The organism is Streptomyces sp. NPDC016851 (assembly GCF_055562795.1).
In genome coordinates this window covers 168,322-218,650 of the sequence record NZ_JBVHEP010000016.1, presented here as the reverse complement: position 1 = coordinate 218,650, position 50,329 = coordinate 168,322, and the positions used below count along the sequence as shown (strand labels likewise).

Below are 50,329 nucleotides of genomic sequence, written 5' to 3'. Positions count from 1 at the left end.
TTCTTCGCCAACACCCCCGACATCCTGCACGCCTACCTCCAGCACGGCGGCCGCCCCGCCTTCGAGGTCCGCGCCGTCCTCGCCGCCACCCTCTCTCCCACCTGGGGCATCTACTCCGGCTACGAGCTGTGCGAGAACACCCCGCTCAGGGAGGGCAGCGAGGAGTACCTCGACTCCGAGAAGTACCAGCTCAGGCACCGCGACTGGGAGGCCGCCGAACGCGAGGGCCGCACCATCACCCCGCTGCTGACCAAGCTCAACACCATCCGCCGCGAGAACCCGGCCCTCCAGCAGTTGCGGGACCTCCACTTCCACCACGCGGACCAGGAAGCGGTGATCGCCTATTCGAAGCGGCAGGGTTCGAACACGGTTCTGGTGGTCGCCAACCTCGACCCCCACCACACCCAGGAGGCCACGGTCTCGTTGGACATGCCGCAACTCGGCCTGGACTGGCACGAGTCGGTGCCGGTGCGCGACGAGCTCACCGGCGAGACCTACCACTGGGGCAGGGCCAACTATGTGCGCCTCGAACCGGGCCACAGGCCCGCGCATGTCTTCTCGGTTCTGCGACCGTCCACCCCGCAGATCGGAGGGTCACCCACAACATGATCGTCAACGAACCCGTTCAGGACACCTTCGAGGACACTCCTGCCAGGGACCGGGACCCGGAGTGGTTCAAGCGCGCCGTCTTCTACGAGGTACTCGTCCGCTCGTTCCAGGACAGCAACGGTGACGGCGTCGGGGATCTGAAGGGCCTGACCGCAAAGCTCGACTACCTCCAGTGGCTCGGTGTCGACTGCCTGTGGCTGCCGCCGTTCTTCAAGTCCCCGCTCCGGGACGGCGGCTACGACGTCTCGGACTACACCGCCGTGCTGCCGGAGTTCGGCGACCTGGCCGACTTCGTGGAGTTCGTCGACGCCGCCCACCAGCGCGGCATGCGCGTGATCATCGACTTCGTCATGAACCACACCAGCGACCAGCACCCGTGGTTCCAGGAGTCGAGAAAGGATCCCGACGGGCCCTACGGCGACTACTACGTGTGGGCCGACGACGACAAGCAGTACCAGGACGCCCGGATCATCTTCGTCGACACCGAGGCGTCGAACTGGACCTACGACCCGGTCCGCAAGCAGTACTACTGGCACCGCTTCTTCTCGCACCAGCCGGACCTCAACTACGAGAACCCGGCCGTGCAGGAGGAGATGATCTCCGCGCTGAAGTTCTGGCTGGACCTGGGCATCGACGGCTTCCGGCTGGACGCGGTGCCGTACCTGTACCAGCAGGAGGGCACCAACTGCGAGAACCTCCCGGAGACGCACGACTTCCTGAAGCGGGTGCGCAAGGAGATCGACGCGCAGTACCCGGACACGGTGCTGCTCGCCGAGGCCAACCAGTGGCCCGAGGACGTCGTCGACTACTTCGGCGACTACGCGGCCGGCGGCGACGAGTGCCACATGGCGTTCCACTTCCCGGTCATGCCGCGCATCTTCATGGCCGTACGGCGCGAGTCCCGCTACCCGGTCTCCGAGATCCTGGCCAAGACCCCGGCCATCCCCTCGGGCTGCCAGTGGGGCATCTTCCTGCGCAACCACGACGAGCTGACGCTCGAGATGGTCACCGACGAAGAGCGCGACTACATGTGGGCCGAGTACGCCAAGGACCCACGGATGCGCGCCAACATCGGCATCCGGCGCCGTCTCGCCACGCTGCTGGACAACGACCGCAACCAGATCGAGCTGTTCACGGCTCTGCTGCTGTCGCTGCCGGGCTCGCCGATCCTGTACTACGGCGACGAGATCGGCATGGGCGACAACATCTGGCTCGGTGACCGCGACGCCGTGCGCACGCCGATGCAGTGGACGCCCGACCGCAACGCGGGGTTTTCCTCCTGCGATCCGGGACGGCTGTTCCTGCCCACGATCATGGACCCGGTCTACGGCTACCAGGTGACGAACGTCGAGGCGTCCATGGCCTCGCCGTCGTCGCTGCTGCACTGGACCCGCCGCATGATCGAGATCCGCAAGCAGAACCCGGCCTTCGGCCTCGGCACGTACACCGAGCTGCCGTCGACGAACCCGGCGGTGCTGGCGTTCCTGCGCGAGTACGAGGACGACCTGGTGCTGTGCGTGAACAACTTCTCGCGGTTCGCGCAGCCCACGGAGCTGGATCTGAGCGCCTTCGAGGGACGGCACCCGGTGGAGCTGTTCGGCGGGGTCCGCTTCCCGGCGATCGGCGAGCTGCCGTATCTGCTGACGCTGGCAGGTCACGGTTTCTACTGGTTCCGGCTCCGCAGGGATACCTTGTGAGGCCTGAGACGGCCTGAGACGGCCTGAGACGGCCTGAGACGGCCTGCCGAGGCCCTGCAATCACGGGGCGGGCCGCAAACCCCCGTGGCGGGGCGTTTCTCCCGCCCCGCCCGGGGCACGCATCAGTAACACCCCGCCCATCCGCGTGAGCCGGAGGGGCGCCGCCGGCACCTGCCGAAGGACCCGGAGGCGCACCAATCATGGGTGAAAGGACGCGACGCCATGTCGGAAGCCGTCACACGCACCGTCACCGCCCCGCCCGGCCTTCTTGCCTCCCTCGATCCGCTGCTGCGGGAGTGGCTGCCACGCCAGCGCTGGTTCGCGGGCAAGGGACGTCCGGTCACCGGATTCACGCTGGTCGAGGCCACCGAGCTGCTCCCCGCCACGGGCAAGCTCGGCCTGTACCACCTGCTCGTGCGCGCCCACCAGCCGTCCGTACCGTCACACGGCGCACCCGGCCACCCCGGCGACTGCTACCAGTTGCTGATAGGTGCGCGCGAGGCGCTGCCGCCTCGGCTGGCGCCCGCGCTGATCGGACACATGGCGACGGGGCCGCTGGCCGGACGGACGGTCTACGACGCCCTGCACGACGCCAGGCCCGCCGAACTGCTCCTGGAGGCGCTGCGCACCCAGGCCCGGATCGGCGGGCTCCGCTTCGAGCGGGACCTCGACCAGGACATCCGGTCCGGCCTGGTGCCGCGCGTGGTGACCGCGGAGCAGTCCAACTCGTCGATCGTCTACGGCGATACGTTCATCCTGAAGCTGCTGCGCCGGATCGTGCCCGGGGTCAACCCGGACCTGGAGCTGCCGCTGGCGCTGGCCCGCGAGGGCTGCCCCCGGGTGCCCGCGCCGACGGCCTGGATGGTCGCGGACATCGACCCCGCGGCGGACCCGGTGATCTCGGCGGGCCCGGCCGACCTGGCCGGCCAGCCGTACATACTGGGGGTGCTCCAGCCGTTCGTGCAGGGCGCCTCCGACGGCTGGGAGCTCGCCCTGCGCGAACTGGCCAAGGGCGAGGACTTCGGCGCCGAGGCGCGGGCGCTGGGCCGGGCCACCGCCGAGGTGCACACCACGCTGGCCCGGGCACTGCCGACGGTCACGCTCGGTCACATGCAGCTCCGGCTCATGGTGGACGGCATGATCGAGCGGCTGGAGGCGGCCGTCCAGGCGGTGCCCGCGCTGCGGCCCTACGCCGGCGGGCTGCGCTCGGCGTTCACGGCGCTGGGCGATCTGGCCGCCGAGGGCCGCACCTGGACCGCGCAGCGCGTGCACGGCGATCTGCACCTCGGGCAGTGCCTGCGCTCGCCGGCCGGCGAGTGGTGGCTGATCGACTTCGAGGGCGAGCCGGCCCGGCCGCTGGCAGAGCGGCGCATGCCGCAGCCGGCGGTGCGGGACGTCGCCGGCATGCTGCGGTCCTTCGACTACGCGGCGCGCTCGGCCGATCCGCCCCAGCCGGACTGGGCCGAGACCTGCCGTTCCGCGTACTGCTCCGGGTACGCCGAGGCCTCCGGCCTCGATCCGCGCACCGACCCGGTGCTGCTGCGCGCCTATGAAACGGACAAGGCGATCTACGAGGTGGTGTACGAGGCCCGGCACCGCCCCGACTGGCTGCCGGTGCCCCTGGCCGCCATAGACCGACTCGCCTCGACCGGCCACCTGACCTGACCCGACCTGACTGATCCACCTGCGTCCTGGAGGCTCCGCCCGTGACCCCCCGTCCTGAGTCCAGCGGTTCCCGTCCCAAGGGGACGGCCGGGGAGAAGATCCCCGAGCAGCCCACGGCCGCCCAGAAGAAGAGTGCCGCGAAGAAGACGTCGGTGCCGAAACAGGCGGCGGCCAAGAAGGCGACGGCCCCCGCGAAGAAGGCGGCCGCCAAGAAGACGCCCGCCGCGCAGCCACCCGCGACGAAGGCCACGGCCAAGAAGGCGGCCCCGGCGAAGACGACCGCGAAGAAGGCCGTCGAGAAGAAGGCTGCCGCGAAGAAGGCCGTCGCGAAGAAGACGGGTGCCGAGAAGGCGACCGCTGCGAAGGCCACGGCCGAGAAGGCGACCGTGGCGGAGGCACCCGCGACGAAGGCCGCCGCCGAGAAGACGGCCGCGGCGAAGACGTCCGCCAAGAAGACGACGGCGAAGGAGACCACGGCCAAGAAGGCCACGGCGACGAAGACCACGGCCACCAAGGCGACGGCCACGAAGGCGGCGGCCAAGAAGGCGACAGCCAAGAAGGCGGTCGCCAAGAAGGCCACGACGACGAAGGCGGCGGCGACGAAGGCGGCGGCGACCAAGGCCGCAGCCACCAAGACCACCGCCACCAAGGCCGCCGCTGCCAAGACCACCGGCACCAAAGCCACCACTGCCAAGCCCCCCGCGAAGAAGGCCCCCGCGAAGAGGGCTCCCGCCAAGAAGGCCACCACCAAGGCCACCGCCGGAAACAGCACCGCCGGGGCCGGCACCGCCGCCCCCGCGCAGACCCTCCCGCCGGAGATGGAGGTCGCCGTCTCGCCCGCCGTCGGCGCGGCCGACCGGGAGCGGCTGCTCAACGGCACGCATCACAACCCGCACTCCGTGCTCGGCGCCCACCCCGTGCCCGGCGGGATCGCGTTCCGGGCGTTCCGGCCGTACGCCCTGTCGGTGACCGTCGTCGCCGGGGAGGTGCGGACGGAACTGGAGAACGACGGGGAGGGGTTCTTCTCCGGGCTGCTGCCGCTGCCCGAGGTCCCGCAGTACCGGCTGCTCGTGGAGTACGAGGGGACGGTCCTGGACACCGAGGACGCCTACCGTTTCCTGCCCACGCTGGGCGACCTCGACCTGCACCTGATCGGCGAGGGCCGGCACGAGCAGCTGTGGACGGCGCTGGGCGCGCACCCGATGACCCACCAGGGCGTGACCGGCACCCGGTTCGCGGTCTGGGCGCCGAACGCGCTCGGCGTGCGCGTGGCCGGCACCTTCAACTTCTGGGACGGCACCGGCCACGTCATGCGCGCACTCGGCTCGTCGGGCGTGTGGGAGGTGTTCCTGCCGGACGTCGGCGAGGGCGAGCTGTACAAGTTCGAGATCACCCGCCCGGACGGTTCGAAGACGCTGCGTGCCGACCCGATGGCCCGCCGCACGGAGGTGCCGCCCGCGACCTCGTCGGTCATCACGTCCTCGGAGTACGAGTGGGGCGACGACGCGTGGCTGGCCCAGCGCGCCGAAGCCCCCGCGCACGAAGAGCCCTTCTCGGTGTACGAGGTCCATCTGCCGTCCTGGCGGCCGGGGCTGACCTACCGTCAACTGGCCGAGCAGCTCCCGGGGTACGTGAAGAACCTGGGCTTCACGCACGTCGAGCTGATGCCGGTCGCCGAGCATCCGTTCGGCGGCTCCTGGGGCTACCAGGTCACCGGCTTCTACGCGCCGACGGCCCGGCTGGGCACGCCCGACGACTTCCGGTACCTGATCGACTCGCTGCACCGGGCCGGGATCGGCGTACTGATGGACTGGGTGCCCGCGCACTTCCCGCGTGACGACTGGGCGCTGGCAGAGTTCGACGGCCGGCCGCTGTACGAGCACGCGGATCCGCTGCGGGCCGCGCACCCCGACTGGGGCACGCTGGAGTTCGACTACGGGCGCAACGAGGTGCGCAACTTCCTCGTCGCGAACGCCCTGTACTGGTGCGAGGAGTTCCACATCGACGGGCTGCGCGTGGACGCGGTGGCGTCGATGCTCTACCTCGACTACTCGCGCGAGCCGGGCCAGTGGACGCCCAACGAGCACGGCGGCCGGGAGAACCTGGACGCGGTGGCGTTCCTCCAGGAGATGAACGCGACGGTGTACCGCAGGGTGCCCGGTGTCGTCACGATCGCCGAGGAGTCGACCGCCTGGGACGGCGTCACCCGGGCCACTCACCACAAGGGCCCGAGCGGCTTCGGCGGGCTCGGGTTCGGGCTGAAGTGGAACATGGGCTGGATGCACGACTCGCTGGAGTACATGAGCCACGAGCCGGTGCACCGCAAGTACCACCACCACGAGATGACCTTCTCGATGGTGTACGCGTACAGCGAGAACTACGTCCTGCCGATCTCCCACGACGAGGTCGTGCACGGCAAGCGCTCCCTGGTGTCGAAGATGCCGGGCGACTGGTGGCAGCAGCGCGCCAACCACCGGGCGTACCTGGGCTTCATGTGGGCCCATCCCGGCAAGCAGCTGCTGTTCATGGGGCAGGAGTTCGCGCAGGGCGCCGAGTGGTCCGAGGCGCACGGCCCGGACTGGTGGCTCCTCGACCCGGGCTACGGGGCCGAGGCCGAGCACCGGGGCGTGCGGGATCTGGTCCGCGACCTCAACACGGTCTACCGCGCGACCCCCGCGCTGTGGCGGCTCGACACGGACCCGGCCGGTTTCGAGTGGGTGGTCGGGGACGCCGCCGACGACAACGTCCTGGCGTTCCTGAGGCTGGACCCGGAGGGCACTCCGGTCCTGTCGGTGTCGAACTTCGCGCCGGTCGTCCGCCAGGACTACCGCCTGGGCGTCCCCGAGGACGTCCCGGCCTGGCACGAGGCCGTCAACACCGACGCCGCGCGCTACGGCGGCAGCGACGTCACCAACCCCGACCCGGTCAAGCCGGAGGCCCAGCCCTGGCACGGCCGCCCGGCGAGCATCCGGCTGACGCTGCCGCCGCTGGCCACGGTCTGGCTGCGACCGGCGTAGGACTGTGACACGGGTGTGACGGGAGGAGTGGCTTCCGTCACAGCCGGTCCGGTCCGGGCCTGGTGGGGTGGCCGCATGCGTACCACCCCACTCACCCGTCGGCCCGGAAGGGGCTGAGGCCCGTGCTGGTGGGTCTCGGTGTCTCGGCGGCCTGCGCCGTCGCCGCGTTGATCGCCGCCGCGGGGACCGCCGCGATGGCGTTCCCCGGGCGGCCCGAGCCGTGGGCCGTGCATCTGATGCGCCGGGCGGCGGCGACGGCCGCGTGGGCGGCCGCGGCGGTGTACTGCCTGGGGTTCTTCGCCGTGCTGGCGTCGGAGTCGGACTTCAACGACGGGGCGAACTCGGTGCCGGCCCCGGCCTGCCGCGACGGTTTCGACCCGGCCACGATCCAGGGGCTGAGCCACCACCGGTCCTCGTACCTGCCGCTGCGCTTCGACTGCGTCCGCGACGACGGTTCCGTCTACGCCAGCGACTCCTCCTACCTGTGGATGAACTGGTCGAGCGCGTTCCTCGCCCTGTCCGCCGCCCTGCTCGCCATCGGCGCCGGGTACGCGACGGAGTTCCGTGCCCGGAAGGCCGCGGCGACTTCATGACGCTGCTCCCCGTCTTCGCCGGACTCGTGATCGGCTGGGTCGCGCTGCGCGGGCTGCTGGCGCATCCGCTGCTGCCGCTGTGGGTGCGGACCGCGGTGTTCTGGGCGGTGCCGCTCGGCGCCGTCACCTGGATGTACATCATGACCGCGGACGACTACCTGCTGTTCCCCGATACGGCTCCCTGCCCCAGGGAGCCGTATCAGGAGGGCGTCATCGGCGGCGGCAGGGTGTCGGGCGTCTCCACGCCGTTCCCGCCCCGCGCCTACTGCGCGTGGGAGGACGGCACCGTCTACGATCTCGCGCCCGGGGCCGAGTTCCTGTTCTGGGTCTTCTTCGCCCTGACGGCCGTACCGCTGGCGGCCGGGCTGTGGCACGCCCTGCGGGATCCGAGGTCCCTCCTGCGGTAGGCGCGTTCAGCGGGAGAGGGCTGAGCGGGAGGGGGCTACACGAACGCCTCCGACAAGGGCTCGGGCAGCTTCCCGGTGTGCAGCACGCCGAGCCGCTGGGTGGCACGGGTCAGGGCGACGTACAGGTCGCTGGTGCCGTACCGGGCGGGCTCGACCACGAGGACGGAGTCGAACTCCAGGCCCTTGGCCTGGCGCGGGTCGAGGAGGACGACCGACCGGGTGAGGTCGGGTTCGGTGCCCGCCGTCACGCCCTCCAGCCGGGCCGCGATGCCGCGGTGGAGGTCGCGCGGCGCGATCACCGCGAGCCGCCCCTCGTCGGGGGTGAGCTCCCCGACCGCCTTGGCGACGGCGCCCGGGAGGTCGTCGGTGGCCCGCGCCCGGGGGCGTACGCCCGTGGAGCGGACCGAGCTCGGCGGTTCGAAGTCCGGGTGCTCGGCGCGGACCACGGCCGCGGCGACGTCCATGATCTCGGCCGGGGTGCGGTAGTTGACGCCCAGCCGGGTGTGCTCCCAGCGGTCCTCGACGTACGGGGCGAGGATGCCCGCCCAGGAGCCGACACCGGCCGCCTCCGCCGTCTGCGCGGGGTCGCCGACCAGGGTCATCGAGCGGGTGGGGCTGCGCCGCATCAACAGCCGCCACGCCATCGGCGACAGCTCCTGCGCCTCGTCCACGATGATGTGCCCGAACGCCCAGGTGCGGTCGGCGGCGGCGCGCTCGGCGGCGCTGCGGTGGTCGTCCTCCTCGTGCCGCTCGGCGAACCGCTCGGCGTCGATGATGTCGTGCGCGGACAGCACCTCGGAGGACTCGGGGTCGTCCTCCTCCTTGTCCTCGAACTCGTACGTCCGGGACGCGTACGACACGTCCAGCACGCCCTGCGCGTAGGCGATCTGCCGTTCCCGCTCGCGCTGCGCGCGCTCCCGGGCCAGCCGGTCGTCCTCGCCGAGGAGTTCGGCGGCCTCGTCGAGCAGCGGCACGTCCGCGACCGTCCAGCGCCGGGTCACGGGGCGGCGCACGGCGGCGGCGTCCTCGGCGGGCAGGAACTCCTCGGGCGCGGCGAGGAAGTCGGCGACGAGCCGCTGCGGGGTCAGCAGCGGCCACAGCTGGTCAATGGCGGCCCAGACCTCGGGGTTCTCGGCGAGGTCGTCGCGGATCTGGGTGATGTCGCTGGGGTCGAGCAGGCTGGACCCGTCGAAGGGGTCGGTGCCGATCCGCTCGGCGTACAGGTCGGTGAGCGCGTTGAGGATGTGCCCCTCGAAGTGCTCGCGGGCGGCGTTGTGCGGCAGCTTCGCGGCGCGGGTGCGCTCGCGGGCGACGTTCACCAGGCCGTCGTCCAGCATGAGCACTTCGCGTTCGTGCTCGATGGCGATCACCGGGTCGGGCAGCGCCTGCCGGCTGCGCACGACCTCGGCGAGGACGTCGGCCATGTCGGCGCGGCCCTTCACGGCGGCGGCCTCGGGCGTGTCGGTGGCGGTCGCCTTCACGCCGGGGAACAGCTCGCCGACGGTCGCGAGGAGCACACCGGTCTCACCGAGGGAGGGCAGCACCTCGCCGATGTAGCCGAGGAACGCCGGGTTGGGCCCGACGATCAGCACCGCCCGCTTGGCGAGCAGCTCCCGGTGCTCGTACAGCAGATACGCGGCGCGGTGCAGGGCGACGGCCGTCTTGCCCGTGCCCGGGCCGCCCTCCACCACGAGGACGCCCCGGTGCGGGGCGCGGATGATGCGGTCCTGGTCGGCCTGGATGGTCTGCACGATGTCGCTCATGCGGCCGGTGCGCGCGGAGTTGAGCGCGGCGAGCAGCACGGCGTCGCCCGACGGGTCCTCGTGGCCGGTGCGGGTCTCGTCGCCGAGGTCGAGGATCTCGTCGTGCAGGTGGGTGACCCGGCGGCCGTCGGTGGCGATGTGCCGCCTGCGCCTGAGCCCCATCGGGGTGTGGCCGGTGGCCAGGTAGAAGGGGCGGGCGACGTCGGCACGCCAGTCGATCAGGACCGGTGTGCGCTCGGCGTCGTCCCTGCGCAGGCCGATGCGTCCGATGTGGTGGGTGACGCCCGAGGTGAGGTCGATCCGGCCGAAGCACAGGGAGCCGTCCACCGCGTTCAGGGCGGCGAGCAGCCCCGATCGCTCGGCGACGAGGATGTCCCGCTCCAGTCTGGCCTGCATGGGGGTGTTGCCCTGCGCGAGCGCGTCCGTGACGGAGGTCTCGGCGTCGCCGCGCAGCGCGTCCACGCGCGCGTACAACCCGTCGATGAATTCCTGCTCGTGCCGCAATTCATCGTCCGGAAATTCGGTGTTTGACAATTCCGCTCCCGCCCGGATATACTGTGCTCACTGAACTTCACTATGACTTCATTCGACTTGAAGTCACGAATGAACAAATATACGCAAGGAAATCCCCCGAGCGCAATTGCTCGGGGGATTTCCTGTTCTCCGGGCGGGTCGCCTAGAGCACGTCGGCCAGTTCCTCCAGCAGCCGCCGCTTGGCCCGCGCGCCCACCATCGCCTTCACGGGCTCACCGCCGCGGAACACCATGAACGTCGGCATCGACAGCACCTTGTAGGCGTTCGTGGTCTCCGGGTTGGAGTCCACGTCGAGCTGCACCACCTTCAGCCGGTCGCCCTCCTCGGAGGCGAGGGCCTTGAGCACCGGCCCCATCTGCTTGCAGGGCGGGCACCAGTCGGCGGTGAACTCCACCAGCACCGGCAGGTCGGCGCCGATCACCTCCGCCTCGAAGTCCGCGTCCGTCACATCGATCACCATGTGTGCCTCCCCAGCTCGCACTGCGGCTCCGGACCCCCCGGAGCCTCCGCCTCGGCGGCCAGTTCGGCCCGCGCCAGCTGCCGGGCGACCGTCTCCCGCACGGCCGTCAGCTGGCCGATCAGGGAGTCGAGTTCGTCCAGCTTGCGCCGGTAGACCGCGAGCGACGCCGGACAGGTGTCGCCCTCGGGGTGCCCGGCCCGCAGACACTCCACGAAGGGACGCGTCTCCTCCAGGTCGAACCCGAAGTCCTGCAACGTCCTGATCTGCTCCAGCAGCTTCAGGTCGCACTCGTCGTACGTCCGGTATCCGTTGCCCTCACGCCGCGCGGGCAGCAGCCCCCGCGACTCGTAGTACCGCAGCGTCCGCGTCGTGGTCCCGGCCCGTGCGGCCAGCTCGCCGATTCGCATGCGGTCGAACGTAGTCCTTGACGCCGACGTCAAGGCAACAGCGGTTTCCGCTCCACCGGGGAGGTCAGCACGATCGACGTCGTGGTGCGGCCGAGCGCGGAGACCGCCTCCAGCACCTCCTCGAGGTGGACGGTGTCCCGGACGGCGGCCTTGAGGATCCAGCAGTCCTCCCCGACGACGTGGTGCACCTCGGTGATCTCGGGCCGCTCGATCAGCTCCAGGGTCCTGGGGTGCTTGAGGTTGTAGCCGCCGTGCGGGTCGACCCTGATGAACGCCTGGATGCCGTAGCCGAGCCGGGCCGGCACGACATGGGCGCCGTAGCCGCTGATCACGCCCGCCGCCTCCAGCCGTCGCACGCGCTCGGTGACCGCCGCCGGGCTGAGCCGGACCCGGCGGCCCAGCTCGCTGAGCTTGATCCGGCCGTCGGTCTGGAGCAGGTGGAGGATCTGCCGGTCCAGCGCGTCGAAGGCCACCGAGGTTTCGTCGGCGGCGGGGCGCGGATGCCGTGGTTCTTTCGGCGTTGCGGCCTGAACTCCCATGGTTCCCCCTTCAAGGCGTGGCTGTGCGCCAGGAGAATTATGGTCATGGAAAAGGCCCTGGAAGTCCTGGTCATCGGCGGGAACCGGTACGTCGGAAAGCGTCTGCTCGCACGGCTGCTCGCCGACGGGCACCGCGTCACCGTGCTGAACCGGGGGTCCTCCCCGCCGCCCGCCACAGTGGCGCACCTGGTCGCCGACCGGGACGACGAGCGGTCCCTGACCGGTGCACTCGGCTCGCGCGTCTTCGACGTCGTCGTCGACCAGGTCTGCTACACACCCCGCCAGGCGGCACTGGCCCGCCGCGTCTTCTCCGGCCGCACCCGCCGCTATGTGATGACCTCCACGGTCGAGGTGTACGAGTACGAGGACTCCCCCGCCCTCGTGCGCGAGGAGGCCGTCGACCCGGCCACGGTCACCGTGGACCTCGGGCTGCCCTGGGACGACCCGGCGTTCCTGGAGGCCAACTACGGGGAGGGCAAGCGGCAGGCCGAGGCGGTCCTCGCGGCCGGCGGCCCGGCGTTCCCGTACACGGCGGTGCGGGTGGCCCATGTGCTGGGCGGGGCCGACGACTTCACCGGGCGGCTGGCCCACTACGCCGAGCGGATGCGCACCGGCGAGCCGATCGCCGTGCCGGTGGTGAACCGGCCCGCCACCTACGTCCACGTCGAGGAGATCGGCCGGTTCCTCGCCTGGGCGGCGGGCGAGGACTTCACCGGGCCGGTGAACGCCGCCTCCCCCGGGATGCTGAGCACCGAGGAGTTGTGCGAGGCGGTGGCCGCGCACGTGCCGGGCGGCCGGACCGTGTTCCGGCCCGTCGAGGTCGGCGAGGTCTCGCCGTTCTCCTTCCGCCGTGCCTACGGCATGGACAACGGCCGGGCCGCCCGGCTCGGCTTCACCTTCACCGACGCCCGGCAGTGGCTGCCGCGTGCCGTCGCCGAGACGCTCGGGAAGGACGACTGACATGCGGTACAGGACACTCGGCGGGCTGAAGGTGAGCGCGATCGGGCTCGGCGCGATGCCGCTGTCCATCGAGGGGCGCCCGGAGGAGGAGCGGGCGCTGGCCACCGTGCACGCTGCCCTCGACGCGGGCGTGACCCTCCTCGACACGGCCGACTCGTACCATCTGCCGGGCGCGGAGCCCGGCCACAACGAACGTCTGCTGGCCCGCGCGCTGGCCGCCTACGGCGGTGACACCTCCGGCGTGCTGGTGGCGACGAAGGGCGGCCGTGGCCGCCCGGCCGACGGCGACTGGACGGTGAACGGCTCCCCGCGCCACCTCAAGGCCGCCGCCGAGGCCTCCCGCAAGCGCCTCGGCGTGGAGGCGATCGGCCTCTACCAACTCCACAAGCCGGACCCCGACGTGCCCTTCGAGGAGTCGGTCGGCGCCCTGCGCGAGCTGTTCGACGCGGGCACGATCCGGCTGGCCGGGGTGTCCAACGCGGACGCGGACCAGATCCGCCGGGCGCGCGAGATCCTCGGCGAGAAGCTGGTGTCGGTGCAGAACCAGTACTCCCCCGCCGTCCGGGACAGCGAGCCGGAGCTGCGGCTGTGCGCGGACCTGGGGCTGGCGTTCCTGCCGTGGAGCCCGCTGGGCGGGCTGGCCCGCAGCTCCCTGGACGGGCCGTCGCGCACGGAGGGCAGGGACCGCCTGGCCGCCTTCCACGAGGTCGCGGCGGAGCGCGGCGTCAGCCCTCAACAGGTCGGGCTGGCCTGGCTGCTGGCACGCTCCCCCGCCGTCGTCCCGATCCCGGGGGCGAGCCGGCCGGCGACGGCCAGGGACTCGGCGGCCGCGGCCGACCTGGTGCTCGGCCCGGAGGAACGGGCCCGCCTGGACGAGGCCGCCGGTGCCTGAGGCACCGTGCTCGAAGGCGTCGTGACGTCAGGCCTCTTCCGGGGGCGCGGGACTAACCGACGGACTCCAGCTCCCTGTCCTCGGCGCCTTCCTCCACGGGCTTCCCCTTGCGCGGCAGCAACACGGCCACGACCACCGTACCGACACCGAGGATCACGGCCCCGACCAGACTGGTGTGCGCGACGGCGTCGGCGAACGAGGAACCCACCGCATCGGCCAGCTGCCGTGCACCACCGGCGAGTTGCCCGGCCTGCGCCTTGAGCCGCTCCGCCTGCTGGGGGTCGCTCGTGTGCGCCGCCTGCTCGGCCAGCTGCCGTGCCTTGTCACCGATGCCCCGGGCGACGGCGTACCCGGCCCCGACGGAGTCCTGGGCCGTCTCCAGCGAGGAGGCGGGGAGCTTGCCGCCGGACGTGGCGTCCGCGAGGTGGCCGGAGTACGACGTGGCCAGCAGCGAGCCGAGGATGGCGATGCCGAGCGACCCGCCGAGCTCCAGCGACGTGTCGTTCACCGCGCCGCCGACACCCAGCTGGGACTCCGGGAACGCCCCCATGATCGCGTCCGTGCAGGGCGACAGGGCGAGTCCGATCGCGAGGCCGAGGACGATGAGAGGTGCGACGAAGTCGCCGTACGACGACCCTGAGTCGATCCGGGTGAGCAGCGCCAGGGCCGCCGTACCGCCGACCATGCCGGCCGTGACGGTCCACTTCATGCCGACCCGCGGGGTGAGGTAGCCGGTGAGGGCGGAGCCCGCGAAGACGGCACCGGCCAGCGGCAGCATCCGCAGGCCCGTGTCCAGGGCGTCGTAGCCGAGGACGAACTGCAGGTGCTGCGTCAGGTAGTAGAAGGCGCCGAAGACGGCCAGGAAGAACAGCGCGACGGCGAGGTTGGAGCCCGCGAAGCGGCGGTCGGTGAAGCGGCGCACGTCGAGGAGGGGACGCGGGTGGCGCAGCTCCCAGAACACGAAGGCCACGAGCGCGACGCCCGCGACGACGGCCGCCGTGACCGCCTTGGCGCCCCAGCCGAAGTGGGGACCCTCGATGATCATGTAGACGAGCGCGCCGATCCACACCACCGACAGCAGCCCGCCGCCGTAGTCGATCCGCCCCTGGTGGCCGGACCTGGACGGCGGTACGAGGACGAACGCGCCGACGACGGCCAGGGCGGCGATGGGCACGTTGATGAGGAACGTCGACGACCAGCCGTGGTGCTCCAGCAGGGCCCCGGCGACCAGCGGACCGGCCGCGATGGCGAGCCCGGCCGTGGCGGTCCACAGGGTGATGGCCTTGGCGCGCTCGGCGCGCGGGAAGGTCGCCGCGAGCAGGGACAGCGTGGCGGGCATGATCATCGCGGCGCCGGCGCCCATCACGGCTCGGGCCGCGATCACCGCCGTGGCGCTGTCGGCGAGGTAGCCGGAGACGGCACCGCCGCCGAAGACGACCAGCCCGAGGACGAGCGCGCCCCGGCGGCTGTACTTGTCGCCTATCGCGCCGAGCAGCAGCATCAGCGCGGCGTACGGGACGGTGTAGCCGTCGATGACCCACTGGAGGTCGGCGCTGGACAGGCCGAGGTCCTCGGTCATGTCGGGCGCGGCGACGGTGAGGGCGGTGTTCGCCATCACGATGATCAGCAGGCTCAGGCAGAGCACGAGGAGCGCCCACCAGCGGCGTGCGTAGGGGCGGTCCATCCTCTCGGCCGGTTCGGTCATGACGAGTCGCATGGCAGGGGGTCGCCTTCCTCACTGACTTGCACAGGGGTGTGCAGTTGCACAACACTGTGCAATGTACGTCGTTGCACACTGCTGTGCAAATCAATGAGGGAAGGGGCACAATGGCGTCCATGACCACGGGCACCACCAGCCGCGCCGACGCCAACCGGCGCCGCATCCTCGACGTCGCCCTCGGCGAGCTCCTGCGCGACCCCGACGCGTCCATGGACCAGATCGCGCGCGCCGCGGGCGTCGTACGGCGGACCGTGTACGGGCACTTCCCGAGCCGCGAGGCGCTGATCAGCACGCTCGTCGACGAGGCGGTCCAGGCCCTGTCGGCCGCGCACGCGGCGGGCCGGGAGGGCGTCGAGGACCCGGCGGAGTCCGTGGCCCGCTCGGTGCTGGCGGTGTGGGAGCTGGCCGACCGCTACCGGCTGCTGATCGCGCTCGCCCAGCGCACGGTCACCATGCAGGGCATCAGGGAGCGGCTCACCCCGGTCCGGGAGGCCGCCACCGCAGTCCTCCGGCGCGGCCTCGACGAGGGCGTCTTCAGCTCACCGCTGCCCGCGCCGGCCCTGGCGTACGTGCACGAGCAGATGCTGGTCGCGCTGATGGAGGCGGTGAACGACGGGCTCGTGGAAGCGCGAGAGGCGGGCCGCTGCGCCGCGGTCACCGTGCTGACCGCGGCGGGCGTGCCCGCCTCGAGGGCCACCGAGCTGGTGGCGAAGCTGAACGATTGATCTTGTCTGCGTACGGATGGTCGTACGGGTGGTCGTACGGATGGTCGTACGGATGGTCTTCTCTGCGTACGGACCGGGCGGCTGAGCGACGGGGGGACACTCAGCCGCCCGGAGTCTCGCGGGGCACGGCGCGGGGCCGTCAGGCCTTCGCCAGCTCCTTCTCGCCGCCCTGCTCGGGCACCTCGGCGTGCTCCTCGGCCGGACCGCCGTGGCCGTCGTCCAGCAGCGTCTCCTCGTCGAAGGGCAGCTGACCGGCGAGGACCTGGTTCACGCGGTCCTTGTCGATCTCCTTCGTCCAGGTGCCGATCAGCACGGTGGCCACGGCGTTGCCGGCGAAGTTGGTCAGCGCACGGGCCTCGCTCATGAAGCGGTCGATGCCGACGATGAGGCCGATGCCGTCCACCAGGGCCGGCTTGTGCGACTGCAGACCACCGGCCAGCGTCGCGAGGCCCGCGCCGGTGACACCGGCGGCGCCCTTGGAGGCGACCAGCAGGAAGAGCAGCAGCGGGATCTGCTCGCCGATCGACATCGGCGTGCCCATCGCGTCCGCGATGAACAGGGACGCCATGGTCATGTAGATCATGGTGCCGTCGAGGTTGAAGGAGTAGCCGGTCGGGACGGTGATGCCCACCACCGGCTTGCTGACGCCCAAGTGCTCCATCTTCGCGATGAGCCGCGGCAGCGCGGACTCGGAGGAGGAGGTGGACAGGATCAGCAGGAACTCACGGCCCAGGTACTTGAACAGCGTGAGGATGTTCAGGCCGGAGATCACGCGCAGCAGGATGCCGAGCACGATGAAGACGAAGAGGAAGCAGGTGACGTAGAAGCCGAGCATCAGCACGGCGAGGCTCTTGAGCGCGTCCAGGCCGGCGGAGCCGGTGACGGCGGCGATGGCACCGAAGGCACCGATCGGGGCGGCCCACATCACCATGGCGAGGACGCGGAAGACGAGCCGCTGGATGTGCCCGATACCACGCAGGATCGGCTCGCCGGCCGAACCCATGGCCTGCAGCGCGAAGCCGGCCAGCAGGGCGATCAGCAGGGTCTGCAGGACCGACTCCGAGGTGAAGGCGGACACCATCGTGGTCGGGATGATGCCGAGCAGGAACTCGGTGGTGCTCTTGCCGGCCTCGGGGTCGATCTGGGCGTGACCGGCGTCCTTGACCGCGTCGGTCACCGCGAGGCCGGTGCCCGGCTCCAGGATGTTGCCGACGACCAGGCCGATGCCCAGCGCGACCAGCGACATCACCATGAAGTAGCCCAGGGCGATACCGCCGACGGCACCGACCTTGGCGGCCTTCCGGACCGAGCCGATGCCCAGCACGATCGTGCAGAAGATGATCGGCGAGATCATCATCTTGATCAGGGCCACGAAGCCGGTGCCGATGGGCTTCAGCCCGACCGCGAAGTCGGGTGCGGCCAGTCCCACCGCGATACCGGCTGCGACTGCGATGATCACCGCGATGTAGAGATAGTGCGTGCGGTCCCGCTTGGCTTTTGGTGCGGCAGGTGCCGTATCGGCTGCGCTGGTCACGGCGGCCCTCCTTGACGACGTCGTCGGCATCACCGGCGTGCGGCTCACGTCCGGGAAGAGGGAGCGGGGGCTCCCGGAGATGCGTATTGGGGAATGCCGTGACTATGTCCTGCTCTGTGAGCGCGGTCACCCTTCCGTTCATTTAGTTCACAATCAGCCACGGTGCAGACTGACGGCATGCGCTTCTCCGTCCCCGGTCCCCGCAGTCTGGCGGGCCAGCTCTTCGCCATGCAGGCCGTCCTGATAGCGGTCGTCGTGGCCGGATACGCGCTGTTCACTTATGTCAGTGACCGCAGCCAGGCCGAAGAGGCGGCGCGGCGCCAGGCCAGGGCGGTGGCGCGATCCGTCGCCGACTCCCCTTCGGTGCTTCAGGCGGCCCGCACCTCCGACCCGACCGCCGAGCTCCAGCCGTACGCGATGAAGGTCATGCGGGACACCGAGGTCGACTTCATAACGATCATGGACCCGCGAGGCATCCGCTGGACACACCCAGACCCGGACCGGATCGGCCAGCCCTTCCAGGGCCACACCGAGAAAGCCCTGAAGGGCCAGACCTTCACCGAGACCTACACCGGCACGCTCGGCCCCTCGGTCCGCGCGGTCACCCCGATCCAGGACGGCAAGGAGATCGTCGGCCTGGTCAGCGCGGGCATCCGGGTCGAGGAGATCACCCAGCGGGTGCAGGACCAGCTCACGGCCCTGCTCGGCGTCGCGGCCGGCGCGCTGGTCCTGGGCGCCGTCGGCACCTACGTCATCAACGCCCGGCTGCGCCGCCACACCCACGGCATGAACGCGGCCCAGCTCAGCCGGATGCACGACTACCACCAGGCCGCCCTGCACGCCGTACGCGAGGGGCTGCTGATGCTGGACGGGCAGTACCGTGTGGCGCTGATCAACGACGGAGGGCGCGAGTTGCTCGGCGTGGCCGGGGACGTGGTGGGCAGGTCGGTGGCGGAGCTGGGACTGCCGGCCCCGCTGACGGGCGCGCTGCTGGCGTCGGAGCCGCGGGTGGACGAGGTGCATCTGACGGCTTCGCGGGTACTGGTGATCAACACCTCGCCGGTGTCGGGCGGCGAGCGGCGCGGTACGGTCGTCACCCTGCGCGATGTCACCGAACTCCAGTCGCTGATGGGCGAGTTGGACTCCGAGCGGGGTTTCACGCAGGCGCTGCGCTCGCAGGCGCACGAGGCGGCGAACCGGCTGCACACGGTCGTCTCGCTGATCGAGCTGGGCCGGGCGGAGGAGGCGGTGGAGTTCGCGACGGCCGAGCTGGAGCTGGCGCAGGCGTTGACCGACCAGGTCGTGGCGGCGGTGAGCGAGCCGGTGCTGGCGGCGCTGCTGCTGGGCAAGACGGCCCAGGCGAACGAGCGGGGCGTGGAGCTGATGGTGTCGCAGGACAGCAGCCTGGACGACGGCCTGCTGCCGGAGTCCCTCCCTTCGCGGGACCTGGTGACCATCCTGGGCAACCTGATCGACAACGCCGTGGACGCGGCGCAGGGCAGCGTGCGGGCGCGGGTGACGGTGGCGGCCTACACCCAGGACATCGAGGACCCCGGGGCCCTCGATGACGCCCCGGAGCTGGTGCTGCGGGTCTCGGACACCGGTCCGGGCGTGGACCCGGAGCACGCCGAGGCCGTCTTCCAGCGCGGCTTCTCGACCAAGCCGGCGGGCCCGGGCGGCCGGGGGCTGGGACTGGCCCTGGTGCGGCAGGCGACCCAGCGGCACGAGGGGACGCTGTCGGTGTCGGAGGCCGAGGGGGGCGGGGCGGAGTTCGAGGTACGGCTGCCGCTGCGGGAGTCGGGAGCGGTGGCCGAGGGCGTGACAGCCGGGACCTCGGTGTCCAGAGGCGCTGGAGGCAACGCATGACGAGCGACAGCACGCCCGAGAGGGACATCCGCGTCCTGGTCGTGGAGGACGACCCGGTCGCCGCCGACGCGCACGTGCTGTACGTCGGCCGCGTCCCCGGCTTCGTCGCCGTGGGCAAGGCACACACGGGCGCGGAGGCCCGCCGGGCCCTGGAGCGCACCCCCGTCGACCTGCTCCTGCTCGATCTGCACCTGCCGGACGTGCACGGACTGCACCTCGCGCGGTCCCTCCGGGCGGCCGGACACCACGCGGACGTGATCGCGGTGACGTCGGCGCGCGATCTTGCGGTCGTGCGCGAGGGTGTCTCGCTCGGAGTCGTGCAGTACGTCCTGAAGCCGTTCACCTTCGCGACCCTGCGGGACCGCCTCGTGCGGTACGCCGAGTTCCACGCCGCGGTCGGCGAGGCGAGCGGCCAGGACGAGGTCGACCGGGCGCTGGCCGCGCTGCGCGCCCCGGGCCCGGCCGCCCTGCCGAAGGGGCTGAGCGCGCCCACGCTGGAGCGGGTGACGGTGGCCCTGCGCGACAGCGCGGAGGGCCTCACGGCCGCCGGTGTGGCGGAGACGGTGGGCATCTCCCGCATCACGGCCCGCCGTTATCTGGAACACCTGGTGGACGCGGGCCGCGCGCCCCGCCGCCCGCAGTACGGCACGGTGGGCCGCCCGGAGTTGCAGTACCGCTGGGTCACGGGCCAGTGACGATCGGCCAGCCGGGTTCACTCAAGTCCGAACCCGCGCACACGCATTGACCTGACTAGACCACTCAACTTAGGTTCACCACGCAGCCGTCCCGGCCACAAGGAAGTGCGTCCGTAGGAGGTTCGTGCCGTGCGCCCCACCGCCGCTTTCACACCTCTCCTCGCTCTGACCCTCGCCGCGACCGCCCTCACCGCCTGCGGTGGCGGTTCGGGCAGCGACCCCGACACCGTGAAGGTCTCCTTCAAACAGTCCACGGACAACTCCATCAAGGTGATGGACGCCTACCTCGCGGACATCAAGAAGCAGTTCGAGAAGGCCCACCCCGGCAAGAAGGTCCAGCTCGTCCCCATCAAGGCCCCGGACTCGGAGTACTACACCAAGCTCCAGCAGATGCTCCGCTCCCCCAAGACCGCACCCGACCTGGTCTACGAGGACACGTTCCTCATCAACTCGGACATCACCAGCGGCTACCTCAAGCCCCTCGACCCCTACCTCGCCAAGTGGCCGGACTGGAACCGCTTCATCGACACGGCGAAGACGGCGGCCAAGGGCGAGGACGGCAAGACGTACGGCGTCCCCGACGGCACCGACACCCGCGGACTCTGGTTCGACAAGGGCATCTTCGCCAAGGCCGGCCTGCCCGCCGACTGGCAGCCGAAGACCTGGAAAGACGTCCTGACCGCGGCCCGCACCATCAAGCAGAAGGTCCCCGGCGTCATCCCGCTCAACGTCTACACGGGCAAGCCGGTCGGCGAGGCGGCCACCATGCAGACCTTCGAGATGCTGCTCTACGGCACGAACGACGGCAGCACGGACCCCCTGTACGACAAGAACACGAAGAAGTGGATCGCCGGCGGCCAGGGCTTCGAGGACGCCCTCGCCTTCGTCGAGACGGTCTACAAGGAGAAGCTGGGCCCGGACGTCTCCGACGCGCTCGACCCGAACGTCATGACCCGGGTCCGCGGCGAGTGGCTCCCGCAGGGCAAGCTCGGCATCGCCCTCGACGGTTCCTGGCTGCCGCAGGACTGGCTGCCCGGCAGCGGCCACGAGTGGCCCGAGTGGTCGAAGAAGCTGGGCCTGGCCGCCATGCCGACCCAGAACGGCCAGGCGCCCGGCAAGGTGAGCATGTCCGGCGGCTGGACCTGGTCGATCCCGGCCAAGGCCGGCAACCCGGACCTGGCCTTCGAGTTCATCAAGACGATGCAGACCAAGACCAACGCGCGGAAGTGGTACGTCGCCAACTCCGGCATCGCGGTCCGCGAGGACGTGGCGAAGGACCCCGGGTACGCCACCGCCCAGCCCGGCACCACGTTCTTCACCGACCTGGTGCGGCACACCCACTACCGCCCCGCCTACCCGGCCTACCCCAAGGTCTCCACGGCCATCCAGGAGGCCATGGAGGGCGTGACGACGGGCGACATGTCGGTGGACGAGGCGACGGACAACTACGTGGACGCCCTGAAGGACGCCACGGACAACCAGGTCGTCGAGCGGTAGGCGACGGTACGCCCGGATGACCACCACAGCACCGCACGCCGACCTCGGAAAGACGCCCGGCCCCGCGGTTCCCCGCCACCCCCGGCGGGGCCCGGGCACACTGGTCCGGGCCCTCCCCCTCACCCCCGCCGTCGTCCTCCTGCTCCTCTTCCTCGCCGGCCCGATCGCCTACTGCGTCTACATCGCCTTCACGGACCTCCAGCTCACCGGCCAGGCCCAGGACTCGTTCGTCGGCTTGGAGAACTTCACCCGGGCCTTCCGGGACGAGGCGTTCCGCAACGCCGTATGGCTGACCCTGGTGTTCACGGTCCTGTCGTCCCTCATCGGGCAGAACACGCTGGGTCTCGCCCTGGCGGCGCTGATGCAGCGCGCGTCGAAACCGGTCCGCACGCTCACCGGCGGCATCGTCGTCACGGCATGGGTCCTGCCGGAGGTCGTAGCCGGTTTCCTCCTCTACGCCTTCTTCCGCCGCGAGGGCACCCTGAACGCCCTCCTGGACTGGCTCCACCTGCCCTCCCAGAACTGGCTGTTCACGCTCCCGATCCTGGCGGTGTCCTTCGCCAACGTCTGGAGGGGCACGGCCTTCTCGATGCTGGTCTACTCGGCCGCGCTGAACGAGATCCCCCAGGAGATCACCGAGGCCGCCGAGGTGGACGGGGCCCGGGGCCTGCGCCGCATGTGGCACATCACCCTCCCCCTGATCCGCCGCTCCATCGCCACGAACCTGATGCTGAACACCCTGCAGACCCTCTCGGTCTTCGGCCTGATCTGGGTGATGACGAGAGGCGGTCCGGGCGGCAAAAGCCAGACGCTCCCCCTCTTCATGTACGAACAGGCATTCCAGAACAGCCTGATCGGCTACGGCACGGCGGTGGCCCTGCTGCTCCTCCTGGTCGGCTCCCTCTTCTCCCTCGTCTACCTGCGCCTGCTCCGGACGGAGGTCTGACCCGCATGGCCGTCACCCTCGCCTCCCGCCGCACGGCCCGCCGCCTGGCCGCGGACGCGGGCCTCCTGGTGGTCGCCGCCGCGTTCGTCCTCCCCCTGGCCTGGGTCGTCCTGTCCTCCCTGGACCCCCACGCCGACCTCCGGGTCAAGACACCCGACGGCCTCACCCTGGACAACTTCGACGCGATCCTCACCCCCGAGATCACCTTCACCCCCCTCCTCAACAGCCTGATCCTGTGCGGCAGCGCGACGCTCCTGACGGTGGTCTGCGCGGCCCTGGCCGCCTATCCGCTCTCCCGGTTCCGCTCCCGCTTCAACCGCCCGTTCCTGCTGACGATCCTCTTCGCGACGAGCCTGCCCATCACGGCGATCATGGTTCCGGTCTACGCGCTCTTCGTCCGAGTGGACCTCATCGACACCATGCAGGGCACGATCTTCTTCTTCGCCGCGTCCCAACTGCCGTATGCCGTCTGGCTGATGAAGAACTTCATGGACGGCGTACCGAAGGAACTGGAGGAGGCGGCCTGGACCGACGGGGCGTCGTCCCTCCAGTCCCTGATCCGCATCGTGCTGCCCCTGATGGGCCCGGGCGTGGCCGTCGTGACGGTCTTCTCCTTCGTCATGATGTGGGGCAACTTCTTCGTCCCCTTCATGCTCCTGCTCACCCCCGACCAGATGCCGGCGTCCGTCAGCATCAACGACTTCTTCGGGAACCGGGGGATGGTGGCGTACGGGCAACTGGCGGCCTTCTCAGTCGTCTACTCGACGCCGGTGATCCTTCTGTACGTCCTGATCGCCCGGCGTCTGGGAGGGGGCTTCGCGCTGGGAGGGGCGGTGAAAGGCTGACCCGCGTCGGCACCACTGCCGGGTGGGTCCGCAACCCGGCGGAACGGGGTGCCGCCCCAGCGGCACGACTGCCCGCAGCGGCGGCCTGCGGCAGCTGAGCGGGACCGGCGGGCCCGCAGCGCGGCGGCCGGCGGCAGCCAAACCACCGCGCGCCCGCAGCCGCCTACGGCGAGAAGGGGACGTGTCGGGGGGTGTCCGCCCGCAGCGGTTGGCGCGTCAACGGACAGCTAGTCGGTACCCGACCCCATCGCGCCGTTCCGAGGACGGACACCCCCCGGCGCGGCCCCGACCCACCACCACCGCGCAGGCGCTACGCGAACCCCCACCGAACCAGCCACAGGCCGCCGCAGGCACCCCGCCCAACCGCCGGAGGCTCACCGCACCAGACACGGCCGCTTCGCATCGAACTCCCACCCCGGCACCAGATACCGCATCCCCACCGCATCGTCCCGAGCCCCCACCCCCTTCTCCCGGTACAGCTCGTGCGCCGCCAGCAGCCGGTCCATGTCGAGTTCGACACCCAGCCCCGGCGCGTCCGGCACGGCGATCTCCCCGCCCACGATGCGGGGCGGCGAGGCGGTCAGCCGCTCCAGCCCCTCCTGCCAGATCCAGTGCGTGTCCAGCGCGTTGTACTCCCCCGGCGCCGCCGCCCCGCAGTGCGTCACCATCGCCAGCGAGATGTCGAAGTGGTTGTTGGAGTGGCACCCCCACGTCAGCCCCATCGCGTTGCACAGCTGCGCCACCCGCACCGACCCCTGCATGGTCCAGAAGTGCGGATCGGCCAGCGGAATGGAGACCGACTGCAGGGCCAGCGCATGGGCCATCTGACGCCAGTCCGTCGCGATCATGTTCGTCGCCGTCGGCAGCCCCGTGGCCCGCCGGAACTCCGCGAGGATCTCCCGCCCGGAGTAACCGCCCTCCGCCCCGCAGGGATCCTCGGCGTACGCGAGCGTGCCGACCAGCGGCCGGCACAGCTCGACCGCCTCCCGCAGCGACCACGCCCCGTTCGGATCCAGGGTGATCCGCGCCTCGGGAAAGCGCGCCTTGAGCGCACGCACCGCCGCGACCTCCTCGGCCCCCGCCAGCACACCCCCCTTGAGCTTGAAGTCCCGGAACCCGTAGTGCGCGTAGGCCGCCTCCGCCTGCCGCACGATCGCCTCCGGCGACAACGCCTCCTCGTGCCGCACCCGGTACCACTCCACGGACGAGTCGGGCTCCCGGACGTACTCCAGATCCGTCCTGTCCGGGTCACCGACGTAGAAGAGGTACCCCAGCACCCGCACGGAGTCCCGCTGCTGCCCATCGCCCAGCAGCGCCGCCACCGGCACGTCCAGATGCTGCCCGAGAAGATCGAGCAGCGCCGACTCGACCGCGGTCACCGTGTGGACCGTGGTCCGCAGGTCGAAGGTCTGGGCGCCCCGCCCCCCGGCGTCCCGGTCGGCGAACCGCTCGCCGATCTCGCGCAGCACCCGCTTGTAATCTCCCACCCTCGCCCCGACGACCAGCGGCTCGGCGTCCCGCAGGGTCTGCGTGATCTTCTCCCCGCCGGGCACCTCCCCCAGCCCGGTCCGCCCCTCGGAGTCGGTGAGGACGACGACGTTGCGGGTGAAGTACGGGCCGTGCGCGCCGGAGAGGTTCAGCTCCATGCTGTCCCGGCCCGCGACGGGGTAGACGGCGAACGCCGTGACGGTCGGCTGCTGCCTGCTCATCAGGTGCCCTTTCTCAGAAACAAGAATTCACAGACCGGAATGTGGTTCACAGGCTCAGGACGTCGAGGACCCACTCGACCACCAGCACCCCGCCCAGCCCGAGCACGGCGAGCACGGTCGTATAGGACGTACGGACCTTGATCGCCTCGATGACGGACAGGTTGAAGTACTCCTTGAACAGCCAGAACCCGGGGTCGTTGACGTGGGAGAAGGCGATGGAGCCGCAGGCGACGGCCAGCACCATGACCTCCGGGTGCACCCCACTGCCCGCCAGCAGCGGCAGCGCCACCCCGGAGGCCGTGACGACGGCGACCGTGGCCGAGCCGAGCGCGATGCGCAGGATGACGGCGACGAGCCAGGCGAGGACGATCGGCGAGATGGACCAGCCGTCGGTGACGTCCTTGATGTAGTCGGAGATCCCGCCTTCGACGAGGACGTTCTTGAAGGCCCCGCCCGCGCCGATCACCAGCAGGATCATCGCCATGGCCTGAGCCGCCGAGCCGCAGGAGGCGCCGACGTCGCTCAGGCTGCGCCCGATCCGCGGTCCGAACGCCCACACCGCCAGGCACAGGGTCAGCAGCAGGGCGATCGGCGCCGACCCGACGAAGGCGACGACGTTCAGGAACGGGCTCTCGCCGGAGGCGGCCATGTCGGTCACGGCGGCGGCCACGATCAGCACGACGGGGAACATCGCCACGATCAGCGACCAGCCGAGGCCCGGCATCTCCTCGTCGCTGAACTCGCGCTCGCTGACCAGACCCTTGGGGATGGCCGGCGTCAACCGCGCGACGAACGGAAGACGGGGCCAGGTCAGGGCGATCAGCGCACCGGCGGGCACGGCGACGAACAGGCCGTAGAACAGCGTCAGTCCGACGGAGGCGTGGAAGGTCGCGGCGACGGCGGTGGGGCCGGGGTGCGGCGGGAGGAAGCTGTGCATGGTGGACAGGGCGATGGACATCGGCAGCCCGACCCACAGCAGCTTCGCGCCGGTGACCCTGACGAGGGTGAACGCGATGGGCACGATGATGACGAACGCGACCTCGTAGAACATGGTCACGCCGATCAGCATGGACGTGACCACCATGGCGACCTGGACCCAGCGCGGTCCGAACGCGTCGAGGAGCTTGCCGGCGATCCGCTGCGCGGCGCCCGCGTCCCCCATCACCCGGCCGACCATGGCGCCGAGTCCGATGGTCAGCATGGTGTCGCCGATCTGATCCCCGATGCCCTCAGAGAGGACGTCCGGGATGGTCGCCACCGGTATCCCCTGGACGAGTGCGACCCCGACCGCCACGAGCAGCAGGGCCGCGAAGCCGTTCAGTCTCAGCCTGGTCATGAGCAGGAGCAGAACCAGAACGCTGATCCCGACTACGAGCAGAGGCAAGGCAGTTCCCCTTTGAACCGGTGTCCCATCCCTATATGCAGACGGCGTCCACGTATGAAGATGGAGGCTAAGTGGGTGAACGTGCCGGGTCAATGGCCGGGTGATCACGGATTCACGCGCCGAGGAAGAAGTTCCCGGAAGGCCTGATCAAACAGCGAGCGGGCGAGAAGCCGCCGCCCGTCTCGCGGCATCGCTGAGCGAGTAGAGCAGATGGGGCACCGCGAACGAAAAGGGCGGGTCGGACCTGTCCGACCCGCCCAGCCACGCACTGCGCCCTTAGCCGGCCGCCCCGTCCGGCAGGACACCCGCCCGGAACGGCTCCACACCCTCCAGCCTCCGCACCCGCGTCGGCTCGATCAGCAGCATCACCCGGCGCTCCCCGGGCAGCAGCCACGGATACCGGTCCTCCCCGAGGTACTTCCGCGCGAGCCGGTCCATCGCCCGCTCCGCCTCCTCGCCCTCCACGAACCGGACGACCTTCCCCCGGATCTCCGCCCGGTCGTACGGGTTGGAGGGGTCGTGGTGGGACAGCGAAACGTACGGATTGCGCCGCAGATTCTCTTCCTTCACCCGCCCGACGGACGTGTTGACCATGACGTACTCCCCTTCGATGTCCGCCCACATGGGCGACACCTGGGGCGCACCGTCCGCACCCACCGTCGCGAGATGCCAGAAGTTCGTCGCGAGGAGACGCTCGCGAATATGCCCTTTGAGCTTGCCGTTCATCCGAGTGGCCGCCTTTCCGGGCCCATGCTCACCAGGCCCGGCGCCATCCTCGCCGCACCCCCGCCCCGGCCGACAGACGATCTTCAGCCCCGGTCGAACCCGCCGGTAGCCGTAGCTTCCTACAATCCGTGATCCTGGCCGAACAGACCGTAGTCATCACAGCCCCGCACCCCTAGCTTGTGGCCCGTGCGCCGACCTTCAGCCCGCCCGAGCCAGCCCGCACCCCACTCCGTGCCCGCCACCCCGACGCCCCCGCCCTTCAACGCCCCCGCCGCCCGCCGGCTGCGCGCGGCCCTCGGCATGACACCCGAGCACGTCGCCCACGACATACGCGTCTCCTACGGGCACCCCCACATCACCCCGGACCACGTCAGGGCCTGGGAACGCGGGGCGGCGGCCCCTTCCGGCTCCGAACTCACCGCACTCGCGGGGGTGTTGTGGTGCTCGCCCGGCGAACTCATCGGCAGCCCTCGCACCCTGCGCGAGCACCGCATCGCCCGCGGTTTCGCCCCCGAGGACGTGGCCCGCGCCGTGGGACACGAACTCCACGCCTATCTGCGGATGGAGGAGACCGACACCTGGCGCGGCACCGACCGCCAGTCCGCCGCCCTCGCCGATCTGCTCGACCTCCGCCTGCCCGACTTCGTCACCGTCACGGGCCGCGACGCCAAGCTCGGCGAACTGCTGCGCAACGCCGTCACCACCCGCTGGCAGGCCTACGTGCGCCCGGTGGCCAAGGTCGTGCCCCTGGACCGGCCGTTCCTGGAGGGCGCCCTCCAGGGGCTGCACCAGGACTACCAGGGGCACATGGCGGCCACCCTGAGCTGGGGCGGCGGCAGCAGCGACGCCGGTGACACGGCACGGGACTTCCTCGACCGGATCGTCGAGCACTTCTGGACGCGGATCCAGAAGAGCCCGGCCTAGCCCGGCACCGAGCCGGTCGGCCGGCCGCTCTAGAAGACCGACTCGGCCTCGTCCATGCGGTCCTTCGGGACCGTCTTCAGCTCGGTCACGGCCTCCGCGAGCGGCACCATCACGATGTCCGTCCCGCGCAGCGCGGTCATCCTGCCGAACTGCCCCTGGTGCGCGGCCTCCACCGCGTGCCAGCCGAACCGTGTGGCGAGCACGCGGTCGTACGCGGTGGGTGAGCCGCCGCGCTGGACGTGGCCGAGAATGACCGGCTTGGCCTCCTTGCCGAGCCGTCGCTCCAGCTCGTGGGCGAGTGCCGTGCCGATGCCCTGGAAGCGCTCGTGGCCGAACTTGTCTATGGCGCCCTTGCCGTAGTCCATGGTGCCGTCGGCGGGGTGGGCGCCCTCGGCGACGCAGACGACGGCGAACTTCTTGCCGCGGGCGAAGCGCTCCTCGACCATCTTGACGAGGTCGGCGGGGTCGAAGGGCCGCTCCGGCAGACAGATACCGTGCGCGCCGGCCGCCATGCCGGACTCCAGCGCGATCCAGCCCGCGTGGCGCCCCATGACCTCCACGACCATCACCCGCTGGTGGGACTCGGCGGTGGTCTTCAGGCGGTCCATCGCCTCGGTGGCGACGCCGACCGCCGTGTCGAAGCCGAAGGTGCGGTCGGTCGACGAGATGTCGTTGTCGATCGTCTTCGGAACGCCCACGACCGGCAGACCCGCGTCGGACAGCATGCGGGCCGCCGTCAGCGTGCCCTCGCCGCCGATCGGGATCAGCGCGTCGATGCCGAACTCGTGGATCATGTCGGAGGCGTTCTCGCAGGCCTCGCGGAGCCGGTCGCGCTCCAGCCGGGACGAGCCGAGGATCGTGCCGCCGCGGGCCAGGATGCCGCTGACCGCGTTCAGGTCGAGGGTGCGGTAGCGGCCGTCCAGCAGCCCCGAGTAACCGTCCTCGAAGCCGATGACCTCGTCGCCGTAGTTGTCGACCGCCCGGTGCACGACCGACCGGATCACGGCGTTCAGGCCGGGGCAGTCGCCGCCTGCGGTGAGAACTCCGATACGCATCGTGCTGTGTCTCCTGCTCGCTGTTGATACCGGTGAGCCTCTGCCGATTGTTTCACGCTCGACAGCCCGGCGTCGCACCCCGAGGCTGACGGGCGCCTTATCTATCGGCGGAGGTATTGTCAAGAGGGTTCTGCTCACCTCGGTGGGCGATTTTTGTGCCCGTGGCTGGATAGCCATTGGCTTGATGTGTACCGCTTGATGTGTACCCCCATTCGAGACGAAACGGAGAGCGCGCGTGACCCGCAGCGTGTACGTGACCGGCATCGACCGCGGCGACGGCCGCCAGGTCGTCGAACTGGGGGTCATGGAGCTCCTCACCCGGCAGGTGGACCGGGTGGGCGTCTTCCGCCCCCTCGTCCACGACGGGCCCGACCGCCTCTTCGAGCTGCTGCGCGCCCGCTACCGGCTCACCCAGGACCCGGCGACCGTCTACGGCATGGACTACCACGAGGCGTCCGCCCTCCAGGCCGAGGCCGGCACGGACGAGCTGGTGTCCACGCTCGTCGACCGCTTCCACCTGGTCGCCCGCGACTACGACGTGGTCCTGGTCCTCGGCACCGACTACGCCGGCACCCAGCTCCCGGACGAGCTGTCGCTCAACGCCCGGCTTGCGAACGAGTTCGGCGCGTCCGTGATCCCGGTCGTGGGCGGCCGCAAGCAGACCGTCGAGTCGGTGCTCGCCGAGACGCGCAACGCCTACCGCGCCTACGACACCCTGGGCTGCGACGTCCTGGCCATGGTCACCAACCGGGTGGCCCGCGAGGACCGCGACGAGATCGCCGGCCAGCTCGACTCCCGGCTCCCCGTGCCCTGTTACGTCCTGCCCGACGAGCCCGCGCTGTCCGCCCCGACCGTCTCGCAGATCGGCCACGCCCTCGGCGCGAAGGTGGTGCTCGGCGACGACTCCGGGCTGGCCCGGGACGTGCTCGGCTTCGTCTTCGGTGGCGCGATGCTGCCGAACTTCCTGGGCGCCCTGACCCCGGGCTGCCTCGTCGTCACCCCGGGCGACCGAGCCGACCTGGTCGTCGGCTCGCTCGCCGCGCACAGCGCCGGCACCCCACCGATAGCGGGCGTGCTGCTCACCCTGGACGAGGTGCCCGGCACCGACATCCTCACCCTCGCCGACCGGCTCGCGCCCGGCACCCCGGTGCTGTCGGTGGCCGGCACCAGCTTCCCCACCGCCGAGCAGCTGTTCTCCCTGGAGGGCAAGCTGAACGCGGCCACCCCGCGCAAGGCGGAGCGGGCACTCGGCCTCTTCGAGCGGTACGCCGACACCGCCGACCTCGCCCGCCGCGTCTCCGCCCCGAGCAGCGACCGCGTCACGCCGATGATGTTCGAGCACAAGCTGCTGGAGCAAGCCCGCTCCGACCTGCGCCGGGTCGTCCTGCCCGAGGGCACCGAGGAGCGCGTGCTGCACGCCGCCGAGGTGCTGCTGCGCCGGGGCGTGTGCGAGCTGACCCTGCTCGGTCCGGTCGACCAGATCCGCAAGAAGGCCGCCGACCTGGGCATCGACCTCGGCGAGTCCCAGCTGATCGACCCGGCCGCCTCCGACCTGCGGGACGCCTTCGCCGAGAAGTACGCGGCCCTGCGCGCCCACCGGGGCGTCACCGTGGAGCTGGCGTACGACGTCGTCTCGGACGTGAACTACTTCGGCACGCTGATGGTCCAGGAGGGCCTCGCCGACGGCATGGTGTCCGGCTCGGTGCACTCCACGGCCGCGACCATCCGCCCGGCCTTCGAGATCATCAAGACCAAGCCGGACGCCGACATCGTCTCGTCGGTGTTCTTCATGTGCCTGGCCGACAAGGTCCTCGTCTACGGCGACTGCGCGGTCAACCCGGACCCGAACGCCCAGCAGCTCGCCGACATCGCCATCCAGTCGGCGACCACGGCCGAGCAGTTCGGCGTGGAGCCGCGGATCGCCATGCTGTCGTACTCCACGGGGACCTCCGGCTCGGGCGCCGACGTCGACAAGGTCCGCGAGGCCACCGAGCTGGTGCGCACGCGCCGGCCCGACCTGAGGATCGAGGGCCCGATCCAGTACGACGCCGCCGTGGAGCCGTCGGTCGCGGCGACCAAGCTGCCCGGCTCCGAGGTCGCAGGGCAGGCGAGCGTGCTGATCTTCCCCGACCTGAACACCGGCAACAACACCTACAAGGCCGTGCAGCGCTCGGCCGGCGCCATCGCCGTCGGCCCGGTGCTGCAGGGCCTGCGCAAGCCGGTCAACGACCTGTCCCGGGGCGCCCTCGTCCAGGACATCGTCAACACGGTCGCCATCACGGCGATCCAGGCCCAGTCCCCCGCCCCGTCCCCGAGCGAGAAGGCAACCGCCCAGTGAGCCCCACCCGCGTCCTCGTCCTCAACTCCGGCTCCTCGTCGGTGAAGTACCAGCTGCTCGACATGCGCGACGACAGCCGGCTGGCGGTGGGTCTGGTCGAGCGCATCGGCGAGCAGACCTCCCGGCTGAAGCACACCCCGGCAGGCGGCGAGAGCCGGGAGCGCGGCGGGGCGATCGCCGACCACGACGCGGCCCTGAAGGCCGTCGCCGAGGAACTCGCCAAGGACGGCCTCGGCCTGGACTCACCCGAACTGGCCGCGATCGGGCACCGGGTGGTGCACGGCGGCAAGTCCTTCACCGAGCCGACCGTGATCGACGACGCCGTGCTCGCCGAGATCGAGCGGCTCATCCCGGTCGCACCGCTGCACAACCCGGCCAACCTCACCGGCATCCGCACGGCGCAGTCGCTGCGCCCGGACCTGCCGCAGGTCGCGGTCTTCGACACCGCGTTCCACACCACGATGCCGGAGTCGGCCGCCCGCTACGCGATCGACGTGAAGACGGCCGACGAGCACCGCATCCGGCGCTACGGCTTCCACGGCACCTCGCACGCCTACGTCTCCCGGGCGACGGCCGAGCTGCTGGGCAAGGACCCCGCCGAGACGAACGTGATCGTGCTGCACCTGGGCAACGGGGCGTCCGCCTCGGCCGTCAGGGGCGGACGCTGCGTGGACACCTCCATGGGACTGACGCCTTTGGAGGGGCTCGTGATGGGTACGCGCTCGGGAGACATGGACCCGGCCGTCATCTTCCATTTGATGCGTGTTGGTGGAATGTCCGCCGACGAGATCGACACTCTTCTCAACAAGAAGAGTGGTCTGATCGGACTGTGCGGTGACAACGACATGAGGGAGATCCGCCGCCGCGTCGACGAGGGCGACGAGCAGGCGGAGCTGGCGTTCGACATCTACATTCACCGCCTGAAGAAGTACATCGGCGCCTATTACGCCGTACTCGGACGGGTGGACGCGGTGGCCTTCACCGCCGGCGTCGGCGAGAACGCGGCGCCCGTGCGGGAGGCCGCCCTGGCGGGCCTGGAGGAGCTGGGCCTGGCGGTGGACGGCGAGCGCAACGCCGTACGCGGCGACGAGGCGCGGCTGATCTCACCCGAGGGCGCCCGGGTCGCGGTGGCGGTGGTGCCCACCGACGAGGAATTGGAGATCGCGACACAGACCTACGCGCTGGTAATTGGTTCGGGGAATCACACCTGAGCGGCATCCCGCCCTTTTGTATTTTCCGCCAGACGGAATATTCCGTTGCGAAACAAACCGATAGGATCGCCCCCATGCGCCGTTCGAAAATCGTCTGTACTCTCGGCCCCGCGGTCGACTCCCACGAGCAGCTTGTCGCGTTGATCGAAGCCGGCATGAACGTGGCCCGCTTCAACTTCAGCCACGGCTCGCACGCCGAGCACCAGGGCCGGTACGACCGGGTCCGTGCCGCCGCCAAGGAGACCGGCCGGGCCATCGGGGTCCTCGCCGACCTCCAGGGCCCCAAGATCCGTCTGGAGACCTTCGCCGAGGGTCCCGTGGAGCTGGTCCGCGGTGACGAGTTCACCATCACCACCGAGGACGTCCCGGGCGACAAGACGATCTGCGGGACGACCTACAAGGGCCTGCCCGGCGACGTGACCAAGGGCGACCAGGTCCTCATCAACGACGGCAACGTCGAGCTGAAGGTCACCGAGGTCGAGGGCCACCGGGTGAAGACGATCGTCATCGAGGGCGGCGTCATCTCCGACCACAAGGGCATCAACCTGCCCGGCGCGGCCGTCAACGTGCCCGCGCTGAGCGAGAAGGACATCGAGGACCTCCGCTTCGCGCTCCGCATGGGCTGCGACCTGGTCGCGCTGTCGTTCGTCCGGGACGCCAAGGACGTCCAGGACGTGCACCGCATCATGGACGAGGAGGGCCGCCGCGTCCCGGTCATCGCCAAGGTGGAGAAGCCGCAGGCGGTGCAGAACATGGAGGACGTCGTGATGGCGTTCGACGGCGTGATGGTCGCCCGCGGTGACCTCGCCGTCGAGTACCCGCTCGAGAAGGTCCCCATGGTGCAGAAGCGCCTGATCGAGCTGTGCCGGCGCAACGCCAAGCCGGTGATCGTGGCGACCCAGATGATGGAGTCGATGATCACCAACTCCCGTCCGACCCGCGCCGAGGCCTCCGACGTGGCCAACGCGATCCTGGACGGCGCCGACGCGGTCATGCTGTCCGCCGAGTCGAGCGTGGGCGCGTACCCGATCGAGACCGTCAAGACGATGTCGAAGATCGTCACCGCGGCCGAGCAGGAGCTGATGTCCAAGGGCCTGCAGCCGCTCGTCCCGGGCAAGAAGCCGCGTACGCAGGGCGGTTCGGTCGCCCGCGCCGCCTGCGAGATCGCCGACTTCCTCGGCGGCCGGGTCCTGGTGGCCTTCACCCAGTCCGGCGACACCGCCCGCCGGCTGTGCCGCTACCGCGCCACCCAGCCGATCGTCGCCTTCACCACCGACGAGGGCACCCGCAACCAGATGGCGCTGAGCTGGGGCGTGGAGCCGTACGTGGTGCCGTTCGTGAACAGCACCGACGAGATGGTCGACCTGGTGGACCAGGAGCTGGTCAAGCTGAACCGCTTCAACGAGGGCGACATCGCGGTCATCACCGCCGGCTCGCCCCCCGGCGTCCCCGGCACCACCAACATGGTGCGCGTCCACCACCTGGGCGGCGCCAAGAGCTGACCCGCGAAGGGCCTGAGGGCCTGTGTACGGCGCCGAGGGCGCCCCCTGGGTTTCCAGGGGGCGCCCTCGGCGTGTGCGGCTCCCGAACGGGCCTTGAGAGGCGCTCAGTCGGTGATGTAGTTGTGCAGCCCGGGCACGTGGAGCGTCCCGCCGAACTGGCCGGCCTGCTGGACCTTCACGTTGGTGAAGTAGATCAGCGGGATGTTCAGCGGCGGCGGGTGCTCCGGGTCGAACGTGATCGGGATCAGTCCGAGCAGGTTGCCGGAGATGCTCTCGGTGTACATCACCGTGTCGCCGTCGCGGATCGTGGACGTCGAGCCCTTGGCCGCCTGCACGTGGTAGGTCTTGCCGGACTGCTTGTCCTCGACCGTCTGGTGGAGGTCGCCGATGTCGGTGCCGCCGGAGATGACGTACTTCAGGACCTTCTTGACGGTGCCGTTGGCGGTGCGCACCTCGACGACGCCCTGGTAGTCGGCGCCCTTCAGCGTCAGCGAGCTGGCGTTGAGGAACCACGGGTCGTCCGGCAGCGGCACCTTGTTGTCGACGCCGCCCTCGGCGTCGGTGGCGGCCGGGCAGTCCTCGGCGTCCGTGGAGGAGCTCGGGGACGGGCTGGGCGAGGCGGTGGCCTGCCCGGCTTCCCCGGCCGCCTTCCCGGCCTCCTCGGCCGCCTTCTCGGCTCGCTCCGCCGCCTTGTCGACGGCCTCGCCGGTGTCCTCGGCCGTCTCGGACGCCTTCTCGGTGGTGTCCTTGGCGGTGTCCTTGACGGTGTCCTCGGCCGTGCCGGCGGCCTTCTCGGCCGTGTCCTTCACCGTGCCGGCGGCATCGTCGCCCGTGGTCCCGGTGTTCTCGGACGCGGAGGCGGACGGGGTGGGGCTCGGGCTCGCGCCGGCCTTGTTCCCGCCGTTGAAGATGCCCCCGATGGCGTCGCCGATGTCCTCCAGCACGTTGCCGCCGCTCTCGGACGGCGACGGGGACGGGGTGGCGGCCGAGTCGTCCTCGGCGGGCGCGCTGGTGGACGGGCTCGGCTTCGGCTCGGCCTCGTCGCCGGAACCTGAATCCGGCGAAGAGGAGTCGTCCTGGTCCGCGCCCGTGCCGCCCCCGCCGGACGAGGGGGACGGTGTGGGAGCCGTCTCGTCCTGGCCGGCGTCGTCGTCCTTCGAGCCGTCGCTCGCCGAGGGGGACGGCGTGGGCGAGGCGGAGTCGTCGTCCTTGGGGTTCTTGGCGTCCTCCAGGGCCGCCACGCACTCCTTGTACTCGTCGGCCGTCAGGCTCTTCGACGTCGGCTTCGCCGGGCTGTCGCTGTCGGCGATGGCGAGCGTGGATGTGAAGCCCATGCCCATGAGGACCGCCGTCGGCATCGCGGCCATGGCTATCGCCTTGCCCGCGGGCCTGTTGAACCTGGTGAACAGCGGCTTCTTGGGTGCCGCGTGGCGCGGCCCGGTTCTCACACGGGACGCCTCCACATCAGCCCCGTGGGTCACCTCGTCAGCCGGCACTGTGCCTCCCGTTCGCCCCGTTGGCCGGGTTCGTTCCTGACAGATCGTTCGGCTCGCCCACCCCGTCCACGGGCCGCAGCACCGTGGTGTCGTGGTCCGTGCCGCCGGGAGCCTCGCCCGTGCCCGTCGTCGCGTGGCCGGCGAGCTGCCCCGCCGGCGGCGGGCCCGGCGCCCAGGCCACGGCCATCGCCCCGCCCACGAGGGCGAGGAGGAAGCCGATGAGGAAGCCACCGAGGTTGGACACGGGGATGGACACCAGCGCCAGCAGGATCGCCGCGACACCCGCGAAGACGCGGACGTGCTTCTGGAACCAGAGACTGACGCCCAGCACGACGAGCAGCACGCCGATGATCAGGGAACCGGCACCCGCGGTGGTCGCCATCGCCAGCGTCAGGTGACCGATCTGGAGGTTCGCGTACGGGAAGTAGGCGATGGGCAGTCCGCTGAGCAGGACGAACAGCCCGGCCCAGAACGGCCGCGTACCCCGCCAGGCGCGGAACTGCTGCCTCCGGAGAGTGAACTGGCCGTCTGCGGCAGGGGTCTCGGCGCTCATGGAAAAACAGCTCCCTGGTACGGCGTTGCTGTGGTGGTGATGTGGGCCGTCCGTGAAGGCCCGGCCGGAGAGGTGGACGGGCGGGGGCGCCACCGGCTCCCCCGCCCGTCATCGAGTGCTTAGTAGCACTCCTTGACACCCGTCGACAGCGACATCTTCAGGCCGCTGAGCTTGAAGGTTCCGGCGGTGGTCGCCCACGCCGTCTGCTTCACGTCGGACAGGGTCGCCTTGTCGGCCTGCTGGGCGAAGCCGTACGGGTTCGCCGTCTCGCCCTTCCTCATGGCCGGACCCTTGTTGGCGTCCTTGGCGGCCACACCGATGTCGATGTTCTCGAACGTCGCGTCGGCACTGAGGTCGGCGACGTCGATGTAGAGGTTCTGGGCCTCGACCGGCTTCGCACCCTGACCCGCACGCAGGATCAGGCTGACGTTCCCGAGCACCGGAATGTTCGGGGTGACGACCGACTGGCACAGGTTCTTGATCGTCGCCTGCTTGAACGACGAGACGGCGACCGGGTGAACGGCCTTCTTGCCGTCCATCGTGTATCCCTCGTCGAGGGCGCCGTACTGCGAGAAGCCCGTACCGACGAGCTGGTCGGTCGTGACCTTGAACGACTGCCCGGAGACACTGAACGACGCGGCGAGAGCGCCCTGCGCGAGGGCGACACCTATCGCAGCCGTGGCGGCGACGCTGGGCACCATCACCACAGCGAACCGCTTCCATCTGGTCCCGCCACGCACCTGGGACTCCATATTTCCTCCTTCTCGGACGTACATCTCCTGACCTGGCTCGCCCCGAATCGCGGCTCAGCCGTGCAGGGATGGGAGAAGTGCTACGTCCTCGGGAAGGAGAGCGCCTGCACTCGGCGGCGCAACTAGCGCCCGAATCACCGGCGATCACCCCCGAGCGACAACCACTGGTCGCGCCTGACACGCATCACGCACAACCCTGCTGGACAGGCTTCGCCGGATGGGCGAAGACCCCCCTGTCCAAGAGCCGGCGCCACTGCCGCCGGCTCTGCTCGGTGGGGACCCAGGACGTCCCGCGACCCAACCGGCTGCCGGGGTACGGGAATGGACCGAGCGTGGCCGATCGTGGTGCATTCTCGCCGCCCGCACAAGGGGGTTCGTTACTGGCTAGTAACGGCGGGATAACCGAACAACGACCCCCCGGTCTCGGACGACGACACAGGGTGGTTCCGAGCGGCGGTACAAAGCTGTTGATCGCTGGACAGAAACCGACAGATCAACGCCCACGACTTACTCGTAGTAACAGCGGCCGCGATTACCAAGTTTTGGTAAAGCGCGGCCGCGGTGACGCTCTGTCGGCAAATGTTTCACATGGGCGCCACAGGCCCGTGTGTTTAACGACTGGTCAGAACAGGGCCCGGGCCAGGGCCCTGCGGGCCGCGATCACGCGCGGATCCTCGGGTCCGACCACCTCGAACAGCTCCAGCAGCCGCATCCGTACGGTGTCCCGGTCGTCACCCACCGTACGCCCCACCGTCTCGATGAGCCGGCCGAAGGCGTCCTCCACATGGCCGCCCACCAGATCCAGGTCGGCGGCGGCGATCTGCGCCTGCACGTCGGCCGGCTTCTCGGCCGCGTCCCGGCGCACCTGCTGCGGGTCGACGCCCTGCACGCGCTGGAGCAACTCGGCCTGAGCGAGGCCCAGTTTGGCCTCCTCGTTGCCCGGGTCCTCGCTCAGTACGTTCTTGTAGGCCTGGACGGCACCGCTCAGATCGCCCGAGTCCAGCGCCTGCACGGCGGCCTCGAGGAGCCCGTCGTACGGACCGGCCGGCCGCTCGGGAGCCGCCTGGGCGCCACCGCCCGGCTCGGCCTCGGGGTCGACGACGAGGCCGGTCAGGCCGAAGCGCTGCTCGCCGACCTGCACCAGCTGGTCCAGCGTCTGGCGGATCTGCGCCTCCCCCGCCGCCCCCTGGAAGAGCGGCAGCGCCTGCCCCGCGACGACCGCGAACACCGCGGGGATTCCCTGGATGCCGAACTGCTGCATCAGCATCTGATTGGCGTCGACGTCGACCTTGGCGAGCAGGATGCGGCCGTTGTACTCGACGGCCAGCCGCTCCAGGACCGGGCTGAGCTGCTTGCAGGGCTCACACCACTCGGCCCAGAAGTCGATGACGACGGGCACCTCGGCGGACCGCTGGAGGACGTCCCTCTCGAATCCCGCCTCGTCGACGTCGATGACGAGATCGGCCGGGGAGATCGCCCCCGTACCACCCTCCCGGGCGGCTTGCGCACGCGCCTGCTCCGCCTTCGCCTTGGCCTCCTGGGCCGCCTTCACCGCGGCGAGGTCGACGACTCCGCTCATGGACATGTTCCGTGGCTGCATGCGTCTATCCTCCCCCGTACTGCGCGCGCGTGTGAAAAACGGTGTGAAAGCCGGGCCGGTCGGTGCCCTTCGGCGCCGGGTCCCCACCCCACGCCAGGTCGCTCGAGCCCGTGTACGTCCCTCACGGGCTTTCGCTACGAGTCGTAGCGTAATGCCACACCCCGCCGCCGGAACACCACCCCCCGGTGATCTCCCTCACGGCCGCACGGGAAACGCCGGTTTATGGTCATGTCATGCCGAGTCGCAGCCCAGCCAGCCGCACCGGGCGCCCGCGCAGCGCCACGGCGGACGCCGCGATCCTGGCCGCGACGCGGGCGGCGCTGGTCGAACTGGGTTGGTCCAAGCTCACCTTGGGAGACGTCGCGACGCGCGCCGGGGTTGCGAAAACGACGCTGTACCGCCGCTGGGCGGGCAAGAACGAACTGGTCGTCGACGCGGTCGCGGAGCTCTTCGACGAACTGGAACTCCCGGACAGCGGCTCGCTGGCCGCGGACATCGAGGGCGTCGTCCTGCAGTTCGCCGCCATCCTGGCCCGCCCGGAGGCGAAGAGCGGCCTGATGGCCGTGGTCGCGGAGGCCACCCGCGACGACGCCCTGCGCGAACGCATCCGCGCCTCGGTGGTCGACCGCCAGAAACGCCTGGTCGTGGAGGGCAGGTCCCGAGCCCAGGCAAGGGGCGAGCTCCCGTCCGAACCGGACCCCGCCACAGCGTCCCGCACCGCGGACCTGATCTTCGACATGGTGGCGGGAGCGGTGGTCCACCGCACGCTGGTGAGCGGGCAGCCGGTCGACGAGGAGTGGGTCCGCGGCTTCACCCTGGTGCTGCTCAGGGGCCTGGCGGGAGAAGCCGCGCACGCGGCCGCCGGCTGAACCGTGCCTCCCGGTCACCCCCGGGCAAACGCCGGCGGCCCGCTCAGGAGGAACCGCCGCCGAAGGTGATGCCGCCGTGGATGTCCCGGCCCTGGATCACCGTGCCCTGGGTCCCGCCGGAGATCTCGTTGTGCACGTCCCCGGCCCGTGATCCGACCTCCGCGTCCGCCCGCCGCCGCCACGTCTCCAGCGCGGCGGCGAAGTCCGGGTCCTGCCGGGCGCGTTCGTTGAGCAGCTCGGCGAGCCGCCCGGCCCGCTCCTCGGTGCTCGGGGGCTCGGCGGGCACCGCCGGTTCCTCTTCGCCGGAGCGGGACCCCCTTCGGGTGACGAGGTCGCGCAGGGACGCCCGGATCTGTTCACCGGCCGCACCGGCCGTCCCCGAGGCCAGAGCCGCGAGCAGTCCTGCCGTGATGGGCTCCACGGAGGTCCTCCAGTCTTCGCGAATCGCCCACTGACGGGTGCGTGCGGACACTGAACCACGCGGACGCGGACCTCAGAACCCGGCCGGCTCGGTGTACACCCCCCACTCGTCCCGCAGCACCCCGCAGATCTCGCCGAGCGTCGCCTCGGCGCGTACCGCCTCCAGCATCGGCTCGATCATGTTCGCGTCCGACCGCGCCGCGGCGACCATGCCGTCGAGCGCCGCACGGACCCGCGCGTCGTCCCGCCCGGCCTTCCGCTCCGCGAGCACCCGGACCTGCTCCCGCTCCACCTCGTGGCTGACCCGCAGGATCTCCAGGTCCCCGGTCACCGACCCGGTGTGGACGTTCACCCCGACGACCTTCTTGTCGCCCTTCTCCAGCGCCTGCTGGTACCGGAACGCCGACTCCGCGATCTCCCCGGTGAACCAGCCGTCCTCGATGCCCCGCAGGATCCCGGAGGTGATCGGCCCGATCGGGTGCTGCCCGTCGGGGTGCGCCCGCAGCCCCCGCTCCCTTATCCGCTCGAAGATCTTCTCGGCGTCGGCCTCGATCCGGTCCGTGAGCTGCTCGACGTACCAGGAGCCGCCCAGCGGGTCGGCCACGTTGGCGACGCCGGTCTCCTCCATCAGCACCTGCTGCGTCCGCAGCGCGATCTCGGCCGCCTGCTCGCTGGGCAGTGCGAGGGTCTCGTCGAGGGCGTTGGTGTGCAGCGAGTTCGTCCCGCCGAGCACGGCCGCCAGCGCCTCCACGGCCGTCCGTACGACGTTGTTGTACGGCTGCTGCGCGGTGAGGGAGACGCCCGCCGTCTGCGTGTGGAAGCGCAGCCACTGGGCCTTCTCCGACTTCGCGCCGTACACGTCCCGCATCCAGCGGGCCCAGATCCGCCGGGCCGCCCGGAACTTCGCGATCTCCTCGAAGAAGTCGACGTGCGCGTCGAAGAAGAAGGACAGGCCGGGGGCGAAGACATCGACGTCCAGCCCGCGCGACAGCCCCAGCTCCACGTACCCGAAGCCGTCCGCCAGCGTGTACGCCAGCTCCTGCGCGGCCGTCGAACCGGCCTCGCGGATGTGGTAGCCGGAGACGGACAGCGGCTTGTACGCGGGGATGCCTGCCGCGCAGTGCTCCATCAGGTCGCCGATGAGCCGCAGATGCGGTTCCGGCTGGAAGAGCCACTCCTTCTGGGCGATGTACTCCTTGAAGATGTCCGTCTGGAGCGTGCCGTTCAGGACGGACGGGTCGACGCCCTGCCGCTCGGCGGCGACCAGGTACATGCAGAAGACGGGCACGGCCGGTCCGCTGATGGTCATGGACGTCGTCACGTCACCGAGCGGGATGTCCCGGAACAGGACCTCCATGTCGGCCGCCGAGTCGATCGCGACCCCGCAGTGCCCGACCTCGCCCAGCGAGCGCGGGTCGTCGGAGTCGCGGCCCATGAGGGTCGGCATGTCGAAGGCGACCGAGAGCCCGCCTCCGCCGTTGCGGAGGATCATCTTGTAGCGCTCGTTGGTCTGCTCGGCGTTGCCGAACCCGGCGAACTGCCGGATGGTCCACGAACGCCCCCGGTAGCCGGTGGCGTACAGGCCGCGGGTGAAGGGGTACTCCCCGGGCCAGCCGATCCGCTCGAACCCCTCGTACCTGTCGCCGGGCCGGGGTCCGTACACCGGTTCCACGGGATCGCCGGAGAGCGTGGTGAAGTCGGCGTCGCGCTTGCGCGCCGCGTCGTACCGGGCCTGCCAGCGGCGGCGGCCTTCCTCTATGGCGTCAGCGTCCATACCATCGAATTTACTAGGACGTCCAAGTAAATGTCGATGGCAGACCGCCGTACGTTCGTCCGTACGGCGGTGCGCTTACGCCTTGGCGGTCGCGGGCGACTCCTCCGCGACCCTGGCCTCGAGCTCGTGGCTGATCTTGCGCTCCACGAAGAACGCGGCCGTCGGGATGGTCCCGGCGAGCAGCACCCAGATCTGCTTGGCGACCGGCCACTTCGCCTTGGAACCCAGGTCGAAGGCGAAGACCAGGTACACGACGTAGAGCCAGCCGTGCGCGATGCTGACGACGCGCGTGAAGTCGGCCGCGCCGTTCAGGTCGAGCACGTACTTGCCGATCATGCCGAAGGTCAGCAGAACCAGCAGTACGCCGGTGACGTAGGCCATCACGCGATAGCGGGTCAGCACGCTCTTTTTCATGCCGTCGAGCGTAACGACCCGTTCCGGGAGATCTTGGCCCGGGTCACCCTTCCTCGAAGTCCCCCGCGGCGATCCGCAGCGGCCGCAGCATCGCGAAGATCTCGGCGCACTCCTCCGCGTCGTAGGCCCCGAGCCCGAAGTCCATCGCCATCAGGTCCCGGGTGGCCGCCTCGACCACCTCGCGGCCCTTGTCGGTGATGCTGGCGAGGGTGCCGCGTCCATCGTTGGGATTGGGCCGCTTGTCGACGAGGCCCGACTTCACGAGCCGGTCGACGGTGTTCGTCACGGACGTGGGGTGCACCATGAGCCGCTCGCCGATCTTGGACATCGGCAGCTCGCCGGACTTGGAGAAGGTGAGCAGCACCAGCGCCTCGTAGCGCGCGAACGTCAGCCCGTACGGCTTGACCACGGCGTCGACCTCGGCGAGGAGGATCTGCTGGGCGCGCATGATCGAGGTGATCGCGGCCATGGACGGCACGTTTCCCCAGCGCTGCTTCCAGCGTTCGTCGGCGCGCGCGATCGGATCGAAGGAGAGACTGAGCGGCTTCGGCACGAACCAGACCTTACCGGCCGGTCACATGGTGGTCAGCCCTGTCTCGCCCTTCGGTCCGGCCAGGGCCGGTCACCGATATCGGTGGTCTGGCCGAGTCATGTCCTTTCCGCGGCGATTCATGGCCTTATGTAACCATTGGCTCCGGACGCGTCACCGAACGTCACCAAGGAGCGGCATGACCCGGCTGATCCACGCCCTCGCGGCACTCGCGGTGCTCGGTCTCGCCGCGGGCTGCTCGTCCGCCCACGGCGGCGCCGGCACGGCGTCCGGCACCCGCGACGACACCACGAAGGCCGCCTACTCGGCGGGCTCCCCCTTCTGGGTGGACCCCGAGAGCCCCGCGGCCCGGCAGGCCGAGCTCTGGCAGCGGCAGGGCCGGGAGCAGGACGCCGAGCTGATCCGGCGGATCGCCGACCGGCCGGTCGCGCTCTGGCCGGCGGGCGAGATCGACCCGGCCCCGATGGTGCGGGCGGCGGCCTCGGCCGCGAGCCGGGAGGGCAGGACGGCGGTCTTCGTCGCCTACAACATCCCGCACCGGGACTGCGGCCAGCACTCGGCGGGCGGGGCCGCGGACGCGGACGCCTACCGGGACTGGATCGGGAAGTTCGCCGGCGCCCTCGGCGAGGCCGAGGCCCTGGTCGTCCTGGAACCCGACGCGGTCGCGCACGTCGTGGACGGCTGCACGCCCGGCGAGTACCACGCCGAGCGCGAGCAGCTGCTCGGCGAGGCGATCACCCGGCTGAAGCAGCAGCCGCACACCAAGGTGTATCTGGACGCCGGCAACGCGGACTGGATCCGGGACTCGGCGAAGCTGGTGGAACCGCTGAAGCGGGCCGGGGTAGAGCAGGCCGACGGCTTCGCGCTCAACGTCTCCAACTTCCAGACGAACGAGGTGAGCACGGAGTACGGCCGGCGGCTCTCCGAGGCCCTCGGCGGCAAGCACTTCGTCGTCGACACCAGCCGCAACGGCAACGGCCCCCTGCCCGGCGTCTGGTGCAACCCGCCCGGCCGGGCGCTCGGCACCCCGCCCACGACCGAGACCGGCGAACCCGTCGTGGACGCCTACCTGTGGATCAAGCGGCCCGGCGAGTCGGACGGGACCTGTGAGGGCGGCCCGGCGGCCGGGCGCTGGTGGCCGGAGTACGCCCTGGGTCTGGCCCGCAACGCCAAGGGCTGACCAGCCCCCCGGCTCACTTCACGTGGATCCACTTCGCCTTCGAGGGCGTGCCCTCGGCGTCCGCCACGAACAGCATGTACCAGCCGGGCGGGACGAGAGCCGGGTCGCGCGGCACGTCGAACGTCACCGCGTCGCCCTTCTTGCTGATGTCCAGCTCGATGGAGCGCTGTTCGACGTCCGTCGTGTGCGTGACCGCGCTGGGCCGCATCAGCCGCGCCTTGGCAACCCGCTCCGGATGCTCGGTACGGAACGTGATGCGGTGGTCCTCGTCCAGCGTCTGCGGCCCGTCCTTCAGTGCGGGGCGGTTCTGGGCGTTCCTGTGCAGCGCGGGCGGGGTGAAGACCTCCATGCGCTGCTCGAAGTGGCCCAGTTTGGTGTTCTGCTGGTCGTCGTAGAGCGGGTCCGAGCCGAAGGTGGCGATCCGGCCGTCGGGCAGCAGCAGCGCCTCGGAGTGGTAGTTGCGGCCCACCCTGGGCGCGGCGGCCTCCCGGAAGGCATTGGTCTTCGGGTCGTAGAACTGCGCCTTGAGGATGTTGCTGGCGCTGCGGCCGCGGTAGTCCTTCGAGCCGTTGGACGTGAACACCGTGTCGTCCGGCATGATCACGCTGTTCAGGTAGCGCGTGCCCTGCGGCAGGTCGGGGCCGTCCTCGAAGGCGGGGTTGTCCTTCTTCAGGTCCACCACGGCCGTGCGCGGGGTGGACTTCTTCGACTCGCCGACGCCGCCTCCGCCCAGGATCATCACCTTCTGGTCCTGCGCCGGGGGCAGCAGCACGGACGCCGAGGTCTCGGTCTGGTCGAGGTCCTTCAGGCCCGGCACCTTCTCGAAGGTGTTCGTCTCCACGTCCCACAGGCCCGGCTCGCGCCCCTGGTCGGCCGGTCCGTATCCGGCGTTGGAGGCCGAGTAGAACAGCTTGCCGCCCTTGGTGAGGAACAGGGCGGGGTACGTCGGGAAGTACCGCTTGGGCCCCGGTGACCACTTCTTGGCCCGCGGGTCGTAGACTTCGTTGTCGCCCGGGTCGATCATGCCGACGTCGTCCAGCCCGGACACCGCGAGGATCCGGCCGTCGTCGAGGCCGACGAGCGTCGGGTACCAGCGGGCCTTGTCCATCGGCTCGACGGGGACGTACTTCTCGGCCTTCGGGTCGAACTCGTAGGCGGCACGGATGCCCTGGAAGTCCTGCTTGTCGAGGGTGATCTTCTCCGACAGGCCGTACACGTTGTCGGCGTCCTCGCCCTTCAGCCCGACGATCTCGTACTGCGCCTGCTTCTGGGTGACCGACAGCGGTCCCTTCTCCAGGGCCTCCACGAAGACGCGGGCCTCGCTGGCGGTGACCTTGGTCCGCCAGGGCTGCATCACCCCGCGGCTGTTGTACGAGACCTTGAAGCTGCGCTTGGCCTTCGGGATCGTCACGTCGAACTTGGTGACGTAGTCGACGCCGGCCGGGGAGCGGAAGCGGGTGCCCTTCTTCAGGAACACCGCCTTGTCGGGGCTCTCGTTCTTCACGCGCATGCCGCCGCCGGCCCGGGTCACCTCACCGTCGAGGAGTTCGTAACGGGCGGTGCCGCCGGCCACGAGCAGGCGCCCGTCGGGGAGTTGGGCGTGCCCGGCGCAGAAGAAGTCCTCCGGGGTGGGGACCTTCTTGAAGGTGTTCTTCTCCGGGTCCCACAGGACGGTGTCGAACTGACCCTTGTCGAACCTGCGCTGCTCGTTGCCCGACCCGGCGACGATCAGCACCTTGCCGGTGTGCAGCAGGGCCGCGTGGATGGCGTTGGTGCGGTACTCCTCGGGGATGCCGATCTGGCTCCAGGAGCCGTACTTCGCCTTGTACTCGGGCTGGGCGATCTTGTACTCGTGGTACTGCGCGGAGGCGAAGTCGAGCGCGGCCGGGGCGTTGAGGCCCGCCAGGACCGCGATGCCGCCGATGCCCAGGACGGTCTTCTTGGTCTTCTGCGAGGGCTGGTAGGCCATGGCCTAGTTGCCTCCTGTCGTGGTGCCGGAGACGGGGGCCGCCGGGAACGCGGTGGCCAGGGCGGGCTCCGCGGCGACGGCGGGCTCCTTGCTGCCGGGTACGCGCGTGTGCGGGTGCGTCCTCGCCGGTGCCTGCGCTTGGGTGTCCGCTGGTGTGTCCGCTTGCGCGTGCGCTTCGGCTTCGGCAGGCGAGGGCTGCGCCTGGCGCTCCCGGGCGTCCTTCCCGCGCGTGGCGGCCCAGACGGCTGCCGGGGCCAGGGAGATCGCCATGGCGAGGACGGCCCAGGTGCGCATCGCGGCGTGCGTGTGGCCGAGGGCGACGGAGGCGGCCAAGGAGGTAGCCAGCAGGGCCGCCCAGAACAGGTGGATGCGGAAGGTGGCCAGTTGGTCGGGGCTGGCGTCGCCGCCCTTGGGCGTGACGACGAAACGGCTGGGGCGGCGCAGCAGGGCCTCGCCGAGGGACTTGAGGTAGATCGGCGCGGAGAGGGCCGACATCGCCATGCCGGCCAGGCCGCCCGAGCCCTCCGGTTCGTGCGGGGAGACGTTGTGGCGGCGGTTCCACAGGTACAGCCCGATCTGGAGGGCGGCGGCGTCGCTGTAGAGCATCAGCCACACCGAGGCGGAGACCTGGGTGCCGGAGGCGCCGAACCAGAGGAAGAGGACGCAGCTGAGGATGCCGAGCAGCCAGTTGACGGCCGTCATCGGGTAGTAGACGAGCATCAGCGTGTACGACAGCAGGCGGCCCGGCGGCATGCTGAAGGGTGCCTTCCAGTACTGCTTGAGCAGCGTCTCGTAGGTGCCGCGCGACCAGCGCATCTGCTGGGTGAAGAAGTCGGTCCAGGAGGCCGGGCCCTCGCCGACGGCGAGCACGTCCGGGGTGTAGACGGACCGCCAGTGGCGGTTGGTGGCGGGGTTGCGGTGCCGGTGGATCTCGAAGCCGGTCGCCATGTCCTCGGTGATGGAGTCGTAGAGCCCGCCGATCTGCTTGACGACGGAGATCCGTACGACGTTGTTCGTGCCGACGAACATGGGGGCGCGGTAGCGGTTGCCGGCGCGCTGGATCAGGGCGTGGAAGAGGAACTGCTGGGACTCGGCGGCCTTGGTAACGGCGTTGTGGTAGTTGCCGTACACCTGCGGGCCGACGACGAAGGCCACGTCCGGGTCCCTGAAGTAGCCCATCATCCGTTCCAGGAAGTCGGGCAGCGGGACGTGGTCGGTGTCGACGGACGCGAAGAAGTCGTACGCGTCGCCGTGCATCGCGATCCAGGCGTTGTAGTTCCCGTGCTTGGTGCGGGCCTTGTGGACGCCCTTGGAACGGTTCCACTCGGGGACGCCGTGCCGGGTGAAGTGCCGTACGCCGAGTTCCGCGCACAGGGCCTTGGCCTCGGCGTCGTCGCCTTCGTCGAGGAGCCAGACGTCGAGGGGGCCGGTGTGGTGGACGCGGGTGGCGCCCTCCAGGGTCGCGCGGACCATGGAGAGGGGTTCCTTGCCGGGGACGTACGTGGTGAGGAAGGCGACGCGGGTGCCGGGTTCGGGGACGACGGGGACGGGGTCGCGGGCGACCATCGTGGCGTGGGCGATGGAGGCGACGTTGACCAGCATGAAGAGTTCGATGAGGCCGATCGCCGTCAGCATGGTGACGTCGAGGCCGATGAGCCAGCGGTCGGCGCCCTCGCGTTCGACCCAGTGGGTGGGCCAGACGAGGTAGACCAGCAGGGCACCGGTGAGCAGCGGTGCCAGGCTCATCAGCAGGACGGCTCGTATTCGGCGGGGCTCGCGGGAGAGGAGCGAGGCGTACTGCACGCGGTACGCCTCACCGGACGGCTCCGTGAGCGGTCCGGCGAGTCGGCTGTGGGAGTCGTAGTCATAGCCCTCCGGCCGCACAGCGCCCTCCAGTGACTTGAGGCCTATCGAAGCGCAATACCCCGATACCCCTACACAAGTGGACCTTCAGGACACTGTCGATCTGGGGGCGTCCAGGCGGGTGGGGCCTGAGCCGCGGCACGAAAGAACCCTGGCCCGCACACCGGACCAGGGTTTCCCGCGGCACTCACGCTCGCGGCTACTGCGCGAGATGCCGCTCCACCGTCTCCACCTTGGAGGTCAGTCCGTCCGTCACGCCGGGACGGATGTCCGCCTTGAGGACGAGAGACACCCGGGGCGCCCGTCGCTCCACCGCGGCGACCGCTCGCCGGACGACGTCCATGACCTCGTCCCACTCTCCTTCCACGGAGGTGAACATCGCGTCCGTCCGATGGGGCAGCCCCGACTCGCGCACGACACGCACCGCGTCGGCGACGTACTCCCCCACGTCCTCGCCGACCCCCAGGGGCGTCACGGAAAAGGCGACGATCACGCCTTCACCGCCCCTTCCTGGCGCGCCCGGGACGCGATGACCGCGTCCTCGGCCTCACGCCGCAGCTTGCGCTCGGCGAAGAACCCGCCGGCCGGCAGGACCGACAGCACGAAGTACAGCGCGGCGGTCTTCACCGGCCACTTCGTCCGGTTCCACGCGTCGGCCCAGAAGATCACGTACAGGATGAACAGGACGCCGTGCACCATGCCCATCACCGGCACGGCATTGAAGTCCGTGGTCCGCTTCAGCACCGAGCAGACCAGCAGGAGGAGGAAGGAGATCGCCTCGGGGGCCGAGACCAGGCGGAGGCGGCGGATGGCGGTGGCGGTCTTGAGGTCCACGGGTCACCTTCGGTGGGAGAGACGCGGCGGTCTGAACGGTCTGTACGGTCTGACGGTTTGTGAACGCACGCACAAGCGTCCGGCCCATTGTGGCAAACCGCCGCGAGCCCCGGCCCCTAGGGGTGCGGTCAGGGTCGTTCTCCACCCACGGGCCCTGTCGTAAGCGCCCGACCTGCGGCTACCTTCACGTACGTGGCGATGTTCCGACTTCAGAGCAGCAAGGTGCTCGCCGTCGACATGACCGGAGACGCCGTGAAGGCGAAGAACGGCTCGATGGTCGCGTACGACGGCGAGATGGCCTTCAAGAAGCTCAGCGGCGGCGGCGAGGGCATCCGGGGCATGGTGACCCGGCGGCTGACCGGCGAGCAGATGACCTTGATGGAGGTGAAGGGGCGGGGGACCTGCTGGTTCGCCGACCGCGCCTCCGAGATCAACCTGGTGGGCCTCCAGGGCGACAAGCTCTACGTGGAGTCCAGCAACCTGCTCGCGACCGACGGCGGGCTGCGCACGGGGACGGAGTTCACCGGCCTGCGCGGCGCCTCACAGGGCAACGGGCTGTTCACGACGACCGTCGAGGGCCACGGCCAGGCGGCGATCATGTCGGACGGCCCGGCGGTGGTGCTGCGGGTGAGTCCGCAGTATCCGCTGACCGTCGACCCGGGGGCGTATGTGGCGCACCAGGGGAATCTGCGGCAGTCCTTCCAGTCGGGTGTGACGTTCCGCACGCTGCTCGGGGAGGGCGGCGGCGAGGCCTTCCAGATGCGGTTCGAGGGGGACGGGCTGGTGTACGTGCAGCCGAGCGAGCGGAACACGATCGCGGGAGACGTGTGACATGGCCTTCCGGGAGATCAACGCGAAGATGGTCGAGGCGACGATCGCGCCGGGCCAGCGGCTGTTCAGCCAGCGCGGCGCGATGCTCGCCTACAAGGGCGAGGTGTCCTTCACGCCCAACACGGCCGGCGGGCAGGGCGGACTCATGTCGATGATCGGCCGCCGGGTCGCCGACGAGGACACACCCCTGATGACGGTCGAGGGCAGCGGCACCGTCCTCTTCGGGCACGGCGGGCATCACGTCCAGGTGATCCAGCTCGCCGGCGACACGCTGTACGTCGAGGCGGACCGCCTCCTGGCCTTCGAGGGCACGCTCCAGCAGGGCACGATGTTCCTGGGTTCGCAGGGCGGCGTCATGGGCATGGTGCGCGGGCAGGTCAGTGGCCAGGGACTGTTCACGACCACACTCAAGGGGCACGGGGCCGTCGCGGTCATGGCCCACGGCGGAGTGATCGAGATCCCGGTCACACCCCAGCGGCCGGTGCACGTGGACCCGCAGGCCTACGTCGCCCACCACGGCGACGTCCGCAACAAGCTGTCCACGGCCCTGGGCTGGCGGGACATGGTGGGCCGCGGCTCGGGCGAGGCGTTCCAGCTGGAGCTCAGCGGCAGCGGTGCGGTGTACGTCCAGGCGTCGGAGGAGAAGCTGTGAGCACGTACGGAACCCCGGGCGCCGGCCCCGCGGTCTTCGACCCGGCGACACTGCCGCCCGACGACAACGTCAACGCCTACACCTTCTGCGTGGAGCTCAAGGGGAGCCAGTGGTTCCTCCAGAAGGGGAAGATGATCGCCTACTACGGCTCGATCGACTTCAACGGCGTCGGACACGGCCGGCTGGACCGTCTCGTCCGCACGTCCTTCCATTCGCCACTGCACGCGAGCGACTGGGTCGTGGCGGAGGGCTCGGGCAAGATGCTCCTCGCCGACCGGGCCTTCGACGTGAACCCGTACGACCTCGAGGACGGCAACCTGACCATTCGCTCGGGCAATCTCCTCGCTTTTCA

44 protein-coding genes and 1 pseudogene (1 of these 45 cut by a window edge) are annotated in these 50,329 nt (G+C 70.4%); 23 read left to right on the top strand and 22 right to left on the bottom strand.

From position 1 onward, the window contains the following. The 6 genes and pseudogenes from ACZ3I3_RS25385 to ACZ3I3_RS25360 form a co-directional block, all read left to right on the top strand. Window positions 1-609: pseudogene (locus ACZ3I3_RS25385) on the top strand (alpha-1,4-glucan--maltose-1-phosphate maltosyltransferase); the annotation flags it as partial. Next, window positions 606-2,306 (top strand): maltose alpha-D-glucosyltransferase, encoded by a 1,701-nt coding sequence (treS, locus tag ACZ3I3_RS25380; RefSeq protein WP_467368644.1) that lies wholly within the window; start codon window positions 606-608, stop codon window positions 2,304-2,306. The pseudogene ACZ3I3_RS25385 and the gene treS, both read left to right, overlap by 4 nt. A 222-nt stretch (window positions 2,307-2,528) precedes the next feature. Further along, window positions 2,529-3,971 (top strand): maltokinase N-terminal cap-like domain-containing protein, encoded by a 1,443-nt coding sequence (locus ACZ3I3_RS25375; protein WP_467368643.1) that lies wholly within the window; start codon window positions 2,529-2,531, stop codon window positions 3,969-3,971. A gap of 41 nt (window positions 3,972-4,012) precedes the next feature. Next, entirely contained in the window at window positions 4,013-6,988 is a 2,976-nt protein-coding gene (gene glgB / locus ACZ3I3_RS25370) for a 1,4-alpha-glucan branching enzyme (RefSeq protein ID WP_467368642.1), read from the top strand. A gap of 122 nt (window positions 6,989-7,110) precedes the next feature. Further along, window positions 7,111-7,581 (top strand): hypothetical protein, encoded by a 471-nt coding sequence (locus tag ACZ3I3_RS25365; protein WP_467368641.1) that lies wholly within the window; start codon window positions 7,111-7,113, stop codon window positions 7,579-7,581. Then, complete coding sequence (locus tag ACZ3I3_RS25360; protein ID WP_467368639.1) at window positions 7,578-7,988, top strand: hypothetical protein; 411 nt, start codon at window positions 7,578-7,580, stop codon at window positions 7,986-7,988. The genes ACZ3I3_RS25365 and ACZ3I3_RS25360 overlap by 4 nt, the downstream gene beginning before the upstream one ends. Before the next feature lie 35 nt (window positions 7,989-8,023). Here the strand turns inward: ACZ3I3_RS25360 and ACZ3I3_RS25355 are convergent, their stop codons facing one another. From ACZ3I3_RS25355 to ACZ3I3_RS25340, 4 genes are all read right to left on the bottom strand, one after another. Beyond that, the gene (locus ACZ3I3_RS25355) at window positions 8,024-10,255 is read right to left on the bottom strand and encodes a HelD family protein (protein WP_467368669.1); all 2,232 of its coding nucleotides are present in this window, start codon (window positions 10,253-10,255) and stop codon (window positions 8,024-8,026) included. A 172-nt stretch (window positions 10,256-10,427) separates the two neighbouring features. Continuing rightward, a complete protein-coding gene (locus ACZ3I3_RS25350; protein WP_467368637.1) occupies window positions 10,428-10,745 on the bottom strand; it encodes a thioredoxin family protein in 318 nt (105 codons plus the stop codon). Beyond that, window positions 10,739-11,152 carry a MerR family transcriptional regulator gene (locus tag ACZ3I3_RS25345; RefSeq protein ID WP_356924438.1) on the bottom strand — a complete coding sequence of 138 codons (414 nt, stop codon included), beginning with the start codon at window positions 11,150-11,152 and terminating at the stop codon, window positions 10,739-10,741. The genes ACZ3I3_RS25350 and ACZ3I3_RS25345 overlap by 7 nt, the downstream gene beginning before the upstream one ends. A gap of 29 nt (window positions 11,153-11,181) precedes the next feature. Next, window positions 11,182-11,691 carry an Lrp/AsnC family transcriptional regulator gene (locus tag ACZ3I3_RS25340; protein ID WP_467368635.1) on the bottom strand — a complete coding sequence of 170 codons (510 nt, stop codon included), beginning with the start codon at window positions 11,689-11,691 and terminating at the stop codon, window positions 11,182-11,184. A 45-nt stretch (window positions 11,692-11,736) separates the two neighbouring features. On the opposite strand from ACZ3I3_RS25340, the gene ACZ3I3_RS25335 reads away from it, so the two are divergent. Continuing rightward, window positions 11,737-12,651, top strand: coding sequence for an NAD-dependent epimerase/dehydratase family protein (locus ACZ3I3_RS25335; protein ID WP_467368633.1), 915 nt, complete (start codon window positions 11,737-11,739; stop codon window positions 12,649-12,651). A 1-nt stretch (window position 12,652) separates the two neighbouring features. Beyond that, window positions 12,653-13,543 carry an aldo/keto reductase gene (locus tag ACZ3I3_RS25330; protein WP_467368631.1) on the top strand — a complete coding sequence of 297 codons (891 nt, stop codon included), beginning with the start codon at window positions 12,653-12,655 and terminating at the stop codon, window positions 13,541-13,543. A 52-nt stretch (window positions 13,544-13,595) separates the two neighbouring features. On the opposite strand, the gene ACZ3I3_RS25325 is transcribed toward ACZ3I3_RS25330, so the two are convergent. Continuing rightward, the gene (locus tag ACZ3I3_RS25325; protein ID WP_467368629.1) at window positions 13,596-15,260 is read right to left on the bottom strand and encodes a DHA2 family efflux MFS transporter permease subunit; all 1,665 of its coding nucleotides are present in this window, start codon (window positions 15,258-15,260) and stop codon (window positions 13,596-13,598) included. Between the two features lie 110 nt (window positions 15,261-15,370). Here ACZ3I3_RS25325 and ACZ3I3_RS25320 point away from each other — a divergent pair, with 110 nt between their 5' ends. Further along, window positions 15,371-15,988, top strand: a complete 618-nt coding sequence (locus tag ACZ3I3_RS25320) for a TetR/AcrR family transcriptional regulator (RefSeq protein ID WP_467368627.1) — start codon at window positions 15,371-15,373, stop codon at window positions 15,986-15,988. A gap of 139 nt (window positions 15,989-16,127) precedes the next feature. Here the strand turns inward: ACZ3I3_RS25320 and ACZ3I3_RS25315 are convergent, their stop codons facing one another. Next, a complete protein-coding gene (locus ACZ3I3_RS25315; protein ID WP_467368625.1) occupies window positions 16,128-17,522 on the bottom strand; it encodes a cation:dicarboxylate symporter family transporter in 1,395 nt (464 codons plus the stop codon). Window positions 17,523-17,699: 177 nt separating this feature from the next. Here ACZ3I3_RS25315 and ACZ3I3_RS25310 point away from each other — a divergent pair, with 177 nt between their 5' ends. The 5 genes from ACZ3I3_RS25310 to ACZ3I3_RS25290 all read left to right on the top strand — a co-directional run bounded on the left by ACZ3I3_RS25310 (window position 17,700) and on the right by ACZ3I3_RS25290 (window position 23,371). Then, on the top strand, window positions 17,700-19,388 hold the full coding sequence (locus ACZ3I3_RS25310) for a sensor histidine kinase (RefSeq protein WP_467368623.1): 1,689 nt from the start codon (window positions 17,700-17,702) through the stop codon (window positions 19,386-19,388). Next, on the top strand, window positions 19,385-20,083 hold the full coding sequence (locus ACZ3I3_RS25305; protein WP_467368621.1) for a response regulator: 699 nt from the start codon (window positions 19,385-19,387) through the stop codon (window positions 20,081-20,083). Before ACZ3I3_RS25310 ends, ACZ3I3_RS25305 begins: the two co-directional genes overlap by 4 nt. A gap of 129 nt (window positions 20,084-20,212) precedes the next feature. Then, window positions 20,213-21,580 (top strand): extracellular solute-binding protein, encoded by a 1,368-nt coding sequence (locus ACZ3I3_RS25300; RefSeq protein ID WP_467368620.1) that lies wholly within the window; start codon window positions 20,213-20,215, stop codon window positions 21,578-21,580. Window positions 21,581-21,596: 16 nt separating this feature from the next. Next, window positions 21,597-22,526 (top strand): carbohydrate ABC transporter permease, encoded by a 930-nt coding sequence (locus ACZ3I3_RS25295; RefSeq protein WP_467368618.1) that lies wholly within the window; start codon window positions 21,597-21,599, stop codon window positions 22,524-22,526. A 5-nt stretch (window positions 22,527-22,531) separates the two neighbouring features. Further along, the gene (locus ACZ3I3_RS25290; protein ID WP_467368616.1) at window positions 22,532-23,371 is read left to right on the top strand and encodes a carbohydrate ABC transporter permease; all 840 of its coding nucleotides are present in this window, start codon (window positions 22,532-22,534) and stop codon (window positions 23,369-23,371) included. Window positions 23,372-23,745: 374 nt separating this feature from the next. Here the strand turns inward: ACZ3I3_RS25290 and ACZ3I3_RS25285 are convergent, their stop codons facing one another. From ACZ3I3_RS25285 to ACZ3I3_RS25275, 3 genes are all read right to left on the bottom strand, one after another. After that, entirely contained in the window at window positions 23,746-25,080 is a 1,335-nt protein-coding gene (locus tag ACZ3I3_RS25285) for an enolase C-terminal domain-like protein (protein ID WP_467368614.1), read from the bottom strand. A gap of 46 nt (window positions 25,081-25,126) precedes the next feature. Continuing rightward, entirely contained in the window at window positions 25,127-26,464 is a 1,338-nt protein-coding gene (locus ACZ3I3_RS25280) for a gluconate:H+ symporter (protein WP_467368612.1), read from the bottom strand. A 276-nt stretch (window positions 26,465-26,740) separates the two neighbouring features. Next, window positions 26,741-27,190: a PPOX class F420-dependent oxidoreductase gene (locus ACZ3I3_RS25275; RefSeq protein ID WP_467368610.1), complete on the bottom strand. Its 450-nt coding sequence runs from the start codon at window positions 27,188-27,190 to the stop codon at window positions 26,741-26,743. A 186-nt stretch (window positions 27,191-27,376) separates the two neighbouring features. Between ACZ3I3_RS25275 and ACZ3I3_RS25270 the strand changes: the two genes are divergently transcribed. Next, on the top strand, window positions 27,377-28,114 hold the full coding sequence (locus ACZ3I3_RS25270; RefSeq protein WP_467368608.1) for a helix-turn-helix domain-containing protein: 738 nt from the start codon (window positions 27,377-27,379) through the stop codon (window positions 28,112-28,114). A 29-nt stretch (window positions 28,115-28,143) separates the two neighbouring features. Here ACZ3I3_RS25270 and ACZ3I3_RS25265 read toward each other — a convergent pair whose 3' ends face one another. Beyond that, complete coding sequence (locus ACZ3I3_RS25265; protein WP_020276077.1) at window positions 28,144-29,169, bottom strand: ATP-dependent 6-phosphofructokinase; 1,026 nt, start codon at window positions 29,167-29,169, stop codon at window positions 28,144-28,146. Between the two features lie 235 nt (window positions 29,170-29,404). Between ACZ3I3_RS25265 and pta the strand changes: the two genes are divergently transcribed. The 3 genes from pta (at window position 29,405) to pyk (ending at window position 34,220) form a co-directional block, all read left to right on the top strand. Next, window positions 29,405-31,507, top strand: coding sequence for a phosphate acetyltransferase (pta, locus tag ACZ3I3_RS25260; protein WP_467368606.1), 2,103 nt, complete (start codon window positions 29,405-29,407; stop codon window positions 31,505-31,507). Continuing rightward, window positions 31,504-32,718, top strand: coding sequence for an acetate kinase (locus ACZ3I3_RS25255; protein WP_467368604.1), 1,215 nt, complete (start codon window positions 31,504-31,506; stop codon window positions 32,716-32,718). Before pta ends, ACZ3I3_RS25255 begins: the two co-directional genes overlap by 4 nt. A gap of 74 nt (window positions 32,719-32,792) precedes the next feature. Next, window positions 32,793-34,220, top strand: coding sequence for a pyruvate kinase (gene pyk / locus ACZ3I3_RS25250; protein WP_467368602.1), 1,428 nt, complete (start codon window positions 32,793-32,795; stop codon window positions 34,218-34,220). A 104-nt stretch (window positions 34,221-34,324) separates the two neighbouring features. Here pyk and ACZ3I3_RS25245 read toward each other — a convergent pair whose 3' ends face one another. The 4 genes from ACZ3I3_RS25245 to ACZ3I3_RS25230 form a co-directional block, all read right to left on the bottom strand. Continuing rightward, window positions 34,325-35,716, bottom strand: coding sequence for a hypothetical protein (locus tag ACZ3I3_RS25245; RefSeq protein WP_467368600.1), 1,392 nt, complete (start codon window positions 35,714-35,716; stop codon window positions 34,325-34,327). Beyond that, window positions 35,706-36,269: a DUF6114 domain-containing protein gene (locus ACZ3I3_RS25240; protein ID WP_243379332.1), complete on the bottom strand. Its 564-nt coding sequence runs from the start codon at window positions 36,267-36,269 to the stop codon at window positions 35,706-35,708. Before ACZ3I3_RS25240 ends, ACZ3I3_RS25245 begins: the two co-directional genes overlap by 11 nt. A 119-nt stretch (window positions 36,270-36,388) precedes the next feature. Beyond that, on the bottom strand, window positions 36,389-37,021 hold the full coding sequence (locus tag ACZ3I3_RS25235) for a DUF6230 family protein (protein WP_356924460.1): 633 nt from the start codon (window positions 37,019-37,021) through the stop codon (window positions 36,389-36,391). Between the two features lie 622 nt (window positions 37,022-37,643). Then, window positions 37,644-38,621 carry a tetratricopeptide repeat protein gene (locus ACZ3I3_RS25230; protein WP_467368598.1) on the bottom strand — a complete coding sequence of 326 codons (978 nt, stop codon included), beginning with the start codon at window positions 38,619-38,621 and terminating at the stop codon, window positions 37,644-37,646. A gap of 233 nt (window positions 38,622-38,854) precedes the next feature. Here ACZ3I3_RS25230 and ACZ3I3_RS25225 point away from each other — a divergent pair, with 233 nt between their 5' ends. Continuing rightward, a complete protein-coding gene (locus tag ACZ3I3_RS25225; protein ID WP_467368596.1) occupies window positions 38,855-39,490 on the top strand; it encodes a TetR/AcrR family transcriptional regulator in 636 nt (211 codons plus the stop codon). A gap of 43 nt (window positions 39,491-39,533) precedes the next feature. Here the strand turns inward: ACZ3I3_RS25225 and ACZ3I3_RS25220 are convergent, their stop codons facing one another. From ACZ3I3_RS25220 to ACZ3I3_RS25205, 4 genes are all read right to left on the bottom strand, one after another. Further along, window positions 39,534-39,911: a hypothetical protein gene (locus ACZ3I3_RS25220; protein ID WP_467368594.1), complete on the bottom strand. Its 378-nt coding sequence runs from the start codon at window positions 39,909-39,911 to the stop codon at window positions 39,534-39,536. Between the two features lie 72 nt (window positions 39,912-39,983). After that, entirely contained in the window at window positions 39,984-41,684 is a 1,701-nt protein-coding gene (locus ACZ3I3_RS25215) for an acyl-CoA mutase large subunit family protein (protein ID WP_467368592.1), read from the bottom strand. 75 nt (window positions 41,685-41,759) lie between these two features. Next, window positions 41,760-42,098 carry a DUF3817 domain-containing protein gene (locus ACZ3I3_RS25210; RefSeq protein WP_467368590.1) on the bottom strand — a complete coding sequence of 113 codons (339 nt, stop codon included), beginning with the start codon at window positions 42,096-42,098 and terminating at the stop codon, window positions 41,760-41,762. A 43-nt stretch (window positions 42,099-42,141) separates the two neighbouring features. After that, entirely contained in the window at window positions 42,142-42,651 is a 510-nt protein-coding gene (locus tag ACZ3I3_RS25205) for a MarR family winged helix-turn-helix transcriptional regulator (RefSeq protein ID WP_397695744.1), read from the bottom strand. Between the two features lie 175 nt (window positions 42,652-42,826). On the opposite strand from ACZ3I3_RS25205, the gene ACZ3I3_RS25200 reads away from it, so the two are divergent. Continuing rightward, window positions 42,827-43,828 carry a glycoside hydrolase family 6 protein gene (locus ACZ3I3_RS25200; protein ID WP_467368588.1) on the top strand — a complete coding sequence of 334 codons (1,002 nt, stop codon included), beginning with the start codon at window positions 42,827-42,829 and terminating at the stop codon, window positions 43,826-43,828. 13 nt (window positions 43,829-43,841) lie between these two features. Here ACZ3I3_RS25200 and glxA read toward each other — a convergent pair whose 3' ends face one another. From glxA to ACZ3I3_RS25180, 4 genes are all read right to left on the bottom strand, one after another. Beyond that, window positions 43,842-45,797, bottom strand: a complete 1,956-nt coding sequence (gene glxA / locus ACZ3I3_RS25195) for a radical copper oxidase GlxA (protein ID WP_467368586.1) — start codon at window positions 45,795-45,797, stop codon at window positions 43,842-43,844. Window positions 45,798-45,800: 3 nt separating this feature from the next. Further along, entirely contained in the window at window positions 45,801-47,681 is a 1,881-nt protein-coding gene (locus ACZ3I3_RS25190) for a glycosyltransferase family 2 protein (RefSeq protein ID WP_467368584.1), read from the bottom strand. A 178-nt stretch (window positions 47,682-47,859) separates the two neighbouring features. After that, the gene (locus ACZ3I3_RS25185) at window positions 47,860-48,153 is read right to left on the bottom strand and encodes an MTH1187 family thiamine-binding protein (RefSeq protein WP_467368582.1); all 294 of its coding nucleotides are present in this window, start codon (window positions 48,151-48,153) and stop codon (window positions 47,860-47,862) included. After that, entirely contained in the window at window positions 48,150-48,494 is a 345-nt protein-coding gene (locus ACZ3I3_RS25180; protein ID WP_086601882.1) for a DUF3817 domain-containing protein, read from the bottom strand. Before ACZ3I3_RS25180 ends, ACZ3I3_RS25185 begins: the two co-directional genes overlap by 4 nt. Before the next feature lie 198 nt (window positions 48,495-48,692). Here ACZ3I3_RS25180 and ACZ3I3_RS25175 point away from each other — a divergent pair, with 198 nt between their 5' ends. The 3 genes in view from ACZ3I3_RS25175 to ACZ3I3_RS25165 are tightly spaced (at most 1 nt apart) and all read left to right on the top strand, a layout consistent with a single transcriptional unit that may run on beyond the window. Further along, entirely contained in the window at window positions 48,693-49,325 is a 633-nt protein-coding gene (locus tag ACZ3I3_RS25175; protein WP_010048561.1) for an AIM24 family protein, read from the top strand. A 1-nt stretch (window position 49,326) separates the two neighbouring features. Next, window positions 49,327-49,977, top strand: a complete 651-nt coding sequence (locus ACZ3I3_RS25170; RefSeq protein WP_467368580.1) for an AIM24 family protein — start codon at window positions 49,327-49,329, stop codon at window positions 49,975-49,977. After that, window positions 49,974-50,329: the 5' portion of an AIM24 family protein gene (locus tag ACZ3I3_RS25165; protein WP_467368578.1), read on the top strand. Its footprint extends 445 nt past the window's final position; only the first 356 of its 801 coding nucleotides appear in the window; it begins with the start codon at window positions 49,974-49,976; its stop codon lies beyond the right edge, outside the window. The genes ACZ3I3_RS25170 and ACZ3I3_RS25165 overlap by 4 nt, the downstream gene beginning before the upstream one ends.

What these genes read in the sequence shown, in the direction of transcription:
- ACZ3I3_RS25170 (WP_467368580.1), top strand. Translation starts at nt 49,327, where the DNA reads ATGGCCTTCCGGGAGATCAACGCGAAGATGGTCGAGGCGACGATCGCG.
- ACZ3I3_RS25350 (WP_467368637.1), bottom strand. Translation starts at nt 10,745, where the DNA reads ATGGTGATCGATGTGACGGACGCGGACTTCGAGGCGGAGGTGATCGGC.
- pyk (WP_467368602.1), top strand. Translation starts at nt 32,793, where the DNA reads ATGCGCCGTTCGAAAATCGTCTGTACTCTCGGCCCCGCGGTCGACTCC.
- ACZ3I3_RS25240 (WP_243379332.1), bottom strand. Translation starts at nt 36,269, where the DNA reads ATGAGCGCCGAGACCCCTGCCGCAGACGGCCAGTTCACTCTCCGGAGG.
- ACZ3I3_RS25340 (WP_467368635.1), bottom strand. Translation starts at nt 11,691, where the DNA reads ATGGGAGTTCAGGCCGCAACGCCGAAAGAACCACGGCATCCGCGCCCC.
- ACZ3I3_RS25305 (WP_467368621.1), top strand. Translation starts at nt 19,385, where the DNA reads ATGACGAGCGACAGCACGCCCGAGAGGGACATCCGCGTCCTGGTCGTG.
- ACZ3I3_RS25330 (WP_467368631.1), top strand. Translation starts at nt 12,653, where the DNA reads ATGCGGTACAGGACACTCGGCGGGCTGAAGGTGAGCGCGATCGGGCTC.
- ACZ3I3_RS25290 (WP_467368616.1), top strand. Translation starts at nt 22,532, where the DNA reads ATGGCCGTCACCCTCGCCTCCCGCCGCACGGCCCGCCGCCTGGCCGCG.
- ACZ3I3_RS25310 (WP_467368623.1), top strand. Translation starts at nt 17,700, where the DNA reads ATGCGCTTCTCCGTCCCCGGTCCCCGCAGTCTGGCGGGCCAGCTCTTC.
- treS (WP_467368644.1), top strand. Translation starts at nt 606, where the DNA reads ATGATCGTCAACGAACCCGTTCAGGACACCTTCGAGGACACTCCTGCC.
- ACZ3I3_RS25345 (WP_356924438.1), bottom strand. Translation starts at nt 11,152, where the DNA reads ATGCGAATCGGCGAGCTGGCCGCACGGGCCGGGACCACGACGCGGACG.
- ACZ3I3_RS25325 (WP_467368629.1), bottom strand. Translation starts at nt 15,260, where the DNA reads ATGCGACTCGTCATGACCGAACCGGCCGAGAGGATGGACCGCCCCTAC.
- ACZ3I3_RS25225 (WP_467368596.1), top strand. Translation starts at nt 38,855, where the DNA reads ATGCCGAGTCGCAGCCCAGCCAGCCGCACCGGGCGCCCGCGCAGCGCC.
- ACZ3I3_RS25295 (WP_467368618.1), top strand. Translation starts at nt 21,597, where the DNA reads ATGACCACCACAGCACCGCACGCCGACCTCGGAAAGACGCCCGGCCCC.
- glxA (WP_467368586.1), bottom strand. Translation starts at nt 45,797, where the DNA reads ATGGCCTACCAGCCCTCGCAGAAGACCAAGAAGACCGTCCTGGGCATC.
- ACZ3I3_RS25320 (WP_467368627.1), top strand. Translation starts at nt 15,371, where the DNA reads ATGGCGTCCATGACCACGGGCACCACCAGCCGCGCCGACGCCAACCGG.
- ACZ3I3_RS25175 (WP_010048561.1), top strand. Translation starts at nt 48,693, where the DNA reads ATGTTCCGACTTCAGAGCAGCAAGGTGCTCGCCGTCGACATGACCGGA.
- ACZ3I3_RS25285 (WP_467368614.1), bottom strand. Translation starts at nt 25,080, where the DNA reads ATGAGCAGGCAGCAGCCGACCGTCACGGCGTTCGCCGTCTACCCCGTC.
- ACZ3I3_RS25335 (WP_467368633.1), top strand. Translation starts at nt 11,737, where the DNA reads ATGGAAAAGGCCCTGGAAGTCCTGGTCATCGGCGGGAACCGGTACGTC.
- ACZ3I3_RS25210 (WP_467368590.1), bottom strand. Translation starts at nt 42,098, where the DNA reads ATGAAAAAGAGCGTGCTGACCCGCTATCGCGTGATGGCCTACGTCACC.
- ACZ3I3_RS25375 (WP_467368643.1), top strand. Translation starts at nt 2,529, where the DNA reads ATGTCGGAAGCCGTCACACGCACCGTCACCGCCCCGCCCGGCCTTCTT.
- ACZ3I3_RS25200 (WP_467368588.1), top strand. Translation starts at nt 42,827, where the DNA reads ATGACCCGGCTGATCCACGCCCTCGCGGCACTCGCGGTGCTCGGTCTC.
- ACZ3I3_RS25360 (WP_467368639.1), top strand. Translation starts at nt 7,578, where the DNA reads ATGACGCTGCTCCCCGTCTTCGCCGGACTCGTGATCGGCTGGGTCGCG.
- ACZ3I3_RS25235 (WP_356924460.1), bottom strand. Translation starts at nt 37,021, where the DNA reads ATGGAGTCCCAGGTGCGTGGCGGGACCAGATGGAAGCGGTTCGCTGTG.
- ACZ3I3_RS25215 (WP_467368592.1), bottom strand. Translation starts at nt 41,684, where the DNA reads ATGGACGCTGACGCCATAGAGGAAGGCCGCCGCCGCTGGCAGGCCCGG.
- ACZ3I3_RS25230 (WP_467368598.1), bottom strand. Translation starts at nt 38,621, where the DNA reads ATGCAGCCACGGAACATGTCCATGAGCGGAGTCGTCGACCTCGCCGCG.
- ACZ3I3_RS25265 (WP_020276077.1), bottom strand. Translation starts at nt 29,169, where the DNA reads ATGCGTATCGGAGTTCTCACCGCAGGCGGCGACTGCCCCGGCCTGAAC.
- ACZ3I3_RS25275 (WP_467368610.1), bottom strand. Translation starts at nt 27,190, where the DNA reads ATGAACGGCAAGCTCAAAGGGCATATTCGCGAGCGTCTCCTCGCGACG.